This window comes from Phenylobacterium sp., from assembly GCF_044236515.1.
Taxonomy (GTDB): Bacteria; Pseudomonadota; Alphaproteobacteria; order Caulobacterales; family Caulobacteraceae; genus Phenylobacterium.
Genome location: NZ_JBIIGK010000002.1, coordinates 1 through 56683, shown reverse-complemented (window position 1 = coordinate 56683; position 56683 = coordinate 1). Strand labels below are relative to the sequence as shown.

49 protein-coding genes and 2 pseudogenes (1 of these 51 cut by a window edge) are annotated in these 56683 nt (G+C 68.7%); 20 read left to right on the top strand and 31 right to left on the bottom strand.

The window, feature by feature from the left end:
- Window positions 1-375, bottom strand: the 5' end (the start) of a protein-coding gene (locus ACILRF_RS00560; protein ID WP_395670307.1) for a hypothetical protein. It extends 780 nt beyond the left edge of the window; only the first 375 of its 1155 coding nucleotides appear in the window; the start codon lies at window positions 373-375; its stop codon lies off the left edge, out of view.
- Between the two features lie 67 nt (window positions 376-442).
- Between ACILRF_RS00560 and ACILRF_RS00555 the strand changes: the two genes are divergently transcribed.
- The 13 genes and pseudogenes from ACILRF_RS00555 to ACILRF_RS00495 all read left to right on the top strand — a co-directional run bounded on the left by ACILRF_RS00555 (window position 443) and on the right by ACILRF_RS00495 (window position 13213).
- Window positions 443-1168 carry a ferritin-like domain-containing protein gene (locus ACILRF_RS00555; protein WP_395670306.1) on the top strand — a complete coding sequence of 242 codons (726 nt, stop codon included), beginning with the start codon at window positions 443-445 and terminating at the stop codon, window positions 1166-1168.
- A 1-nt stretch (window position 1169) separates the two neighbouring features.
- Window positions 1170-3005: a carbamoyltransferase gene (locus ACILRF_RS00550; protein WP_395670305.1), complete on the top strand. Its 1836-nt coding sequence runs from the start codon at window positions 1170-1172 to the stop codon at window positions 3003-3005.
- 1 nt (window position 3006) lies between these two features.
- Window positions 3007-3147, top strand: a complete 141-nt coding sequence (locus ACILRF_RS00545; protein WP_395670304.1) for a DUF5989 family protein — start codon at window positions 3007-3009, stop codon at window positions 3145-3147.
- Window positions 3148-3256: 109 nt separating this feature from the next.
- A complete protein-coding gene (locus ACILRF_RS00540) occupies window positions 3257-4189 on the top strand; it encodes a class I SAM-dependent methyltransferase (protein WP_395670303.1) in 933 nt (310 codons plus the stop codon).
- Window positions 4186-4782 carry a YceI family protein gene (locus ACILRF_RS00535; protein ID WP_395670302.1) on the top strand — a complete coding sequence of 199 codons (597 nt, stop codon included), beginning with the start codon at window positions 4186-4188 and terminating at the stop codon, window positions 4780-4782. The genes ACILRF_RS00540 and ACILRF_RS00535 overlap by 4 nt, the downstream gene beginning before the upstream one ends.
- Window positions 4783-4990: 208 nt before the next feature.
- Window positions 4991-5350: pseudogene (locus ACILRF_RS00530) on the top strand (ABC transporter ATP-binding protein); the annotation flags it as partial.
- Window positions 5295-7070: an extracellular solute-binding protein gene (locus ACILRF_RS00525; protein ID WP_395670301.1), complete on the top strand. Its 1776-nt coding sequence runs from the start codon at window positions 5295-5297 to the stop codon at window positions 7068-7070. The pseudogene ACILRF_RS00530 and the gene ACILRF_RS00525, both read left to right, overlap by 56 nt.
- Before the next feature lie 27 nt (window positions 7071-7097).
- Window positions 7098-7937 carry an ABC transporter permease gene (locus ACILRF_RS00520; RefSeq protein WP_395670300.1) on the top strand — a complete coding sequence of 280 codons (840 nt, stop codon included), beginning with the start codon at window positions 7098-7100 and terminating at the stop codon, window positions 7935-7937.
- A gap of 2 nt (window positions 7938-7939) precedes the next feature.
- Entirely contained in the window at window positions 7940-8746 is an 807-nt protein-coding gene (locus tag ACILRF_RS00515) for an ABC transporter permease (protein WP_395670299.1), read from the top strand.
- A 45-nt stretch (window positions 8747-8791) separates the two neighbouring features.
- Window positions 8792-9267: pseudogene (locus ACILRF_RS00510) on the top strand (hydantoinase/oxoprolinase N-terminal domain-containing protein); the annotation flags it as partial.
- Window positions 9262-10854, top strand: coding sequence for a hydantoinase/oxoprolinase family protein (locus ACILRF_RS00505; protein WP_395670317.1), 1593 nt, complete (start codon window positions 9262-9264; stop codon window positions 10852-10854). The pseudogene ACILRF_RS00510 and the gene ACILRF_RS00505, both read left to right, overlap by 6 nt.
- Window positions 10851-12425: a hydantoinase B/oxoprolinase family protein gene (locus ACILRF_RS00500; RefSeq protein WP_395670298.1), complete on the top strand. Its 1575-nt coding sequence runs from the start codon at window positions 10851-10853 to the stop codon at window positions 12423-12425. Before ACILRF_RS00505 ends, ACILRF_RS00500 begins: the two co-directional genes overlap by 4 nt.
- 131 nt (window positions 12426-12556) lie before the next feature.
- On the top strand, window positions 12557-13213 hold the full coding sequence (locus ACILRF_RS00495; protein ID WP_395670297.1) for a helix-turn-helix domain-containing protein: 657 nt from the start codon (window positions 12557-12559) through the stop codon (window positions 13211-13213).
- A gap of 98 nt (window positions 13214-13311) precedes the next feature.
- Here the strand turns inward: ACILRF_RS00495 and hemN are convergent, their stop codons facing one another.
- The 9 genes from hemN to ccoN are packed head-to-tail and all read right to left on the bottom strand — an operon-like array spanning window position 13312 to window position 22356.
- The gene (gene hemN / locus ACILRF_RS00490) at window positions 13312-14700 is read right to left on the bottom strand and encodes an oxygen-independent coproporphyrinogen III oxidase (protein ID WP_395670296.1); all 1389 of its coding nucleotides are present in this window, start codon (window positions 14698-14700) and stop codon (window positions 13312-13314) included.
- Window positions 14701-14744: 44 nt separating this feature from the next.
- A complete protein-coding gene (gene ccoS / locus ACILRF_RS00485) occupies window positions 14745-14903 on the bottom strand; it encodes a cbb3-type cytochrome oxidase assembly protein CcoS (protein WP_395670295.1) in 159 nt (52 codons plus the stop codon).
- Window positions 14903-17074 carry a heavy metal translocating P-type ATPase gene (locus tag ACILRF_RS00480; RefSeq protein WP_395670294.1) on the bottom strand — a complete coding sequence of 724 codons (2172 nt, stop codon included), beginning with the start codon at window positions 17072-17074 and terminating at the stop codon, window positions 14903-14905. Before ACILRF_RS00480 ends, ccoS begins: the two co-directional genes overlap by 1 nt.
- Window positions 17065-17559: a FixH family protein gene (locus ACILRF_RS00475; protein WP_395670293.1), complete on the bottom strand. Its 495-nt coding sequence runs from the start codon at window positions 17557-17559 to the stop codon at window positions 17065-17067. The genes ACILRF_RS00480 and ACILRF_RS00475 overlap by 10 nt, the downstream gene beginning before the upstream one ends.
- Window positions 17556-19055: a cytochrome c oxidase accessory protein CcoG gene (gene ccoG, locus ACILRF_RS00470; protein WP_395670292.1), complete on the bottom strand. Its 1500-nt coding sequence runs from the start codon at window positions 19053-19055 to the stop codon at window positions 17556-17558. Before ccoG ends, ACILRF_RS00475 begins: the two co-directional genes overlap by 4 nt.
- Window positions 19052-19960, bottom strand: coding sequence for a cytochrome-c oxidase, cbb3-type subunit III (ccoP, locus tag ACILRF_RS00465; protein ID WP_395670291.1), 909 nt, complete (start codon window positions 19958-19960; stop codon window positions 19052-19054). Before ccoP ends, ccoG begins: the two co-directional genes overlap by 4 nt.
- Window positions 19953-20126, bottom strand: a complete 174-nt coding sequence (locus ACILRF_RS00460) for a cbb3-type cytochrome c oxidase subunit 3 (RefSeq protein ID WP_395670290.1) — start codon at window positions 20124-20126, stop codon at window positions 19953-19955. Before ACILRF_RS00460 ends, ccoP begins: the two co-directional genes overlap by 8 nt.
- Entirely contained in the window at window positions 20123-20860 is a 738-nt protein-coding gene (ccoO, locus tag ACILRF_RS00455; RefSeq protein WP_395670289.1) for a cytochrome-c oxidase, cbb3-type subunit II, read from the bottom strand. Before ccoO ends, ACILRF_RS00460 begins: the two co-directional genes overlap by 4 nt.
- An 11-nt stretch (window positions 20861-20871) precedes the next feature.
- Entirely contained in the window at window positions 20872-22356 is a 1485-nt protein-coding gene (gene ccoN, locus ACILRF_RS00450; RefSeq protein WP_395670316.1) for a cytochrome-c oxidase, cbb3-type subunit I, read from the bottom strand.
- Between the two features lie 301 nt (window positions 22357-22657).
- On the opposite strand from ccoN, the gene ACILRF_RS00445 reads away from it, so the two are divergent.
- Complete coding sequence (locus ACILRF_RS00445; protein ID WP_395670288.1) at window positions 22658-22999, top strand: hypothetical protein; 342 nt, start codon at window positions 22658-22660, stop codon at window positions 22997-22999.
- An 813-nt stretch (window positions 23000-23812) separates the two neighbouring features.
- Here ACILRF_RS00445 and ACILRF_RS00440 read toward each other — a convergent pair.
- Entirely contained in the window at window positions 23813-24013 is a 201-nt protein-coding gene (locus ACILRF_RS00440) for a hypothetical protein (RefSeq protein ID WP_395670287.1), read from the bottom strand.
- Between the two features lie 277 nt (window positions 24014-24290).
- On the opposite strand from ACILRF_RS00440, the gene ACILRF_RS00435 reads away from it, so the two are divergent.
- Window positions 24291-25064: an AAA family ATPase gene (locus tag ACILRF_RS00435; protein WP_395670286.1), complete on the top strand. Its 774-nt coding sequence runs from the start codon at window positions 24291-24293 to the stop codon at window positions 25062-25064.
- Window positions 25065-25108: 44 nt separating this feature from the next.
- On the opposite strand, the gene ACILRF_RS00430 is transcribed toward ACILRF_RS00435, so the two are convergent.
- From ACILRF_RS00430 to ACILRF_RS00420, 3 genes are all read right to left on the bottom strand, one after another.
- Window positions 25109-25495, bottom strand: a complete 387-nt coding sequence (locus ACILRF_RS00430) for an NUDIX domain-containing protein (protein WP_395670285.1) — start codon at window positions 25493-25495, stop codon at window positions 25109-25111.
- Between the two features lie 340 nt (window positions 25496-25835).
- A complete protein-coding gene (locus ACILRF_RS00425) occupies window positions 25836-26345 on the bottom strand; it encodes a hypothetical protein (RefSeq protein ID WP_395670284.1) in 510 nt (169 codons plus the stop codon).
- A gap of 138 nt (window positions 26346-26483) precedes the next feature.
- Window positions 26484-26933: a hypothetical protein gene (locus ACILRF_RS00420; RefSeq protein WP_395670283.1), complete on the bottom strand. Its 450-nt coding sequence runs from the start codon at window positions 26931-26933 to the stop codon at window positions 26484-26486.
- Between the two features lie 136 nt (window positions 26934-27069).
- On the opposite strand from ACILRF_RS00420, the gene ACILRF_RS00415 reads away from it, so the two are divergent.
- On the top strand, window positions 27070-27819 hold the full coding sequence (locus ACILRF_RS00415; protein ID WP_395670282.1) for a TetR/AcrR family transcriptional regulator: 750 nt from the start codon (window positions 27070-27072) through the stop codon (window positions 27817-27819).
- Window positions 27820-27862: 43 nt separating this feature from the next.
- Here the strand turns inward: ACILRF_RS00415 and ACILRF_RS00410 are convergent, their stop codons facing one another.
- The 5 genes from ACILRF_RS00410 to ACILRF_RS00390 form a co-directional block, all read right to left on the bottom strand.
- Window positions 27863-29992 (bottom strand): TonB-dependent receptor, encoded by a 2130-nt coding sequence (locus tag ACILRF_RS00410; RefSeq protein ID WP_395670281.1) that lies wholly within the window; start codon window positions 29990-29992, stop codon window positions 27863-27865.
- Between the two features lie 249 nt (window positions 29993-30241).
- The gene (locus tag ACILRF_RS00405; protein WP_395670280.1) at window positions 30242-31537 is read right to left on the bottom strand and encodes a spinster family MFS transporter; all 1296 of its coding nucleotides are present in this window, start codon (window positions 31535-31537) and stop codon (window positions 30242-30244) included.
- 35 nt (window positions 31538-31572) lie between these two features.
- Window positions 31573-33243 (bottom strand): carboxylesterase/lipase family protein, encoded by a 1671-nt coding sequence (locus ACILRF_RS00400; protein WP_395670279.1) that lies wholly within the window; start codon window positions 33241-33243, stop codon window positions 31573-31575.
- Window positions 33244-33284: 41 nt separating this feature from the next.
- A complete protein-coding gene (locus tag ACILRF_RS00395) occupies window positions 33285-33680 on the bottom strand; it encodes a hypothetical protein (RefSeq protein ID WP_395670278.1) in 396 nt (131 codons plus the stop codon).
- Between the two features lie 25 nt (window positions 33681-33705).
- A complete protein-coding gene (locus ACILRF_RS00390; RefSeq protein WP_395670277.1) occupies window positions 33706-35172 on the bottom strand; it encodes a flavin monoamine oxidase family protein in 1467 nt (488 codons plus the stop codon).
- Between the two features lie 423 nt (window positions 35173-35595).
- Between ACILRF_RS00390 and ACILRF_RS00385 the strand changes: the two genes are divergently transcribed.
- The 4 genes from ACILRF_RS00385 to ACILRF_RS00370 all read left to right on the top strand — a co-directional run bounded on the left by ACILRF_RS00385 (window position 35596) and on the right by ACILRF_RS00370 (window position 41175).
- Window positions 35596-36951, top strand: coding sequence for an NAD(P)/FAD-dependent oxidoreductase (locus tag ACILRF_RS00385; RefSeq protein WP_395670276.1), 1356 nt, complete (start codon window positions 35596-35598; stop codon window positions 36949-36951).
- A gap of 354 nt (window positions 36952-37305) precedes the next feature.
- Window positions 37306-38817: a B12-binding domain-containing radical SAM protein gene (locus tag ACILRF_RS00380; RefSeq protein ID WP_395670275.1), complete on the top strand. Its 1512-nt coding sequence runs from the start codon at window positions 37306-37308 to the stop codon at window positions 38815-38817.
- A gap of 7 nt (window positions 38818-38824) precedes the next feature.
- A complete protein-coding gene (locus tag ACILRF_RS00375) occupies window positions 38825-40198 on the top strand; it encodes a glycosyltransferase (RefSeq protein ID WP_395670274.1) in 1374 nt (457 codons plus the stop codon).
- Window positions 40195-41175 (top strand): hypothetical protein, encoded by a 981-nt coding sequence (locus ACILRF_RS00370; RefSeq protein ID WP_395670273.1) that lies wholly within the window; start codon window positions 40195-40197, stop codon window positions 41173-41175. Before ACILRF_RS00375 ends, ACILRF_RS00370 begins: the two co-directional genes overlap by 4 nt.
- Before the next feature lie 122 nt (window positions 41176-41297).
- Here the strand turns inward: ACILRF_RS00370 and ACILRF_RS00365 are convergent, their stop codons facing one another.
- From ACILRF_RS00365 to ACILRF_RS00310, 12 genes are all read right to left on the bottom strand, one after another.
- Window positions 41298-42020 carry a L,D-transpeptidase gene (locus ACILRF_RS00365; RefSeq protein ID WP_395670272.1) on the bottom strand — a complete coding sequence of 241 codons (723 nt, stop codon included), beginning with the start codon at window positions 42018-42020 and terminating at the stop codon, window positions 41298-41300.
- A gap of 52 nt (window positions 42021-42072) precedes the next feature.
- Window positions 42073-42390 carry a hypothetical protein gene (locus tag ACILRF_RS00360; RefSeq protein ID WP_395670271.1) on the bottom strand — a complete coding sequence of 106 codons (318 nt, stop codon included), beginning with the start codon at window positions 42388-42390 and terminating at the stop codon, window positions 42073-42075.
- A 147-nt stretch (window positions 42391-42537) separates the two neighbouring features.
- Entirely contained in the window at window positions 42538-43443 is a 906-nt protein-coding gene (locus ACILRF_RS00355) for a mechanosensitive ion channel family protein (RefSeq protein ID WP_395670270.1), read from the bottom strand.
- Between the two features lie 72 nt (window positions 43444-43515).
- A complete protein-coding gene (locus ACILRF_RS00350; RefSeq protein ID WP_395670269.1) occupies window positions 43516-45396 on the bottom strand; it encodes a response regulator in 1881 nt (626 codons plus the stop codon).
- Complete coding sequence (locus tag ACILRF_RS00345) at window positions 45393-47006, bottom strand: response regulator (protein WP_395670268.1); 1614 nt, start codon at window positions 47004-47006, stop codon at window positions 45393-45395. The genes ACILRF_RS00350 and ACILRF_RS00345 overlap by 4 nt, the downstream gene beginning before the upstream one ends.
- Entirely contained in the window at window positions 47003-48043 is a 1041-nt protein-coding gene (gene cheB / locus ACILRF_RS00340) for a chemotaxis-specific protein-glutamate methyltransferase CheB (RefSeq protein ID WP_395670315.1), read from the bottom strand. Before cheB ends, ACILRF_RS00345 begins: the two co-directional genes overlap by 4 nt.
- 26 nt (window positions 48044-48069) lie before the next feature.
- Complete coding sequence (locus tag ACILRF_RS00335) at window positions 48070-50178, bottom strand: response regulator (protein ID WP_395670267.1); 2109 nt, start codon at window positions 50176-50178, stop codon at window positions 48070-48072.
- A 10-nt stretch (window positions 50179-50188) separates the two neighbouring features.
- Window positions 50189-51853 (bottom strand): methyl-accepting chemotaxis protein, encoded by a 1665-nt coding sequence (locus ACILRF_RS00330; RefSeq protein WP_395670266.1) that lies wholly within the window; start codon window positions 51851-51853, stop codon window positions 50189-50191.
- Window positions 51850-52404: a chemotaxis protein CheW gene (locus ACILRF_RS00325; RefSeq protein ID WP_395670265.1), complete on the bottom strand. Its 555-nt coding sequence runs from the start codon at window positions 52402-52404 to the stop codon at window positions 51850-51852. Before ACILRF_RS00325 ends, ACILRF_RS00330 begins: the two co-directional genes overlap by 4 nt.
- Window positions 52404-53852 carry a CheR family methyltransferase gene (locus ACILRF_RS00320; RefSeq protein ID WP_395670264.1) on the bottom strand — a complete coding sequence of 483 codons (1449 nt, stop codon included), beginning with the start codon at window positions 53850-53852 and terminating at the stop codon, window positions 52404-52406. The genes ACILRF_RS00325 and ACILRF_RS00320 overlap by 1 nt, the downstream gene beginning before the upstream one ends.
- The gene (locus ACILRF_RS00315) at window positions 53849-54349 is read right to left on the bottom strand and encodes a chemotaxis protein CheW (protein WP_395670263.1); all 501 of its coding nucleotides are present in this window, start codon (window positions 54347-54349) and stop codon (window positions 53849-53851) included. The genes ACILRF_RS00320 and ACILRF_RS00315 overlap by 4 nt, the downstream gene beginning before the upstream one ends.
- Window positions 54350-54398: 49 nt before the next feature.
- On the bottom strand, window positions 54399-56683 hold a 2285-nt coding region (locus ACILRF_RS00310), incomplete at its 5' end, for a PAS domain-containing protein (RefSeq protein ID WP_395670262.1).

The window sequence follows — 56683 nt, the reverse complement described above, 5'->3', positions numbered from 1 at the left end:
CTCATGCGCCGCGACCTTGTGCTCCAGCCGAGGCTTCTCAGTCATACGCAGGATCAGTTCCGCCGCCGGGATTGCAAGGGCGGCCGCAAAAAGGCTCGGCGCCGCCAGAGCCAACAGGCGGATCAACCCGTGCCGATCCGCCCGCCGCTGAAGCCAGGGCCGCACCTGAACCACCAGCAGCACGGCAGCCAAGACCGCGAGCGTCCGGAGTGTGTGCAGCCCAATGACCGTGTGAGACCGAGGGATCCGAAAGTCCGGCAGGAAATGTCGATCCAGCCACGCCTCGTCGGCGGAGAGCGCCCAGAACAGCAGAGCGCCAGAAGCAGATGCCAGAAGTAGGTCCAGCAAAACTCTGCGTCGCCGCCGCGCCGGCATCTGAGACATGGGCCGAGTTTCTCTCTGGCCTACGAAGGTTAGCTCGGCCAGTTCAGAGAGGGAAGCAATGCCTGCCTTCTTGAGGCCCTTGCATCATTTCGCCTGGCGTCATCCCGACCGCCGGGCGCGTCTGCTTTTGCGTTTTGCCGAGGTCGAGGCCGATGGCGGACGAGATCTCGTCCGCGCGGCGGAACTGACCAGCGACGCCAGACTGCGGCTCCTGTTTCTGCGTCACGCGCTGGATGAGCAGCGCCATGCGGATCTGTTCCGCCAGCGCGGCCTGGAAATCGTACGAAGTCGACCGCGTGCCGCCGGCAAGAGAAGCGCAGAGTGGATGGCGCCGGGCGAGCGCGGCCTCGACGACGTCCGGGTCGACGAGGAGCCTGAAGCGGCGCTGCTCGCCTTCTTGCACCTGTCGGAGCGCGACGCGGCCCGCCAGTTCGACGACTACTCATCTGTGCTGGCAAGCGACCCCGCGACGCAGGCGGTGTTCCAAAAGGTGGTGCGCGATGAGGCGTTTCACATGACCTACACCCACCAGCAGCTGGTCCGCCTGGCCCCAACGGACCACCGCCGGGTGCTCTGGCGCGCCCGTCTTCGGCGGCTCTGGAAGCTCTACCTTCGGCTGGCGGGCGGCCTCGCCGCGCTCATCGGCGGCGTGGTCCTCAGCCTGATCTACTACCTCCTGCTGCCCCCGTTCGCGCTCGCGGCGAAGCACGCCGCCAAACGCGAGGCGCCCGGCTGGACAGCGGCTGCGGCAGTTCCCGACGGCACATTGGATCGGGAGTACTGAGATGAACATCCTCGGCGTCTCCGCGCACTATCACGACTCCGCCGCCGCCCTCGTGGTGGACGGCATGCCCGTCGCAGCGGTCCAGGAGGAGCGGCTTTCCCGCCGCAAGAACGACGCGGCCTTCCCGCTCAGCGCCATCGGCTGGTGCCTGGAACGCGGCGGCCTGCAACCGGCCGACCTTGACGCCGTCGTCTTCTACGAGCGGCCGATGCTGAAGTTTGACCGCGTGCTTGCTATGGCGCTGCGGGCTTTCCCGCGGGGTCGCTCCGCGTTCGCACACGCCATGAAGAACATGCTGGGCGACAAGGCCTGGGTGCGCGGGACAATCTGCGGCCACCTCGGTGTGCCCCGCGACAAGGTGCTGTTCACCGGCCACCACCAGTCGCACGCCGCCGCTGCATTCCTGACCGCTCCGACGGACGCCGCAGCCATCCTCACCGCCGATGGCGTCGGAGAGTGGGCGACCCTGACGACGGGCGCAGGTCGGCGGAGGCGCGGCGGGCCAGCGACCATTTCACTGGAGCGGGAGGTGCACTTCCCGCACTCCCTGGGGCTCCTTTACTCCGCCTTCACGGCCTACCTCGGCTTCCAAATCAACGAGGGCGAGTACAAGGTCATGGGGCTAGCCGCCTACGGCAAGCCGACCTTCGTCGACGAAGTCCGCCGGGTGGTCCGCCGAACGCCGGACGGCGCCTTCGCCCTCGACCTGTCGTACTTCGAGTTCCACACAACGGTGGCTCGCAGCTACTCGCACGAGTTCCTCGATCTGTTCGGGCCGGCGCGCGATCCCCACGCCGCCATCGACCTGACCAGCGCGGAGGGGCGCCGTTTCGCCGATATCGCGACCAGCGTGCAGGCGGTGCTGGAGGAGATCCTGCTCGACATGGCGCGCGACCTGCGCCGGAGCAGCGGATTGCCGGACCTGTGCCTGGGCGGCGGCGTGGCGCTGAACGGCGTCGCCAACGCCCGCCTGCTGCGGGAAGCAGGCTTCGAGCGCGTCTTCGTGCCCTCCGCCCCTGGCGACGCCGGATGCGGCCTGGGGGCCGCACTGGCCGCCGACCGGCTGCATTTCGGGCGGCCTGATCAGGCGGTCCCAGACCATCCGTTCTGGGGCCCGAGCGTCGACGACGCGGACCTCGTGCGGATCGCCCGGGAGGACAAGCTGCCGTACGTGATGCACGCAGACGGTGAGCTGATCGAACAGGTGGCCGATGACCTGGCGGCCGGTCTGGTCGTCGGCTGGATGGACGGGGCGTTGGAGTTCGGGCCGCGGGCGCTTGGGCACCGCAGCATCCTGGCGGCGCCGCAGTCGGCGGCGATGCGCGACCGGCTGAACCGGGACATCAAGCACCGCGAGGAGTTCCGTCCGTTCGCCCCGGTGGTCCCGGCCGAGTACGCGGACCGCTACTTCGACCTGCCGGCCGGCGGCGCGCGGCTCAGCCGTTTCATGTCGGGGGTGTTTCCGGTCCGGCCGGAGCATCGCGGGCGGCTAGCGGCGGTCACGCACGTGGACGGCACGGCGCGGGTGCAGGTCCTGCAGCGTGAGATGGAGCCTCGCCTGCACGCGCTGATCATGGCTTACGGCGCCCGGACGGGGCTGCCGGTGCTGCTCAACACCTCGTTCAACCTGGCCGGCGAGCCGATCGTGAACCGGGTGGCGGAGGGCTACTCCACCTTCCGCCGCTCAGGGATCGACGTGCTGGTCGCCGGCCGGGCCCGGGTCATGAAGCCAGCCCTGGCCCGCGCCAACCGCAGGAGAGCCTCCGATGCTTCCAAAGCGCAGCCGATTCCAGCGGCAGATGATCGTCATCGGGAGCATGGCGGGCTCCACATCTGACTTGGTCCGCGGCCTGTGGCAGGGCGGCGTCGAGAAACGGGTGATGATCCCGCTGGCGGTGTTCCTGTGCGCGACCGGGGTGATCCTCGTGGCGGCGGTGTCGGTCGAGGCGCTGGCCCCCTTCGTCTACGCCATTTTCTGAGATGGTCCCGCTCGCCCACGAGCTTCTGGCCTGCCCCGTCTGTGCGGGACGACTGGACGGGCGCTGGCGCTGCGAGGGCTGCAGGGCGCTCTACGCGGAGACGGACGGCGTGGCGCGGCTTCGGCAGGCAGGCGACGCCCGGACCGACGCGGTCCGCGCCTTCTATGCCGAGGCCCCGTTCCCAGGCTATCCGCCGCAGGACAGCCTGACCTGGCTGCGGGCCCGCGCCGACCGCAGCCGCTTCGCCCGGCTGCTCGACCTGGCGATCCCTGGCGACGCCCGCATCGTGGAGGTCGGCTGCGGCACCGGGCAGATGAGCCTCTACCTCGCGCGTGCCGACCGCCAGGTCGTAGCCGCGGACCTGAGCCTAGATTCCCTGCGGCTGGGCGCCGCCGCGGCCCGGCGCTTCGGACTGGAAGGCGTGCGGTTCGTCGAGACCGACCTCCACCGGCCCGGGTTGCGCAGCGGCGCATTCGACGTCGTCTATTGCTCCGGCGTCCTGCACCACACCCCCGACCCCCGCCTGGCTTTCGAGAGGGTTGCGCCTTTGGCGCGGCCGGGCGGAATGATCGTGCTGGGCCTCTACAACGCCGTGGCCCGCCTGCCGCTGCGGCTGCGACGGGCGGTTGGCCGGGCCACCGGCTTCCGCTGGATTCCCTTCGACCCCGTGCTGCACGACCGGCGCCACGAGCCCGCCCGCCGCCGCGCCTGGCTGCGCGACCAGTACCTGCATCCGCAGGAGAGCCGCCACACGCACGGCGAGGTCGTGAGGTGGTTCGCCGACAACGGCGTCGACTATGTGCGCGCCTTTCCCAGCGCCCTTTTCGACGACGACGGGGGGAGCGGCCTGTTCGACCCCGCGCCGGACCACTGGCCCCTGGAGAGCTGGCTGGCGCAGCTCGGCTGGATGGCGCAGCTCGGGCACGAGGGCGGGCTTTTCATGATGATCGGTCGCCGACGGGAGAGCGCCGCGCCCGCCGAAGGGAAATCCGCCGGGCAGCCCGCCATTCCATCGGCGCTTGAAAAGGAACGAGCCGCATGAGGACGCCCATCATTGCGGCCGCCTGCTGGGCGCTGGCGACGGCCGGCGCCCTGGCCGCCCCGGTCAGCGCAGATCCGGCTCAGACGCCGGCCGGGCGCTATATTCTCGACGCGCAGCACGCGAGCCTGGTCATGAAGGTCTCGCACATGGGCTTCTCCCGCTACACGATGCGGTTCAACCAGATATCCGGCGGGTTCGACTACGATCCGGCCAACTGGCGGGCGACGGTCGTGAGGGTCGAGATCGACGCCGCCTCCGTCGACACCGGCTCGGCCTCGTTCAACCGGCAGGTCGCCCAGATGCTCGACGCCGACAAGCACCCGAAGATCCTCTTCGTCTCTCGCGGCTTTGAAGAGGTGGAGGGGCTGTCCGCCAAGCTCGTCGGCGATCTCACCTTCCATGGCGTGACCAAACCCGTCAGCCTGGACGTCACGTTCAACGGCGCTGGCCCCGGCATGATGGGCGGGGGCACGCGCCTGGGGTTCTCCGCTTCAGGGAGGATCAAGCGGTCGGATTTCGGGGTGACCGAGTATTCGCAGTGGGTAGGTGACGACGTGGCCCTGCTGATCGAAACCGAGTTCTACAGGCGATAAGAGCGCATCAGCACGAGCCGCTCGCGTGCGAAGACCCTGCTCCAGGTCAAGGCCAAGGGACCGGCGCTCACCTCGGAGTCGACATCTCACCGCAAGTACTTAGTCATGTACCTGCGGACGGATTCCCCCTTCCCTCATAGCGACGGGCAGAACTGATCAGTTGGCCGGCGACGATCTGCATCAAGGCTCGGTTCGCACGCTTACCGCGATGACAGCAACCGATCCCTCGACGGTGATCCTGAGAATTAGCCAGGCGCGCAAGGTCTATGGCGACCAGGTCGTCCTCAAGGGCGTCGACCTCGATGTCATGCAGGGCGAGTTCCTCACCTTCCTGGGGCCGAGCGGTTGCGGAAAGACGACCCTGCTGCGGATGATCGCCGGGTTCGAAACACCCTCGGCGGGCGAGATCTCGATCCAGGGACGACCGATGCGGGGGGTGGCGCCCTATCACCGCCCCGTCGGCATGGTGTTTCAGGACCTGGCGCTGTTCCCCCACATGTCGGTCGCGGCGAATGTCGCGTTCGGCCTGGAAGTGCGCGGCGTCGCCCCCCCGACGATCGGGCGCGAGGTGGCGGAGGGAGCCGCTGAGCGCCCTGGACTTCAAGCTGCGGCGCCAACTTCAGATCGAGCTGAAGGACATCCAGAGAAAGCTCGGCACCACGTTCATCTTCGTCACGCACGATCAGGACGAGGCGTTGACGATGTCGGACCGCATCGCCGTATTTTCGGACGGCGAGATCGTCCAGGTCGACACGCCGAGCAACATCTACAACCACCCGCGAACCAGCTTCGTCGCCCAGTTCGTCGGCGAGGCGAACATCTTCGAAGCCCAAATCGACACGCATGCCAACGGCCAGGTCACGGCCTGGCTTCCGGAACTCGGGGTCAACCTGCCCTTGCCCGATCCTGCCCTGCGGCCCCTGGAGCGGACGGCGGTGGCGATACGCCCCGAAAACCTGCGCATCGCCAGCACGGGCGGCGCGGCCGGAGTCTGGGCTCCGGCGACCGTCACCGAGGTGGTCTATGCGGGATCGTTGGTCCGCTACGGGCTGACCGCGGGCGCCAAGCCGATCTCTGTCACGCAGACGGTCGAGCGCGGCCATACCGACCTGTTCAGCGTCGGGGACGCGGTCCACCTGTCCTGGAAACCGGGCAGTGCGATGCTGGTTCAGCAGGGCCCCGCTGCAAGCCACGATTCCAGCCCTGACCGGCCGACGATCGCGAAGAAGGGAAAGCTTCGTCGCCGCTACCTGCTGGCGCTTGGCGGGGCGGCGGCCATCGGCGGCCTCGTGGTCAGCCGCCTGGGCGGGTCCGGCGGGGGCGAAGACGCCGTCGTCATGGGCACGTGGGGCGGCGGCAACGCCGAAGCCTGGCGCCGAGTGCTGGCGGACTTCCAGGCGAGCACCGGGATTTCGGCCCGCGTCGCGGAATGGGCGGATCCGGAACCAGCGCTGCGCGCCCAGGCCAGCGACCCGAAGTACAACGTCGGAATCTGCACCGCCCTCGACACGATCAGCCTTCAGAAAGACGGCTTGTTGGAGAGCTTCTCCGACGATGAGCTGCCAGGCCTGAGCCAGGTCGATGAGAGGTACGTCGTCCGGGCCAGGGACGGCCGGGTGATCGGGCTGCCGATCTACTTCTCCTACTATGGCATCGCTTTCAATTCGGCCCTGGCGAAGCCCGGGGATTTCGAGAGCTGGAGCCAACTCGGCGACCCGAAGTGGAAAGGCCGACTAGCGATCAATCGTACGGTCTGGGCGGCGAGGTACGACCTGACCCTATTTGCTCATCTGGCGGGCGGCACCGAAGCCGATTGGCGGCCCGGTCTGCCCCTGCTGCGCGCCCAGGCCAGCAACTCGGTCGTCGCCTACACCGGCATGGCGCAGATGAGCTCGCTGTTGTCGCGCGGCGAGGTGACGGCGGTGCCTTATTATTCCGCCCGCTTCTGGGGCAAGGCGACCGTGCCCGGCGTCACCTTCCAGCTTCCCAGGGAAGGCGGCCTGATGCTGCCCTACATCCTGGTGATGCCCAAAGCCGCGAAAAACCGCGAACAGGTGCGGGCGCTGTTCGACTACTGCCTGCAGGCCGCGGTGCAGGAAAAGATCTTCGCAGAGTCCGGCTACATGCCGATGAACTCCGAAGCCAGGTTCACGCCCGAGCAGGCGCAAAGGGTCGGCATGTCGCTCGGCGCCCTGCGGCAACGCCTCTACAATCCCGACTGGAATGTCGTCGCGCGGACCACCCCGGCCCGCATCGGCGCCGTCGAGAAGATCATCAATGGCGTCTGAGCCGCCAGGCGAGGATCGGGGCGCGTCATGCAGCTAGGGCGCTGGCTGTATCTCGGCCTCGCGCCCATGGGCGTCGTGCTGGCGATCTTCATGTGGGGCCTGCTTCAGCTCGTGCTGGGCTCGTTCCACGGCGCGGACGGCTTCGGGTTGGCAAATTACGCGGAGTTCTTCTCCCGAGCGGACTACGTCGCGGTGCTGTTGCGCACCCTGTGGGTCTCGGCCGCAGTGACCGCGATCAGCCTGCTGATCGGCTATCCGGTCGCCCATTTCATCGCCCGCTACGAGGGGGCCAGGACCTTCATCCTGCTGCTCGTCATCCTGCCGTGGATGGTCAGCGTCGTGGTGCGCACCTACGGCTGGATCGTCATCCTCGGCAGCACCGGCCTCATGAACCAGTGGCTGATGTGGCTGGGCGTGCTCGATGCGCCGGCCAAGCTGATGTTCAACACCACGGGGGTGATCATCGGCATGGTGCATGTCTTCTGCCCGTTCATGATCATCGCCGTGCTCACCTCGCTCATGCAGGTGGGACGCAACCTGGAAGAGGCCGCGATGATCCTCGGCGCGCGACCCGCCCAGGTCTTCGGGCGGGTGGCCTTCCCGTTGAGCATCTCAGGCGTCATCTCCGGCTCGACCATCGTCTATCTGATGTGCAACGGCGCGATCATCACGCCGCTGTTGCTCGGCGGGCTGCGCGAACGGATGCTGGGCACGCAGATCTACCAGGACCTGTTCCAGCTATTCGACATCCCGAAGGCCTCGGCCATGGCGATGATCCTGACATTGGCCGCCGTCGTCGTCGTCGCGCCGCTGCACCTGCTCGAGCGTCGCCTCACGCGCCACACGCGTTCCAGCCAGGAGAGTTGAGCGTGGTCAGTCTGACGAAAGGCGCCTACCGCACGCTCGTCACGGCGGTCTTCCTGTTCCTGCCGGCGCCAATCGTGATCGTCATCGCCTCATCGTTCTCGCCGACCGGCTACCTGAGCTTTCCGCCCCAAGGCTTCTCCCTGCACTGGTATCGCGAGTTCCTCGGCAGCTCCGAGTGGATCTCCGCCCTCCTCACCAGCGTGCTGCTCGCTTCGGCGACGGCGGTCATCACGGTGGTGGTGGCGTTCCTGGCGGCGCAGGTCAGCGCCCGCAAAGCGTTTCCGGGCCGCGGGCTGTTCGAGGCTGCCGTCCTGCTGCCGCTGGCGTTCCCCCACGCGGCCCTGGCGGTGGTGATGCTGAGCCTGCTCGCCGCCTTCAGCCTTCGCGGGACCTTCCCGGGCCTGCTTCTGGCCCACGTGATCCTGGCGATCCCCTACGCCTACCGGCCGATCATCACCGCGCTGCGCCGGTTCGATTGGAGCTGCGAGGAGGCGGCGCTGATCCTTGGAGCCGACAACTGGACGGTGATGCGCCGGATCGTCATCCCCATGCTGCGGCCTGCCATCACCACCGCGCTGCTGTTTTCCTTCATCATCTCGTTCGACGAAGTGACCATCACCATGTTCCTGATCGGTCCCGACATCGCGACGGCGCCGGTGCGGATCCACGGCCACATCCAGGAAAGCAACACGCCGGTCATCGCCGCGGTGTCGACGCTGTTCATCGGCGTCACCCTGCTCAGCGTGCTGGCGCTCGAGCGCCTTGTCGGCCTCGAATTGTTCGTCAGCAACGAGACCTCGCGCCACTAGGCCGCTCAACCGAATGATCAGTTCCCAACGCCGCCGGAGCCCCAAATGAAAATCGGAGTAGAGATCGGCGGCACCTTCACGGATGTCATCCTGGCGGGCGACGGGCAGGCGCCGCTTGCGATCAAGGCGCCGTCGACGCCTGAGGACCCCAGCATCGGCGCCATCGATGGGATCAAGCGCCTGCTGGAGAAATCCGGTCGCAACCTCGGCGAGGTCGACGAGATCCTGCATGGCTCGACCGTCGCCACCAACGCGCTGATCGAGGCAAGGGCGCCCGCACCGGCCTCGTCACGACCAAGGGCTTCGAAGACGTCCTGCTGATCGGTCGTCAGGAGAAGACCGACATCTATGACGCGTTCTACCAGCGGTCCCGGTCGCTCGTGCCGCGCGAGCTCATCCGCGGCGTCACCGAGCGCCTCGCCGCCGACGGCTCGACCTTGCAGGCGCTGGATGAGGACGAACTGCTCGAGACGGTGCGCCATCTGAGGGAGGAGGACGGCGTCGCCTCCCTTGCGGTGCTGTTCCTCCATTCGTACCGCAATCCGGCGCACGAGCGACGGGCGCGGGCGCTTATCAACCAGGCCTATCCGGACCTGGATGTGACCATATCGTCGGACATCTCGCCGGAGTTCCGCGAATACGAGCGGGCCTCCACGACGGTGATCAACGCCTATGTGCGCCCGCTTGTCCGCCGCTACGTCGACAATCTGGCGCGCGAGCTTTCGGGGCTGGGCTACAGGCGCCGGCTGATGATCATGCAGTCGAACGGCGGCGTGTTGCCGGCCGAGGTCGCCGCAGAGCAACCGGTCCGGATGATCCTCTCCGGCCCGGCGGCGGGGGTCACGGGGGCGGTCCACCTGGCCAAGGCCGGGAGCCATCGTAACCTGATCACCATGGATATCGGCGGCACCTCGTGTGACGTCTCGCTGATCAGCGACGCCGTGCCGGAGATGGTCAGCAAGGGCCTGTCCGAATACCGCATCGACGGGCACCCGATAAACATCCGCATGATGGACATCGCGACCATCGGGGCCGGCGGTGGCAGCATCGCCTGGATCGACGACGGCGGCATGTTGCGGGTCGGACCGGAAAGCGCCGGCTCGAAGCCCGGGCCGGCCTGCTATGGCCGCGGGGGGACCCAGTTCACGGTGACTGACGCCCTCGTATTGATGGGCTTCATCGATCCGGACCGGTTCATCGGCGGCGAGATGCAGATCCACGCCGGCCTGTCGAGTCAGGCGGCGCGGCCGTTGTGCGACGCCCTGGGCGTGAGCGAGATCGAGCTGGCGCGCAACGTCTACAGGCTGACGGTCAACAACATCGCCCAGCAGATGCGGCAGGTGACGGTGCAGCGCGGCAAGGATCCGCGGGGATACGCCGTCCTGCCCTACGGCGGGGGCGGCGCCCTGTTCGCCGCCGTGGTGGCGGAGGAGATCGGCGCCGACCACGTCGTGGTGCCGCGATTGCCCGGGGTCTTTTCCGCCTACGGCCTGACCACCGCCCAGATGCGGCTCGACGTCATCAAGTCGGCGCCGGGGACCCGCCTGTCGTCGATCTCCAGCGCGATCATCGAAGCCGAGTTCGCCCGCCTCGAGGCCGATGTCCGCCAGCATTACGCGAGCTTCGGCGTCGACCCCTCGGCTGTCGCCGTATGGCGCCATGCGGACGCGCGTTACGTGGGCCAAGGCTTCGAGCTGACCGTGCCGATCTCGGGCTCCGACGATCTCGCCCGCGCGGTCGCCGACGGGTTCAACCAGGCTCATGCCGACCGTTACGGTCACAGCTTCCCGGAACAGGAGCTTGAGATCGTCAGCTACCGGGTCGATGGCGTAGCCGACCTCGGCCCCCGGGCCGAACGCCCCTTCGTTGCGAACCCGCAGGCGCCGCCGAAGGGAACGAGTTCGCCGGCGCCCGGCGGCGAGACCTTCACGACCTATGACCGCGAGGGGCTGCCCGAGGGCTCGGCCCTGGCCGGCCCCTGCCTGGTCTATGAGGCCACGTCCGCCGTTTTCGTACCGCCCGGCTGGTCATTGACCGTCGACTCCAGGGGCGACCTCATCCTGGCGCGGTCCGCCGCCGGCGCCGCCATGCAGGAGCAAGGCCAATGACCATTGATCCGGTGATGCTGTCGGTGGCCAACAACATGTTCCATTCGATCGCCAACGAGATGGGCACGGTGATGCTGCTCTCGGCCAATTCCTCGATCGCACGCGAGGCGAAGGACACCTCGACCTGCCTTCTCGATCCAGACGGTCGAGTTGTCGCCCAGTCGATCATGATCCCGATGCACATGAACTCGCTAGCGATGGCGGTCCGCGGCTGGAAGGAGCGGTTCGACCTCGCGAACACCGAGGAAGACGACGTCTATGTGATGAACCACCCGTATTTCTATGGGCAGCATCTCAACGATATCATCATCATCATGCCGGTGTTCGCCGACGGGGCGCTGTGCGGGTTTACCGGCAGCATCTGCCACCATGTCGACGTCGGCGGCGCGGCGGTGATGAACGCCCACGCGACCGAGCTGTTTCAGGAGGGATTCATCATCCCGCCGGTCAAGGTGAAGCAGGCCGACGCCTTCAACGGCGGCGTCCTGGAGCGGATCATCGAAGCCAATGTGCGGGTTCCGGGCGTCGTGGTCGGCGACTACCGCGCCCAGTTCTTCGCCTGCCGCCGCGGACAGGAGCTGCTGCGGGGGATGGTCGGGCGCTATGGCCGCGATGTGGTCGTCGGGTGCATGCAGGAGCTGCAGGACTACGCCGAGCGCCTGATGCGGGCGACGATCCTCAAGATCCTGGACGGGACTTATTTCGGCGAGGACTTCTGCGACAGCCTGACGCCCGAAGGACAGCAGATCCCGATCCGGGCGAAGATCAGCATCCAGGGCGACCGCGCGAGCGTGGACCTCAGCGAAAGCAGCGATCAGGTCAAGGGCCCGATCAACTCGCCGATCGCCTCGACCTATTCGGCCGTCTACACCTTCTTCGTATCGATGGTGCGCAGCGGCACGATCATCAACGACGGCAGCTATCGCCCGATCGAGATCGTCACCCGCAAAGGCTCGATCTGCGACCCGGTCTATCCGGCGCCGGTGCGCACCCGTATGACGACCAGCTATCGCACCTTCAGCGCTTGCCGAAAGGCGATGGCCGAGGCGGTTCCCGATCTGGTTCCGGCGTCTGGGCATGACTCGACGACGTCGGTGGCGTTCGCGCGGCGGCAGGTCGGCAGCTACCACGTCTATCAGGAGATCATCGCCGGCGGCCTCGGGGCCTCCAAGCACGGCGACGGCTGCGACGGCATCGCCCAGCCGCTGTCGAACAGCGGCAACATCCCGGTCGAAGTCATGGAGGTCGAGGCCGACTATCTCCGCGTCCGGTCCTACGGCCTGATCACCGGCTCCGGCGGCGCCGGGGTCCACCGCGGCGGCATGGGCATCCGCAAGGTCTTCGAGGTGATCGGCGACGGCGTCAGCTTCTCCTCGACCGGCGACCGCACGCAGCGTGCGCCCGCTGGGTCCGACGGCGGCGGCGACGGCCGGCTGGCCGGCGTGATCATGGAACGCGGCGGCGAGCAGACCCGTCTGGGCGGCCACAACACCATGGCGGCGAAGCCCGGCGACGTCTTCACCATCGAGACCGCCGGCGGCGGCGGCTGGGGCGATGCGTCGGCGGGTTAGAAGAACCGCGCGGCGAATTCGCGGACGACGACGCTACGTAGTCTCCCGTACGGGCCAGCCCTTACGGACATCTCCGAATTTCGCGGAATCCCGGGGCCGCGTACGCCTTCGCCATAACGAAGGACGTCGACATGACCTTGCAGGCCCGCCCCTCCGAGACCGCCCCCTCCGCGCTGATCGCGGCCATGGACACGCTCGCCACTACGCGCCTGTTCGGCCGGGATGAAGAGGTTTATGCCCAGGGCGCGCCGGTCGAGCATCTCTATAGGTTGGTGCGCGGCGTGGTGCGCACGACGCGGCTGACCGCCGACGGCCGACGCCAGGTGGGCGATTTCTACTATGCCGGCGACCTGCTCGGGCTCGAGGTCGGCCCCGATCACCAGTTCTCGGCCGAGGCGCTGACCGACTGCGAGGTTCAGGTGGTGCGCCGCGGCGCGGTCCGCGCCTTCGCCGGCGATGCGGCGATGGATCGCGCCATCCTCGAGGGCATCCGGCGCGAGCTGGAACGGGCCCAGGCGCACGTCATGCTGCTCGGCCGGCGCAGCGCCCGCGAGAAGGTCGCGGCGTTCCTCAAGAGCATGGCCGAGGGCTGCGCGGGCGCGAGGGGCGGGCCGCAGCCGGTCGAGATGCCGATGGGTCGGCAGGACATGGCCGATTACCTGGGCCTGACGATCGAGACCGTCTCGCGGATGCTGACCCAGCTGCAGGACGAAGCCGTCGTCGAGTTCCCCGCCGTCCGCCGGTTCCAGGTCAAGAAATGGGATCGGCTGGAGGCCCTGGCGGCCTGATCGCGCCCCTGCCCGGCCGGTCCTCCCCCGCGGGCCGGAGCTGACGCGCAGACGCCGGACGGGTCGCCGTCCGGCGTCTTTTTCTTTGCCGGAGCCTCTCAGATCGCCCGGGAATGCCGCGTGGCGTCAGGTGCGAAATAGGCGTCGAAGGCCGCGGCGATCGAGCGGATGACCAGACGGCCCGCGCCGATGGCCGTCACCCGGCCGCCCACGTTCCTCACCAGACCGTCGGCGACGAAGGGGGCGAGGCGCGAAATCGCCTCCGAAAGCTCGGCGCGCTTACGGCCATGCCGAGCGCAGACCGCGTCCAGGTCGACGGTCAGGTCGCACATCAGCCGCTCGATGATCTCGCCGCGGAAGCGGTCGTCGGCGGTCATCGCCACGCCGCGCGCAACCGGCAAGCGCCCGGACTTCACCGCCGCACGCCAGGCCAATTCCTGCGCCGCATTCTGTACGAAGCCCTGCGGCAGCGAGCCGATGGACGAGACGCCGAGCCCCAGCAGGGTCGGCGCGGCGTCGGTCGTGTAGCCCTGAAAGTTGCGCCGCAGGGTTCCCTCGGCCAGCGCCGCCGCCATCGGATCGTGCGGCGCGGCGAAATGGTCGAGGCCGATCCGGACGTAGCCGAGAGCCACCAGCCGTTCGGCGGCCGCCTCGCTCTGGTCGAGCCGCTCTGCGGGACCCGGCAAGGCGGCTTCGTCGATCAGCTGCTGGTGCGCCTTCATCCAAGGGACGTGGGCGTAGCCGAACAACGCGATACGCTCCGGCCGCAGGCGCGCCACGGCGTCGATGGTGGCGAGCGTCGCCGCCGTCGTCTGATGCGGCAGGCCGTACATCAGGTCGAGATTGATCCCGGAGACGCCGGAGTCGCGCAGCCAGCCGACGCAGCGGGCGATATCCTCGAAGCTCTCCCGCCGGTTCACCGCCGCCTGAACCGTAGGGTCGAGATTCTGGACGCCGAGACTGGCGCGGGTCAGACCCGCCTGCGCGGCCGCCTCGACCCACGCCTTGGTCAGGACGGCGGGGTCGAGCTCGGCGGCGATCTCGATGTCCGGCGTGAAGCTGAACGCCCGGCGCAAGGCGCCGACCAGGACGGCGACCTCCTGCGGCGTCAGCATGTTGGGCGTGCCGCCGCCCAGGTGCACGGCGGCGGCGGGCATGCGCGCCGGCAGGGCCGCCTGCAGCAGGTCGAGCTCCGCCAGCAACATCTCGACATATTCGCCGACCGGCGCATGGCGGTTCACCGCCCGCGTGTTGCAGCCGCAGTACCAGCACAGCCGCTTGCAGAACGGGATGTGCAGATAGAGCGAGACCGGATCGTCGGGCGGCAGCGCTGAGAGCCAGGCGCGATACGCCGCCTCGTCCACCGCGGGCGTGAACTGCACCGCCGTCGGATAGCTGGTGTAGCGGGGCGCGCGGCCGTCATAGCGGGCGACGAGGGCGGCGCGGTCGGGCTGGCGGTCGGAGGTGTCGCAAGGGGCGAGGCTCATGTACCTGTCCTGCCGCAGAGGACCGCGCCGCGCCGTGATCTCTATCAAACCGCCGGCCGATCCTCGGGATCGTCCACCAGGATGCGGTTGGCGTCGCCGACCGGATCCTCGTACTGGCCGTCGCGCAGGGTCCACCAGAAGGCGCCCACCGCCATCAGGCCAAGGCCGACCGAGAACGGCGCCAGGATCAACAGGATCTCCATCAGCGGCCTCCCGTCCGCAGGGCGTTGAGCGTCACCACCAGCGACGAGCCCGACATCGCCAGGGCTGCGATGAACGGATTGATCAAGCCGAGCATCGCCGCCGGCGCGGCCGCGAGGTTGTAGAGCGCGGCGAAACCGAAGTTCTCCAGCGCCCGACGGCGGGCCGAGCGGGCCACGTCAAGCGCCTCGACCACAGAGCTCAGGGCGCAGCCGGAGAAGACGAGGTCGGCGGCGTTCTGGCTGGCTTCCAGCGCCGAGCCAGGAGCCATGGCGGCGTGGGCGCGGGCCAGGGCGGCGGCGTCGTTGAGCCCGTCGCCGACCATCAACACCTTCCTGCCCGAAGCCTTGAGGCGGTCGATCGCCTGCGCCTTCTCTTCGGGCGTCAGGCCGCCGCGCCAAGCGTCGATCCCCGCCTCGACGGCGGCGCGGCCGACGGCGGCGGGGGCGTCGCCGGACAGCACCTCGACGGTCAGCCCGCGGGCGCGCAGGGCGCCGATGGTCTCGGCCGCGTCGCGGCGCAGGGCGTCGGAGAACCGAACGCGTAGCTTGATGTCGTCCTCGAACCCGAACCACAGCTCGGTCTCAGAGGCGGCGTGCTCGCCCGCCCCGACGAAGGCGGCGCGGCCGAGGCGCGCGCGGCGCCCGCCGATGAGGCCCTCCACCCCCTGCCCGGCATGCTCGCAGGCGTCATCGGCGACCGGCCCGATCCCCGCCTCGGCGGCCAGGGCGCGGGCCAGCGGATGGCGCGACGCGCGGGCCAATGGGGCGGCGAGGGCGAGGAGGGCGGGCGACGCGTCGACCAACTGCGGGCGCCCCTCGGTCAGCACGCCGGTCTTGTCGAAGACGACATGGTCGACCTCCGCCATCCGTTCGAGGGCGGCGCCGGACTTGACCAGAACGCCGCGCCGGAAAAGGCGCGCCGAGGCGGTGATCTGCACGGCGGGAACCGCCAGCCCGAGCGCACAGGGGCAGGTGACGATCAGCACCGCCACGGCTCGGATCAGCGCCTCGCGCGGGCCGAGGCCCAGCATCCAGCCGCCGACGAAGGTCAGGGCCGAGACGGTGTGGACCACCGGCACGTAGACGGCGGCCGCCTTGTCGGCCAGGCGGACGTAGAGCGAACGCGCCTGGGCGCCGGCCTCGACCAGCCGGGCGATGGCGGCCAGGGCGGAATCCTCGGAGCGGGCGGCCACGCGGACCCGCAGCAGGCCGGTCAGGTTGATCGCCCCGGCCCGGCAGAGATCCCCGGGTCCGGCCGCGGCGGGCGCCGTCTCGCCGGTCAGCAAGGCGGTGTCGAGCTCAGACGCGCCGTCGAGGATCACCGCATCGACCGGCAGCCGCTCGCCCGGACGGACGACGAGGACGTCGCCCGGCGCCAGCTCGCTGAGCGGCACGCAGCGCTCGGCCCCGGCGGCGTCGAGCCGGTTGGCGGCCGGGGCCTGGAGCGCCAGGAGATCGCCGGCGGCGCTGCGGGCGCGGGCACGGAGCTGGTGATCGAGCCAGCGGCCGATCAGCAGCAGGAACAGCAGGGAGACCGCGGCGTCGAAATAGGCGTCGTGGCCCTTCAGCACCGTCTCTGAGAAGCTGATCGCCAGGGTCAGGATCACGCCGATGGAGATCGGCACGTCCATGTTCGCGCGCCGAGCCTTCAAGGACCGCCACGCCGAGCGGAAGAATGGCAGCCCGGCGTAGAAGGCGCACGGGGCGCCGACCGCGCCGGAGAGCCACATCATAACCGTGCGCGTGGCGGGGCCGAGTTCCTGCCCGAACAGCCCGGCCCAGAGCGGCACAGAGAACATCATCGTGTTCATCGCCCCGAAGGCGGCGACCGCCATGGCGAGGATCAGCGCCCGGCCCTCGCGGTCGTGGGCCGCCTGGGCCTGGCCGGGGTCGTAGAGGGTGGCGGGATAGCCGAGGCGGTCCAGCGCCTCGACCACCCTCGCCGGATCGCCGGCGGACCCCGTGAAACCGACCGTCAGCTTGCCGGAGGTCAGGTTCAAACGCGCCTCGGCGACGCCGGGCACGGCGCGGACCTCGCGCTCGATCTTGGCGAGGCAGGCGGCGCAGCGTGCGCCGCGCACCAGAAGGTCGACCGAGCCCTGCCCGGCGGCGTCCTTGCGGACGAAGGCGGAGAGGTCCGGCCGGCCGGCGGCCTCATAGGTCAGGGCCATGTCAGCCTCCGTTCGGCGACGAAGCGGCGGCCCGCGGTGTCGCTCGCCTCGGCGGTAAGGTCCCAGGCCCCGGCGATCCGGCCGGTCGCGGCCTCGTAGCGGCCCGGCGCGGTCTCGATGAACTTCGGGGTCAGGCGGCCCGCCTCGGTGGCCGGGCGCTCCAGCCGCGCGGCGATGTCTAGGCCTCGGATCGGGCTGCCCGCGGCGTCCTGCACGGTGAGCGTCACGACCCCCGCATTGGCGGTCGCGGCGGCGCGCCAGCCGAGCGCAGCCTGGGCCCGCTGTTGGGCGATGCGCTGGTTGTAGAGCAGCCCGTCTTCGTAGGGCGTCACAGACACCTGGCCGGGGAAGGTGCGCAAGGCCAATACCGTGAACAGCACGTCGACGGCGATCACGACGGCGAAGAAGGTCACAACCCCGGCCAGCATGTGCCAGCCTGTGAAGCGGAAGCCGGGCTTTACGCCCGCGGGAGTGGTCGCGCTCATAGCTCGTTCGCGGCTCCGGAGAGGAAGGTGGTCTTGGCGCGCACCGTGCGGCCCTGGCCCGTCACCTCGAAGGCGGCGGGCAGGCGGGCGGCGGTGAGCGCCTCCGGGCGGGCGGTGACGAAGACGCGGACCGCCGTCACCTCGTTGGGCGGCAGGATCACGCGCAGCGCGCCAGCGGCCGGACGGCCCGGCGTGCGGACCCGGACGCCCGGAACGCCGCTGAAGCGCACCTCGACCGCAGCCGGCTCGAAACCGCGGTTGGCGATCTTCAACGTATAGCCGTTGCGCACGGCCCCATCGTGCAGCCGGACGAACGTCGGGTTGCGGTCGCGCAGGGCATGGAGGTCGAGGCTCGTTCGGGTCGCCAGGCCATAGGCCATCAGCGCGCTGACCAGGACGAGGGCGACGGCATAGTAGCCGGTCCGCGGGCGCAGCAGCTTGTAGCGCGGCCTGTTGCCCTTCTCCCGCTCGGTGACGGCGCTGTCGGTGTCGTAGGCGATCAGGGCTTTCGGCCGGCCGACGCGGGTCATGATCTCGTCGCAGGCGTCGATGCACAGGCCACAGTTGATGCACTCGAGCTGCGGCCCGTTGCGAATGTCGATGCCCATCGGGCAAGCGACGACGCAGGCTTGGCAGTCGATGCAGTCGCCGCGCCCGTCCCATCCAGCGCTCTTCTTGTGCGCCCCGCGCGGCTCACCGCGGTCGTAGCGGTAGGTGACCTGCAGGGAATGGTGGTCGAGCATGGCGCCCTGGATGCGCGGCCAGGGGCACATGTAGATGCAGACCTGCTCGCGCATGTGGCCGGCGAACACATAGGTCGTGGCGGTCAGCAGCACGGAGAAGATGTAGGCCGTGGCCGGCGCCTGGCCGACCCAGTACTGCTGGATCAAGGTCGGGGCGTCGTGGAAGTAGAAGATCCACGCCCCGCCGGTCGCGAAGCCGATGGCGAGCCAGGTCAGGTGCTTGCCCGCCCTGCGCCAGGCCTTGTCGAACGACAGCGGCGCGGCGGCGAGGCGCATGCGGGCGTTTCGGTCGCCTTCGAACAGCCGCTCGACGTAGATGAAGAGGTCCGTCCACACCGTCTGAGGGCAGGCGTAACCGCACCACAGCCGGCCGAACAGCGCCGTCGCCAGGAACAGCGCCAGGGCCGAGATCACCAGCAGGCCGGTGATGAAGTGCACCTCCTGCGGCCAGAGCTGGATGTCGAACAGGTAGAAGCGGGCGCCTTCGAAATCGACCAGCACCGCCTGGTCCGGCAGGGCGCCGGGCCGCTCCCAGCGGATCCAGGGCGTCACGTAGTAGATGCCCAGCATGAGCGCGAGCAGCGCCCACTTGATCGCCCGCCACCGCCCGCGGACCAGCTTCGGATAGATCGGCGTGCGCGGTGCGTAGAGGCCGCCGGCCCCACCCTTCTTCCGCAGCCGGGCCGCGGGCGACACCGGACCCGTGGTCTCGGCCGCCCGGTTCTGCGACACGCAATCGATGACCACGGTCATGGCGTCGGCGCGCCTCCGATCGCGGCCACCTCTTCCTCGCCGCCGCCGGCGTTGGCGTGGATGTAGACGGCGAGCGCCTTGAGCGTCTCGGGGCTGAACCGCGCTTCCCAGGTCGGCATGACGCCGTTGCGGCCGTTCCAGATCTGGGCGCCGATGGCCTCGCGGTCGGCGCCGTAGAGCCAGTCGGCGTCGGTCAGGTTCGGGGCGCCCATGGCCGCGATCCCCTGCCCCGCCGGCCCGTGGCAGGCGGCGCATTGCTCGGCGAACAGCAGGCCGGCGCGGCCGGCGGCGGCCAGATCAGCCTTCCGCCCCGACAGGGCCACAACGTATTCGGTCAGGTCGCGGATCTGGGCGGCGTTCAGCATCTGGTCACGGCCGAAGGCCGGCATGACCGTGGCGCCGAGGGCCTGGGCGTGGCCGGAGCGGACGCCGACCCGGATGGTGCGATGGATCTCGTCCAGCGACCCGCCGTAGAGCCAGACGTCGTCGCGCAGGTTGGGATAGCCCTTGGCCCCCGCCCCGCCCGCGCCGTGGCAGGTCGCGCAGTTGTCGCCGAACACCGACTGGCCGACCTGCAGCGCCAGGGCCTGGAGCTCGGGACTTTGCTCGATCTGCTGCAGGCTGACCGACTTCAGCTTGGCGCCCGCCTGGCCACGCACGGCCTCGAGCCTTGCAAGCTCACGCGAAACGTTGGCCCGGTCGGACTCCCCTCGCAGGCCCTTGGTGTAGCCGCTGTTCCCCGGCCAGGCGGGCATCAGCACCCAGTAGACCACGGCCCAGAGCACCGAGCCCCAGAAAACCCACAGCCACCAGCGCGGGAGGGGGTTGTCGAGCTCCTTGATGCCGTCCCACTCGTGGCCCGTGGTCTCGACGCCAGTGTGGTCGTCGGTTTCGCGCTCAGACATGGTCGGTCTCGTCGTTCTCGAGCGGCAGGTGGGCGAGGCGCTGGAACGCCGCCTTGTTCTTGGGCCACAGCGCGTAGATCAGGCCGGCCAGGAAGACGGCCACGAAGTAGATCGTGCCGCCCTGCTGGGCGAAGCGGGCGGCCGCCTCGTAGGTCAGGCCGCTCATCGCAGGTTCTCCGCGTCTTCCGCCTTGTAGGACCGGAAATCGACCGTCGTGCCGAGCATCTGCAGGTACGCCACCAGAGCGTCGAGCTCGGTCAGGCGCTCGGGATTTCCGTCGAAGTCACGCTGCGCGATCTTCACGCCGTAGCGCTTCTTCAGACCCGACTGCTCGCCGGCGAAGGGGTCGACCTGGGTCTCGAGGTCGAGCTTCGCATTCTGAATCTGCACCTTGGTGTAGGGGACCCCGACCCGCTTCAGGGCGACCAGCCGCGCCTCGATGGCCCGGTAGTCGAGGTCCCTTTCCGCCAGGAAGCGGTAGGGCGGCATGTTCGATTCCGGCACCACCGAGCGTGGGTCGACCAGGTGGTCGCGGTGCCAATCGTCGGAGTACTTGCCGCCGACCCGGGCGAGGTCGGGCCCGGTGCGCTTCGAGCCCCACTGGAATGGGTGGTCGTACATGCTCTCGGCCGCCAGGCTGTAGTGGCCGTAGCGTTCGACCTCGTCGCGCAGCGGGCGGACCATCTGTGAGTGGCAGACGTAGCAGCCTTCGCGGACGTAGATGTCGCGGCCGGTCTGTTCGAGCGGGGTGTAGGGGCGGACGCCGTCCACCTTCTCGATCGTGCTCTCCAGATAGAAAAGCGGCGAGATCTCCACGAGGCCGCCGATCGACACCACCAGGATGATGCCGATCACGAGCCAGATCGAGTTCTTCTCGAGGGTCTGGTGCTTCTTCCACATGGGCGCGGCCCTTACTCAGCCGCCGCGAGGGCGGGGACGGGCGCGACCGGAGTTCCGAGCGCCTTGACGGCGCTGGGCATGCGGATCGTACGCCACAGGTTGTAGGACATGATCAGCGCGCCGCCGAGGAACATGAGGCCGCCGACAGTGCGGATGATGTTGGGGATGTGCTTGGCCGCGACGGTCTCGACGAAGGCGTTCGCGAGGTAGCCTTGCGGCGTGTACTCGCGCCACATCAGGCCTTCCATGATCCCGGAGACCCACATCGAGGAGATGTAGAGCAGCACCCCAGTGGTCGCGATCCAGAAGTGCCACTCGACGAGCGCGTTGGAGTACAGCCGCTCCTTCTTCCAGAGCCACGGGACCATGCAGTAGATGCAGGCGAAGGTGATGAAGCCGTTCCAGCCGAGCGCGCCGGAATGGACGTGGCCGATGGTCCAGTCGGTGTAGTGCGAGAGGGCGTTCACGGCCCGGACACTCATCAGCGGACCTTCGAAGGTCGCCATGCCGTAGAAGGCGATGGCCACCACCATCATCCGGATCACCGGGTCGGTGCGGACCTTGTCCCAGGCCCCCGAGAGGGTCATCAGGCCGTTGATCATGCCGCCCCAGGACGGCATCCACAGCATGATCGAGAAGGTCATCCCCAGCGTCTGGGCCCACTGCGGCAGGGCCGTGAAGTGCAGGTGGTGCGGACCGGCCCAGATGTAGATGAAGATCAGCGACCAGAAGTGGACGATGGACAGTCGGTAGGAATAGACCGGCCGCTCCGCGCGCTTGGGCACGAAGTAGTACATCATCGCCAGGAAGCCGGCGGTGAGGAAGAAGCCGACGGCGTTGTGCCCGTACCACCATTGGGTCAGGGCGTCCTGCACCCCGGCGAAGGCCGAGTAGCTCTTGGCCTCCAGCGGCCCGACGGGCATCGCCAGGTTATTGACGACGTGCAGCAGGGCGATGGTGACGATGAACGCCAGGTAGAACCAGTTGGCGACGTAGATGTGGCGCTCGCGGCGCTTCCAGATCGTGCCGAGGAAGACCAGCAGATAGGCGACCCAGACGATCGTCAGCCACAGGTCCACGTACCACTCGGGCTCGGCGTACTCCTTTGACTGGGTGATGCCGGCCATGTAGCCGGTGGCCGCCAGGACGATGAACAGCTGGTAGCCCCAGAACACGAACCACGGCCAGGCCCCGCCCGCCAGCCGCGCCTTGCAGGTGCGCTGGACGACGTAGAAGGACGTGGCGATCAGGGCGTTGCCGCCGAACGCGAAGATCACCGCGCTGGTGTGCAGCGGCCGTAGCCGGCCGAAGTTCAGCCAGCCGGCCTCAGGGAAATAGAGCTGGTTCGGCCAGGCGAGCTGGGCGGCGACGAACACCCCGGCGGCGAGGCCGGCGACCGCCCAGAACATGGTGGCGATCACCCCGGCCCGGATCACCCCGTCGGCGTAGCGCGAGGTGTCGGTGCGGAAGCGGCCCGATCCCAGGCCCACCGACATCACCAGGAAGGCGGTGACGAAGGCGGCGATGGCCACATAGCCGTGGAAGCGGAACGACGGGTCCGGCGTCAGCGCCGTCGCCAGGATCGAGCCCAGAGCAAGCAGCCCGGTGAGCGTGTAGAGGAGGATGACGTCGAACGACATCTCCTCCTGATTTGCGAGCGCCTGGGTCATGGGTCCGGACAGCGGTTGAAGACTGTCCGCTTCCATGCCGCGCCGCCTGCCCCGGGGCCTTGATATCGGTCAACGACCCCCGGTCACGATTGCCGCAACAAGGCCCCACAACGGCAAGGGGTCGCGCATGTCGGCACATCTCAATCGCGCTGAGCGGGCGATGTCGGCGCTGCTTGGCCTCACCCTGCTGGCCAGCGCCGGCCTGTCGCTCGACCTCGCGGGCGATCACATGGCGTCCCTGGGGGAAATCTGCGGCGGCGACAGCGCGCACTGCGCCTGGTGCTACGCCGCCGCCGGCCTGGGGCTGGCCGCGCTCACCGCCTTCGTCGCGGCCGCTCGGCCAAGCTTCCTACGGTCGCATTGTGACGGACCGCCGCTCTTCTATCTGTCCGCACATGCCGACCTACCGCGTTTACAAGCTGAATCCGGCCGGACGCATCGTGTCCGGCGAGTGGATCGAAGCAGCTGACGGCCGGTGCGCGAGATCGAGCGCACGCAATGTGCGACGCCGCGACACCGTCTGTGGAGGTTTGGCGAGGCGCACGGCGGGTGGGCGTCCTGCCGTGCGAGAACGAGGCGTCTCGGCCGGCCGGTTAGCGGCTTGAGGGGCGGCCAGGACCGCCGGGCGCTCGTCTTCGCTACAACGATCACAGGGCGGTTGAGGGTCTCGTGCTAGACGACAAGCCGACGTCCGCTTCCGACCCGGAACGGCTCTAAGCTCCGAGCCTGCAGTTGTCCTCCAGATGAGCGCAAATCGCGGGCAGCAGCAGCAAGACGAGCGCCGACGTCTCGCATGCGCCCGCGCGGTTCTGTTTGTGGGACATATGCTCAACGTCGGTCGTCGCAAGCCGGACCAGGCTGCGTTGTCCTGATCCGGCCTGCGGTCGCGCGTCAATAATTGGCCTTGAGAGTCACCCCGTAGGTGCGCGGATCGCCGAGCGTCCCCGCGATGGCGCCGGTGTTCGTCACTAGCAACGTGAAAAAGCTCGGTACAGCTCGCCCGTTTGAACGCTTCCCTTACTGGGATGGAGTCGAAACCATTGAGCTCCCGCCAACGCTGGGCGCGTAGGGCTGGGACCTCTCAGCGCCATCGGAGTTCGCTGGGCAGGCGTCGCCGTAGACACGGCACGTCGCGCCACCGCCATTTTTAGAACGCGACTCGCCGAGGCGACGATCGGCAGCATCAGATGGCCGCTGGCCTCTGCGTCCGCACCATTTCACCGACGGTGCCGAGGCTCGGTCCGAGGCGACGCCTGCCGGCCCCGACCACACGAACGCCAGGCTATTGCCGCGTCAGCCAGTAGGTGACGAACTCGTGCGTCTTGCGTACGGTTCTCGGCGGCCCGGAGAAATAGAACTCGCTGCCCGCGAAGACCTTGCGCTCGCGCCAGGTGACCTCGCCGGTGTCTTCGCCCTGTAGCGCTTCGCGCAGCCTGCCGCGGTGGGCCTTGGGGACGAAGGAGACATAGGTGGCGTCGGACATGGGGACTCTCCCGCAACGCCCGAGCGTCCCACAGGTAGGCATCGCTCACCATGCACAAAGGCGAACGATCCACAGGATGGGCGGCTCCGCCCGCGACTGCGCGCGGCCGGCCTCGTATGGCGTAACCCAGGAGCCTCGAAGGCTCCCAAACGCCGCCCACGCGGCGAGCTGACGCAGCGACGTCTTGCCCGGTGTCGCCCGCCGCCGGGCGCTCGCTGAATGAGGGTTCGGGTCCTCCCCACGGATTTGGCGTGAGGCGGGAGGACGGGGCGGAAAAATGAAGACCATCGCGGTTTTGTCCCGCAAGGGCGGCGCCGGCAAGACCACCCTGGCGGTCAGCCTGGGCGTCGCGGCCCAGCAGGCCGGCCTCAAGGCTGTCGTCGCCGATATCGACCCGCTGCGCTCCGCCGCGGTCGTGCTCGGCGGCCGGCGCGACGCGGGCTCGATCCTGGTCGAAACGAGCGCGCGCAAGCTGAAGGCGGTGCGTGACGCTTGTCACCGCAACCGGTGCGACCTGCTCATCCTCGACACCCCGCCGTCGCCCGCGAACGACGTCGTCAAGGCGGTCGAGATCTCCGACCTGTGCCTGGTGGTCTCCCGCCCCTCGGCGCTCGACCTCGCGGCGATCGAGGAAACGGTCCAGCTCGTCCGCAGACATCATCGGGACGGGCTGATCGTCCTGAACCAGTGCCCCTCGGCCCGGAACGGTGTCGAGGCGGGCGTCACTCGCCGTGCTCTGCAGGCGCTGGAGTTCGGCCGCCTGCCGGTGGCGACGACGAAGATCCGTAGCCGTCTGTCCTATCAGCAGGCCGCCATCGAGCGGATGGGGGTCACCGAGTTTGCTCCCGGCTCCGAGGCGGCCGTCGACCTTCAGCGACTGCTCGTGGAGGCCGGCGAGCTGACGTCGCGGGGGCCGGCCCGCAAAGACCACCCCGCACTTAGCGAACGCGCGGCGGCGTCGAACGCTCAGGGCGGAATGGAGGATACCTGGGGCAGCTCGACGCTGGGGCTTGTCACAGCGTCCTCCGCACTGTCCTGGGAATTCGCCTAAGTCCAAAGAGCCGATTCATATCGGCGAGCGTGCTTGGAGCGGCCCTACCATTGCGGGGTCGGGGCCTCTCCTTCCAGGAACTCCCGCAACCGGCGCGCACAGCCGCGGTCGATCTGCGCCCAAGGCAAGCTCTCGACAGCGAACAGCTCAACCCGGCGGATCTCACGGCTCGCCACCGGCCGGACGCTGCCGATGTGCGCGAAGAACACCGCGATGTGGTCGTCCGCGAGCGCCTCGCGGTGGGTATGCAGCGACAGCAGCCGAGGCGGCTCCGCAAGCGTCACGCCGGCCTCCTCCCGCAACTCCCGCTCCACCGCGCCGAAGACGCTTTCGCGAGGCTCCACGCCGCCACCCGGCAGCCACCAGCCCCCACGATAGGTGTGCTCCACAAGCAATATTCGGCCGTCTTCGTTCTGAGCGATCGCGCGCACCCCCAGGACCTTTCCCTTGGCGACCCGCCAGTAGAGATAGGCTATCGGCCGCAGCAGATCGGCCAGGCGCCTGAGCCAGCGGATCCCTGCCCCCGCTCCTACTGAAGCCGTTGAACGGTCGCTGATGTGTCGCCTCCGGACGGTTCCGGCTGTCGCCCCCTACGGAAGCGGGTCCAGCTCCAAGCCGTGAGTTTTCATCCCCCACTGGTGCTGCAAGCAAGGAAACAGTAGAGCCAAACCACTCAAAGGGCAGGACCGCGTACGGCCAGTAAGGTTGGCGCTCGCCGCACCTTACCTACCCACGGACATCGTCACGGCTCGGTCGGCCCAGAGCTAGGCCTCAGGGCGCCTTGGTCAGTGAGAGATCGGCGGTCGTGGTCCAGGTCGCGCCGCCGTCGGTCGAGGTCTCGTTCAGCTCTCGGACCTGCCCGTTCGGCATGAGTTCGAAGCCGAAGCGGCTGAGCCGCTCGACGCCGTCCCGCACGGCGGCGCGCTGGTATCGCACGTGCCCCGGCTTTTCAGCCGCGCCCTTGAAGTGAAGCGTCGAGCCGGTGTTTCCCGCCCAATAGTACTGCCAGTTGTTCTCAGCCTTCGAGTAGCTGAGCACGGCCACGCCGGTGTTCCCGCCGGGCTTGACCGGCATCCAGGTGTGCAGGATTGCGCACCCGTTCGCCGCGCGTTCGAACCGAGCGGTGGCGACCTTGTCCTCCCCGCGACGCACGTCCCATGTCCCGAGGATGTAGTCGTGCTGGCGGAACTCAGGCGTCTGGCACGCAGGGTCGGTCCCGCTCTGCGCATGAGCGGACCAGGCGACGAAGAGGCTCGCCATCGGGGCCAAAAGCGAAACCATTCGACGGCCCGACATTCTGCGGGCCGCGCTCAAAATGCCCGCGTCATCGGCGATATCTTCAGTCCGCATGGCCGTCCTCCCCTCTGCTGAGACGCAAATTGGACGATCGACCAGATTTTGGCAAGCCAGCGATTTCTCCTAGACCCCAGGTCTCGTCAGGAGGAGATCGTACTCGACCGCCCAGGTGGCGCCGCCGTCCCAGGAGGCCTCGCCCAGCTCTCGGATATGCCCGTTTGCGAGCAGTTCGAAGCCGAAGCGGCTCAGACCCTCTTCGCCGTTCCGCGTCGTCCTGCGCCGATAGGCGATGTGGCCCGGCCGCTGCTGTTCACCCCGATAGTGGACGGGGTCGCCACTGTTGCCAGCCCAGAAGTACTGCCAGTTCTGCTCCCCCTCGCAGTAGCTCAGAATTGCGACGCCGGCGTGCCCCCCCGCAGTGGCCGGCGTCCACGTATGGAGGATCGCGCGGCCGTCCGCCGCCAGCTGGAAACGCGCGGTGGCTACCCGATCGCCCGCTCGCCGGACCTCCCAGTCCCCAAGAATGTAGTCATGCTGACGGTGGGGGACGACGCGCGGCGCGGCTTCGATCATCTCTCATCCCTTCTGCCGCGTAGCTTCGCCGCCGGACGAGTCGGCGTGGCCTCACGGTTCCGATCACGCCGCCCGAGTTCAGGACAAACGTCAAGTTTCGGCGCCGTCGCTCGGCAAACCGCGCTAGGACTGGGAGATGCAGCGGGTCGGAGAAGGCATGGGCGAAACGGAATCCCTGAAGGTGAAGCCCCGCCCCGGGACCTATGCGCGTACGGCCAGCACCGTGGAGCAGATTCTGAACGCGACGTTGCGCGTCCTGACACAAGAGGGCTACCCAGCCCTGACCCTCCGCCGGGTGGCGGCGGAAAGCGGCTTCAGCCTAGGCCGGTTGCATTATCATTTCCCGAGCAAGGACTCCCTTTTGAAGGGGCTGCTGGATGCGGTCCTGGCGTCCTATGAAGACCGCGCCGCGCGGACCCTGGATGTGCTGGATCTCGACGACGAGACCAGGTTCAAGGCCGGTCTGTTCAACGTCCTGCGGGACATCCAGTCGTTTCAGACCACGCACCTGTTCCCGGAGCTGTGGGCGCTGGCGAACCACGACCCGGAGCTCTCGGCCCGACTTCACGAGTTCTACTACAAGGCGCGGGCGCCGGCCCGACGCCTGTTGCAGCGCCTGAACCCCACCCTGCAGAATGAGGAGGACCTCGAGACGGTCGTCGTCTTCGTGGCCTGCTTCGTGGAAGGCTCCGCGATCTTCGCCGGGTACGGTCGGCCTTACGCCGGGAAGATGCCGGATCTGGCGGCCATGGCGCTTCGGGGCCTGTTCGATGTCATCACGACGGTGACGCCGGCGGAGCTCGCAAGTCTTCGCACGGCGTGGGCTGAAGCGCCTGCCGAGATCTCCGGACCTCCAGCCTTCCTTCTCCAGCCCCGGCCCCGGTAAGTGACCGGTCGCCGGGCCTGCTCGCCCGGCGACCTTCAGCCCGTCAGAAGGTCAGGCGCGCTTCGACACCGATCGTTCGCGGCTGGTTGATCGAAACCCGCGCCCGCCCAGGCGCTTCCGCGCCCAGCGAGACGACGTCGGAAAGGCTGGCGATCTCGTTCGTCAGGTTCTTCCCGAAGACCGCGAGCTCGACGTTGTCGAACCGCACGCCGGCCCGCGCACCGACGATGTCGTAAGACGGCCGGAAGCGCGGGGCGAGGCTGCCGGTGGCCGGGTCGCGGATGGAGTTCACGGTCGAGATGCTGTTCGACACATACTTGTAGTCCGCGTTCACGAACCCTTCGATCCGCTCCGTCACCGGCCAGTCGTAGCCGGCCGACGCGGTGAGCGTGTACCTTGGCACCTGCTGGATGCGATCACCCGCGCGCAGGCTTCCGCCCTCGAGGGTCTTGGTGATCTTCGCATCCGTATAGCCGAAGCCAAGGCCGAGGCTCAGCCCATCGACCGGGTGGGCGTCGAACTCGAGTTCAACCCCCTGGCTGCGGGCCTTGCCGGCATTGTCGCGGAACAGGAAACCGCAAGGCAGGGTGATCGTCTGCGGGATATCACTCCAGTCGATCCGGAACACCGCAGCCGCGGCGCTGACGCGGTTGTCGAAGGCACGGCCCTTGGCTCCGACCTCATAGCTCCAGACGGAGTCCGATTTGAAGGTCGCGGTGTCCTCCGGCGTGATCCCGAGTCGCGCGAGGTCGGCCGCGCAGGACGGGGCGGTCAACGGAGCCTGGCTGCCGCCCGGCCGGTAACCCTTCGCGGCCGTCGCATAGACCTGGGCGGAATCGGTGAGCTCGTACTTGGCGGAGAACTTGGGATTGATACCGTTCTCCTTATGCTTCCGAACAGGTCCGACCTGCAGGCCGCCGACCGCCAGCCCGTCGGTCGTCGTCTGGGCCTCGGTCTTCGTCTCGAACAAGCGGGCGCCGGCCGTCAGCGAAAGGCGCTGCGTGACGTTCAGCGTGCCCTCGGCGTAGGCCGCATACTCCTTGGAGCTATCGCGGAACTGGCCGGAATAGACATTGGTGTCGAGGCCGAACTCCGCGAGTTCCGCCACCACGGTCGGCGGAAACACCTCGAAGCCCTTGGTATGGTTGTAGTAGAGGCCCGCCACGAGTTGGAAGGGCCCCTCGAAGTCCGACGAGAAGCGGAACTCCTGGGTGAATTGCTTGCCGTCTTCGTCGTTGGCGATCACGGCGCGGGCGATCGGCAGACCGAGCGCCCCCGAAAGCGCCAGCGAGTTGTCCTCGACGTTGGAGGCCGTGCGGTCGAAATAGCTCGTCGCGGAGGTGAACGTGCCGAACGCGCGCTCCAGGCGGATTTCGGCGGACGCCAGCAGGAACTTGTCCTTCGCCGACTCCGGAATGTCGAACTCGCGCAGGTTGGTCAGCGAACTTGGAACCAGCGGCACCGGCGCGAGAGGGTCCGGAACGGCCACGTCGCCGAAGGGGAACCCCTTGTAGCTGTTCTTCTGGTAGATCAGGCGCGGGGTGATCGAGAGGCTGTCGCTCGGCTTGAAAAGGGCCGCGACCGACAGGCCGGACGTCGTCAGGGCGCCCACGCCGTCAACTGTCGTGAGGCCGCCGTTGGCATCGGGATAGGCGCGCTCGAAATAGCCGGCGGTATACTCACGGATGCCCGACACACGCAGGGCAAGGGTGTCCGACAACGGGATGTTGTACGCGCCGTCGACCTGGAAGTTCGGCTTGGGCGCATAGGCCGTGTCGGAGACGCTGGCGTGCAGGCGCCCTGACACTTCGCTCGTGCTCGGCTGGACCGTGATCAGGCGCACCGTACCGCCCATCGACCTGGCGCCGTAAAGGGTTCCCTGCGGTCCGCGCAGCACTTCGATGCGCTCGACGTCGAAGATCTTCGGGTCGAGCGACTCCGGAACCGGCGTCTCGTCGATGTAGAGGCCCGTCGTGCCGCCGCCCGCGATGCCACGCAGGGCGATGGTGCGTGAGTTCACGCCATAGCTGGTGTTGCCGAACGACAGGTTCGGCACTGCCGAGGCGTAGTCGAAGAAGCTGGTCGCAGCCTTCTCCTGCAACGCTTCGGCGCTGACAGCCGTGATGCTGAGCGGCGCCTCCAGGACCGTCTCGGCCCTGCGGTTCGCGGTCACGACAATCTCAGAAATGGACGCGTCGTTCGCCGATTGCGCAAGCGCCGTGGTTCCCCAGGCCGTGGCGATCGCCGTCGACAGAAGCAGTCGAGCCGCTCGTGTGTTGATGACCATTTTCATGGCTCCCCCCTCTAATGTTGGGAGCATTTTGGTCGATTGACCGTTTTTTGACAAGCGTCCGAATTTGGAAGTCCCGCACGCCTGCCTGCCGGCTCTGGAACGCGACGAAGCTTAGCCTCTAGCGGGCGTTCAGCCCTTCCGCTGGTCTTTGCGGATGGAACTGGCTGTCGCCAGGTGGCAGGCGATGGTGAGGACGACCATCGGAATCAGGGCCAGGAAGCCGACGCTAAGCGACTGCGCGCCGTATTCCGCCTTCGCCATATCCGAGATGCGGCCAACGTAGACCGGCCCGAGGCCCAGTCCGATCAGGTTCATCACGAAGAGCAGCAATGCGCCTGAGATAGTGCGTTGAGCGGGTTTGGCCGCATTCTGGACCACCGCCAGAGCCGGAGCGAGGAACATGTTGTTCAGCAGGCAGGGTATGGCGATGAACGCCAGGGCGATCGGCCACGTCGGCGCCCAGACGATACCGAACCAGAACGGCAAGGTGATGGTGAAGGCTATGGCCGGCACCCAGGCGAACCACCGCCGATCACGGGGCGCGAGTCGGTCGACCAGCCATCCGGCGGCGATGGTGCCGACCATCCCCGTGATCCCGAGCACGATGGAGTAGTAGTTGGCGACCTCCACCAGGGTCATGCCCTTGGCTCGGATCAGGTACGGCGCGTTCCAGGCCAGCCCCGCATAGCCCACGAAGGCGCTGAGGCCGCTGGAGATCGCCGTCAGGGTCAAGGTCCGCTGGCGGAAAAATCCGCTGATTGCTTGCAACAGGGGCGGCGCCGGTTCATCGTTCGCGGCGCCGGGGACGTCGTACGCTCCGCGCTTCGGCTCGCGGATCACCAGCAGCAGGACGACGCCGAGGATGATGCCCGGAACGCCCATGGCGAAGAAGGCCGTGCGCCAGCCATGCGCCTCGGCGATGCGGCCGGCGGCGAACGCCCCCAGCATCGAGCCGGCCGGCACGCCCAGCGAGTAGATGGCCAGGGCCGTGCCGCGCTTCTCCGGCGGGAAGTAGTCGCTGATCAGGGAGTAGGAGGGCGGCGAGCCGCCGGCCTCGCCGATCCCGACGCCCATTCGGAACAGCGCGAGTTGCACAAAGTTCGTCGCCGTGCCGCAGAGGGCGGTGAACAGGCTCCACAGCGCGCAGGCGCCCGAGATGATCCAGACCCGCTTGGCGCGGTCGGCCAGCCAAGCGACCGGGAGGCCGAAGGTCGTATAGAAGGCTGCGAAGGCGATGCCTCCGAGCAGTCCGAGCTGGGTGTCGGTGAGGTTCAGGTCCTTGCGGATCGGCTCCGCCAGAATGGCGACGATCTGCCGATCCAGGAAGTTGAGCGTGTAGACGACCGCCAGGAGCCAGGCCACCAGGTAGCTGTAGGCGAGGCCGCTCTTGCCCCCGGCTCCGAGTGTTTCCTCGACGCGCGTCATACCGCTGCCCTCGCCTTGCCTTCGCCCTAAGGACCTCAGCGCTCTCCCGGCCTCTGCCGGTCGAACGTCATGCCGTCGTAAGCCTTGCGCTCTTCCGCCGCCGGATCCGCGACCACCCGGGCTTCGGCGTTGAAGACCATCGTCTCGCGGCGCTCGGCGGTGTAGCGAGGCCAGGCGCCGCTCTTCGCCTGCGGCGTTCCGCTGCGTGCGAAGGACGTCCAGTACTGCTGCACCAGGTCAGAGAGCCGCTCGGCCTGCGCCCGCCGGGCCGTGTCGTTCGGCGCCGCCGCCCGCGCCCCGGCGCCGGGTTTGAAGCCCCAGACGAAGGAATGTTCGATCGCGTGGGGCGCACCCAGCTTTGGGTCGGCCGCCACCCAGTCGAAGGAATAAAGGTAGACGTCAGGGTTGTAGCGGAGCTGAGCCTCGGCCATCCGCACGGCGGGCATGCGGAAGACGAGGTCGCCGGCGATATCGAGCGCCAGCTCGGTCTCCGTGTCGCCGGGACGGCTCTTGCCATAGAGGGCGACTAGCTCGTCCTGCTTGGCTTTCGGCAGGTCGCGCAGCACCGGCATCTCGGCGGCCTTCAGCTTGCCCATCGCCGGGTCGAGCAAGGGGTAGAACCGCAGTTCGTTCTTCGTGTAGCCGAGGAGCAGGTCGATGCTGCGGGCGCTGCCCGCCTCGAGCCGGCGTTGGGAGAAGTCGGGCACCAGCACGCCATCGGCGGTCGGCTGGAACGATCCGTCCCGTTCGATCTCGCGCAGGTCGGCAAGGGTCGCTTTCTCAATGGCGATCAACTCGTCTGCGCTCTTGGCCATCAGCTCTTCGCGCGTGCGGATCCCGCCCTTGGCGAAGAAACTCGCGGCGAAGTCGGCGGCGTGCTTGCGGCTCTTGGTGCTGCCGGCGAAGCCGCTCTGGAGGATCGCCCGGCGGAACGACCGCTCCGGCGCCTCGGTGGCGAGGAGCGCGCTGATGTTCGTTCCTCCGGCCGAGTTGCCGAAGACGGTGACATTGTCCGGATCGCCGCCGAACCTGGCGATGTTCCGCTTGACCCACTCGAGCGCCATCAGCTGGTCGCGCAGGCCGTTGTTTACGCTGGGCTGATACTGCGGCCCGGCCACGGACGAGACATCCAAGAAGCCGAAGACGCCGAGGCGATAGTTGATGCTCACCACGACCACGTCGCCGGTCTTCACCAGGTCGGCGCCGTCGGCGCTTTTGCTGGATCCCTGCCAGTTGCCGCCGCCATGGATCCACACCATCACCGGCCGCTTGCCGGTGAGGGCGGGGGTCCAGATGTTCAGCGACAGGCTGTCCTCGCTCTGGCCGTTGCTGGCGACCGTGCCGCCTTCGTCATCAATCTGCGCCGAGATTGCGCCGAACTCCGTGGCTGGCGTCACGCCCGGCCGCGCAAATGCGAGCACCGGGGGCATGAACCGCAAGGCCCCGATCGGCGGCTCGGCGTAGCGGACGCCGAGGAACGACAGGACGCCTTCCGCATCGGCCGGCCGCCCTTGGATTCGGCCGGAGCTGGTGTCGACGATCGGACCCAGGCTCGCCGCCACCGGCGCGGAGGTGCGCGCGGGGGTCTGGGCGAGCGCCGCGTCCACGCCGCCAACGGAAAGTGCCGCCGCCGCCCCGGCGAGAAGGCCCGGAAGGACGAGCCACGGTCGCGCTGAGGACGGTCGCTTCTCGGCTGGATTGGACATGCCGTTTCTCCAGATGTGCTACTTGTCGGGTCACTCCGCCTTCAGCGGAGCTCGGCCTCGCGCGAGGCGCTGCGGAACAGCAGCAGCACCCAGACCGCCTGGATCGCAGCCACGACGAATTGGTCGAAGGGGAAGGGCTCGCCGGCCACCCGCGCCATGGGGATGTAGAAGACGATGTCGCAGACCAGGTAGCCGGTCGCAAACGCCGCCGGGAGGCAGGCCGTCAAGGGCTTCCGCAACACCAGCAGCGCCAGCGTGGCGACCCAGCCGAGTAGCGTGACGGAGTTCACAAGCCGGTAGTTCTGCCCGATCTCGGCATGGATGCCGTGCTTCGTGGCCCAGGCCTCTCCGCCGCCTGCCAGGGTGGCGTAGTAGCCGAAGATGAGGATCGAGATCAGCGGGACGATGTAAAGCGCCGCCGTCTTGAGGATTTTCATGAGCTGGCCCCGGTCGGTCTTTGGTTCAGGTGTTGAGGATGCGGCGCGCCTCACGGACGCCTGACGCCACAGCGCCATCGACGTACGAATGGCGGTTGACGTCCGTGGCCTCGCCCGCGAACAGCAGGCGCCCGCCGTTGAGCGGCGCGGCGAGCGCGTTGATCACCTCGGGGCCCTTGTGGACCTTGATGTAGCTGTAGGCGCCGCGGGAATAGGGGCTGTCGGTCCAGTCGGACTGCAGGGTCTCGATCGGGCTCAGCCCCGGATCGCCGAGCATTTCCCGGAGGGCGGCGAGCACGATTCTCTGCCGCTCGTCGCGCACGTGGCGCACGAATTGCGAGATGTAGTCGGTGTGGACGTAGCACTGCGCGAGCGGCTGGCCGGCGTTCTTGGAGACGTTCTGGAAGGTGAGACGCCGGCCATCACGACCATCGTAGAACACGCGCGTGGTGAAGTTGTCCGGCAGCGGCTTCGCGAACGCCATCGCGAATTTCTCCATCAGCGCCATGCCAGTGTCCCGGATGGCCGCCTGCTTCTCGGGAGGTAGCGGCGGATCGAACTGCACGCCCCCGGCCTTCAGGCTTCCGGCGGGAGCGGTGAGTAGGACGTGACTGCCGGTGAAGGTCTGGCCGTTTGCGGTCACCGAGGCCTTGTCCCCTTCGAAGCTGACCTTCGTGACGGCATGGCCGAGCTTCACGTCCAGCCCGTCGGCCAGAGCGTTGATCATTCCGACGAAGCCGCCGACCGGCAGCAGGTCTTCCCCGCCGTGTTTGGGAAGCTCGCTGCGCCAGCGCATCGACTTGTCGCGCCCGTCTGTGGATGACCCAGTGCGCAGCATCGCCTCGATCATCCGGCGCTCGGCGCCCTTCAGGCCGCTGTTGTCGAAGTATTCCCGCGTCCACTGCTCGATGGGGTAGTCGTCCGCGGCGTTCGTCGGCGACGCCTTGGGGGCGGCAAGGCCGCGTTGGTGCCGCACGAGGTTGAGCTTCTGAACCTCGTTCAGGCTCGATTTCGTCATGGCGTCATAGACGTTGACGTGCATGTCGACGGGCGACGGCGCGGGCTTGGTCGCCCAATTCATGTCGCGGTAGACGCCGACCAGCGGATTGATCTCGGCGTCCTGGATCATCCCCCCGTTCATGTCGATGACGGCGCCATGCACGTTAGCGGTCCAGGTGCGTCCGCCCAGGCGGTCGCGCGCCTCGAGCACGGTCACCTCGACGCCCGAGTCCGAAAGGACCCGCGCCGCGGCCAGCCCCGCCGACCCGGCTCCGACGATGATCACCCTGGTCGGCTTGGCCGCCCCGCCCGTGGCTCCTTGCGCGAAGTGCTTCAGAAGGGTCTGGCCGAGGCGCGAACCCTCGCCTGCCGCGTCCGCGGAGTCGGCGGGGGCTTTGGCCTTGCGCTCACAGCCGGCGAGCCCACCGGTTGCGGCCGCCAGCAGCCCCAACGTCGCCAGTCGCGTAAACGAACGTCGATCGAAGTCTCTCATGACCACAACGCCCTCCCTCAAGATCACTTTCGCTGAGGCTCAAGCTACGCCGGGATTTCCTGGCCGCGCAACACATTCCGGACATGTGTCCGAAATCTCGCGGAGTGGGCGATGCGGTGCATCGAGGGAGGTGGTGAGATTTCTCGCGCCCTGACGGCGGTGCGACTGAGCGGGAGAAGATGAATCAGGATGGGGGCGGCCAGGCGCGCAAAAAGGGGCGTGATCGCGAAGATCTGCTTCGGGGCTCGGCAGCAGAGTTCGCACTCGACCCACGGCGGACCTTCGTCATTGCGCTGGCTCTCAGGGGATCGACCCCGCTCCGGCGGTCGCAGCTGGGGGTCGCCAGCTTCTGCCCTTCGCTTAAGGTCGGTCTCGGAACTGGCGTAAACTGCGGCAGTTGCCCTCCTGAGACTGGAGAATGCCATGGCTACACCGCCGCGTGTGGTGATCGTCGGAGGCGGCTTTGGCGGGCTCGAGACAGCAAGGGCCTTGGAGCGTGCTCCCGTCGAGGTGACGTTGATCGACCGGCAGAACCACCACTGCTTTCAGCCGCTGCTCTACCAGGTCGCCACAGCAACCCTCAGTCCAGCGGACGTTGCCTGGCCTATCCGCGCGATCCTGTCGCGACAGCTCAACCTTCGCGTTGTGATGGCGCATGTCACGGCGGTCGATACTGCGGCGCGCGTGGTGCGCACCAACGGTGGCGACTTCCGCTATGACCAGCTGGTGCTCGCCACCGGGGCGACCCACGCCTACTTCGGCCACGAGGAGTGGGCGCCGCACGCGCCGGGCTTGAAGCGCATCGAGGACGCGACAGAAATCCGGCGCCGCATTCTGACGGCGTTCGAGCTGGCGGAACTTGCGGGAGACCCGCAGGAGCGGGAGCGCCTGACGACCTTCGTCGTCGTGGGCGGAGGTCCCACCGGTGTCGAACTGGCCGGCGCGATCGCCGACATGGCGCGAGAGGCGCTGCCGCCAGATTTCCGTGACGTGGATCCGAGGCGAGCGCGTGTGCTGTTGATCGAAGCTGGCTCGCGGCTGCTCGCCGCCTTTCCGGAGCCCCTGAGCGACTACACGCGCCACGCGCTGGAACGGCGCGGCGTTGAGGTCTTCCTCGGAGCGCCGGTCACCGAGATCGGACCGCGCTTTGTCGTTCTCAATGGCCGCGCCATCCCCTGCGGCGCGGCCATATGGGCGGCCGGCGTGGCCGCATCGGCGGCCGCCGACTGGCTGCAGGCGGAGCGCGACAGGGCTGGCCGGGTCCTGGTGATGCCGGACCTCTCGGCGCCAGGATTGCCTGAAGTCTTCGTCATTGGTGACACCGCGTCGATCCGGAGCGACTTGGGGACCCCAGTCCCGGGGGTCGCGCCAGCGGCCAAGCAGATGGGGCGCTACGTTGGCGCGCTCATCAAGGCGCGAGCGGCGGGCAAGGCCGCACCGCCGCCGTTCCGGTACAGGCATCAGGGCGACCTCGCCACCATCGGCAGGCAGGCTGCCGTCGTGAACCTTGGGCGGCTGCAGCTGAAGGGGTTCGGAGCGTGGATTTTCTGGAGCTTGGCGCACGTCTACTTTTTGATTGGCTTGCGCAATCGCATCTCTGTGGCGTTCAGCTGGGCCTGGGATTACGTCACCTTCGGTCGACGCGCCCGCCTGATCACAGAGCCGGCGAACGCGCCTTCGGCTGAATCTGCTGCTACCGGGCCCTCAGCTTCCCCATCCGCAGCGTCCAGCGCCAAGTCGGCGGGGGTCGACTCCACGTCCGCCGCCGTTTGGGGCTGACGGCTTACGAGCGACGTCCACACGTCCGCAAACCACCCACAGGCGACGTTCGGAAGGCCCGCTCTCCGGTCACCACAGCGGATCAGAACATTAGACTTGGCCAAAATCCCTTTGGATTTACGCTGTGGATTGGAAAGTGCTCTAAAGGCCGCGCTCCGCCCTGCAATCGAGATCATTTGAGTGTTCGCGAAGCTAGATTGTCATTGGTTACGCTCGTAACGGCCTGGTGAATTGATCTGGCGAGCCTCTGCCGGACAATGGAACCAGCCTCAGGTGAGCGGCCCACCAAGTAAAACGAGCTGTGATACTCGCTGTATCAACCCGCAAAGTGCCTGCGGCGGGAGCTTCGGCGCGGTGTCCACTCCGACAACAGAGCGCATCGGGCTGGAACCGACCCCGATCGGGCTTCGAGTCGTCGTTGTCGACCTGAACAACTTCTATACTTTTCTTACGCTGGCGATCGGCATTCTTCTCGCATCTTTGCGGAACGCAGGGTTCGAGGCCGACCTGCTTTCGCCACTCGCGTATGACGTGCCGGCGGTCGAACGGGAGCGGCCCGACAGGTATTTGGATCATCTCGCGCGCCGGCTGCACTTTGCGACCGGCCCAATGAAGATCGCGAGAGATGCTGCTCGAGCGGCCTACTACGGGAGGCAGAACCGGCCTCACCCCAGAGTGCTCGCGATGGTCAAGCGCGCCCTCGAGGGCAAGCCGGACGCCCTCCTGCTTTCCGCCTACCTTCAGCATTTCAACACGGTCCAGGCGCTGGCGCGGCTTTCGGCTCAGGCCCGAGTGCCCGTGCTGCTGGGCGGTCCGGTCTTCAACCTTCCACAGGTGGCCGAGGCCTGGAGGGATATCGAAGGTGTCGCCGCGATCGTCGGGGCGGAAGCTGACACGGTTCTGCCCGACCTCGTCCGCACGCTGTGCCGGGGCGGCGACCTGACCGCGTTTGAGGGAGTCACTCTGCCCGACGGCCAACGAACGGCGGACGCCAGGCCCCTGCGCCCCCTGAGTCGACGGCTGGTTCCCGATTTCACCGACTTTCCATGGGAGCGCTACAGGGTCCGGATCATCCCGCTTATGGCAGGTCGAGGTTGTCAGTGGGACCGCTGCACCTTCTGCAGCGACATCAGCTCTGTATCGGGACGGACCTTCCGGAACCGCAGCGTCGACGACGTGATGTACGAGATGCGCGAACAGTCTCGCCGCCACCAGACGCAGAACTTCATGTTCCTCGACTTGAAGCTGAATTCAAATCCGAACCTCATGCGCGGGATCGCCGAGAATGTGCAGCGGAACGTGCCTGGAGCCCAGTGGATCGGGACGGTGCACGTCGACCAGCGTGCCGACAATGGGTTGAGCCAGAGGGACCTCCAGGCTGCCGTCAAGTCGGGGATGCGACGGGTAAGCTTCGGGCTCGAAAGCGGCAGCCAGCGGATGCTGGATCTGTTCGACAAGGGGTGCACTGTGGAGCGGAACGCGGAGTTCATCCGGACCGCGCACGACGCGGGGCTCAGCATCCGCTGTACAATGTTCAGCGGCTATCCAGGCGAAACGGCTCATGATCTCGATCTGACGTCCGAGTTTCTGAGCAGACATGGACCTTTCATCGACCGTGTCCGTTTCAACGCCTTTTCTCTTCACCAAGGCACGATCATCTACGATCGGCTGCACCGCGACTCGACCGATTTCCCAGAGATCAAGCTCGGCGACCCGAACGCTCGGTTTGGACGGCGCGGGTTTGTGAACGAGGGCGAACGCCCCCTCAGCTACCGCCGTGCGCGGACCCGCGTGCTGAACGCCGTCTACGCCATAAACAGCCGTGAAATCCGCTCCTCCGCACGCGAGTTCGACGGCTTGATGTGAGGGCCGCATGTCCAATCGCCCTGCGAGTCAACCCGCGCCGCGTCGCCGCCGCCCGTGGCTGACGCCGGAGAAAGAAGGGGCCGCAGCGCCTCAGCCCACGTCGTCCGACGGCGCGAAACTCAACGTCTGCCTGTTCAACAGCGACGATCCTCGTGGGGGCAAGATCGGCGGGACGAGCACCTACGTTCGAGATTTCATCACCTACCTCCCGAACGACATTCGTCTGTTGCTGATTGCGCCCGACGAAATCGGCGACCTCGATCCTGGCGCCATCAACCAGGTTGTCTTCCGCAACCGGCAGATCGACTTCCTGCCGCTTTACCGGGCCCCGACGGCCTACAATGAATATCCCGCCAGCATAGCTGCGTCAGAAACCTTCAAGTTCGCCCGAGCCCTCGTTGGTCACTGGACGCAGTTGCGGCCCCTCCTTCGCCGCGGGAGCTATTCAGTCGAAGTCAGACGCGTGGAGCTCTCGCCGATCGTCTGGTCCTTCGGGCGTCCCTTCATCCAGATGGTGCACGTCTGGGGCCCAAAGGATCAGCCCATGAGCTCGATCCTCGGACGGCATACCGTGCTCCGCGGGATCTTGGAGGCGTTCGCAGCCACGACCGCCGCACGCTTCTTCTCGGTGAACCCGCAGATGACGGCCATGTACAAGCGCGTCTTCCCCTGGGCGGCCCGCAAGATGGCCACGCTGACGACCTGGGCCGATCCTTCGACCTTTCGCCCCAGCCCCTTCGACCTGACCGAGGACAAGATCCGTCTCGCCTACGTCGGGCGCGCCGACAAGTTCAAGCGTTTGGACCTCGTGTTCGAGATCGTGGCACGGCTGGCGGACATCGCGCCTGCACCCGTCGAGCTTCACTACGTTGGTGACGGCGATCTGACATCTATCCCGGGGTATGCGAGGGTCTCCAGCTTGGTCGTAAACCACGGCGTGCTGCGACCGGCAGAGATCGCGGCCGTCTGGCAGACGGTCCACATCGGGCTACTCACCTCCGAGTTCGAGGGCATGCCGCGAGCGCTGCTCGAAGCTTTGTCGTGCGGAAGGCCCGTGGCGGCCTTGCACCTGCCGCAGCTTGAGACCGTCATCTCGCACGGCCTGAGCGGCGCCTTGGTGCCGCGCTCAGCAAGTCCGGTGCTTGAAATGGCCGCCGCGATCCTGGAGCTCTACGCTGGGATCCGCAGTGGCAGGATCGAGCCCGCCCGTGTGGCGGAAAGCATCGACGCCTTCCGGCCCGAGCCCCTGCTTGGTGAAGTCTATGCCGAACACCGCCGCCTTCACCAGCGGAGGCCGGCGATTCAAGAACTCGAACGCTGGCGCCTCGCGCGCCGCCTCCAAACAAGCGTGCGGCGCCTACAAGGACAGTACGAGGCTTGAGCGTGCTTGCGGAGGAGAAGCGAACGAACCTGGCGCCCGACATCGTGGCCATCATCGGCTGCGCGCGAAGCGGCAGTACCGTTCTCGAAGGCAAGGTGCAGCAGGCCGCGAACGTTACGGGTCTCGGAGAGGTCGCCCACCTTTGGAGCAGAGGGTTTCTGCGAAACGAGCTCTGCGGCTGCGGCGTGAACTTCTCGAGATGTGAGTTCTGGACAGAGGTTCTGGCGAGAGCGTTCGGAAAGGTTCAAGTGGCCGACGCCCGCCGGTTTGACGCCGCGTTCCGCTCGGCGGTCGGCGGCGTCGTCCACCTGGAGACGCCGTCCTGGCGCCCGCTGCACGTTGATCCCCTGTTCGGGGCCATCGCACGCGACCTCTATCGCGCGGCCCACCAGATCGGCGGCGAAAGACCTTTGGTGGACTCCAGTAAGCCTGCACATTTCGCGGCCTCGCTAAAGGCGTCGAGCGTCGGGCATGTGCTGCCGCTACACGTATTCCGGAGCCCTGGCCGGAACGTGCAGAGCCTGAGGACGTCGAAGCCGCGACCACAAGCACAGGAGATCGCCTACGCGATGATGCCGAGTTCCCGGACCTTGGCTCACGCAATTGCCCATTGGATCTTCCGGAACGCTCAGGCCAGCAACTTCATCCGTCACCACGATGGCTGCAGCGCGACGATCTTCTTCGATGGCTTCTGCCAGGATGTGGACGCGCAGTTGCAGGCGATCATGGAGCGTCTCGCCCTTCCAGCCCGGCAAGCCGGCCGCGCTGAGACGTGGCACAGCGTGTCCGGCAATCCCGTTCGCTTCCAGCCGAATGGGCTCGAAATCAGAGGTTCGGACGACGTAGTTCCTCTCACTGCCTTCGGGAGCGCGGTCGTTCGATTTACAACAGCTCGTCAGCAGATGCTGCTTGAGGCGCGCTCGCTAGGGACGCACCAGGTTGGCAATGAGTGGCGGAGATCGGCGAAGGTCAGCTAACCAACCTCTGCTGACGCCCCCGTCGTCTGCTCTCCGCACGAGCGCATAAGCACCCGCGGACCCAAGGGCGGAGCAGAACAGATGTCCGACCATCCGCTCCTGAACGACATCCGGTCCCCGCCTCACCGGCCGCCCTCGCCGCCTGCCGCCTCCGCCAGCACCCGCACGCCGAAGCTCGGGAACACCTCGGCCAGGGAGCGGGTGTCGGGCAGGACGTAGACCACGCCCTTGGTCTCGGCGAAGGTCGGATGGACCACCGCCTTGTAGAAGGCGGCGGCGACGTTGATGCAGCCGTAGGTGATGCGGTTGTCGTCCGGGCTGGGGGACTTCAGCCTCTGGGTTCGCCGCTCCTTGGGATTGCCGGTGGCCACCGGATGCAGGGAAATCGCCGTCGCGTAATCCACCCACAGGGTTCGGGCGCCGCCGAAGGCGGGGCCATAGGCGGCGACGAAGCGGCCGGCGGGCGTGGTCCGCTCTTCGGGCAGGATCTGCGACATCGGCCGGTCGCCGATGCCGGGCACGGAGTCGTCGCCGATCGCCTGGCCGATGAGCGCGGGGGTCGAGCCCAGCTCGGCGCCGTCGGTCCCATAGACCGAGACCACCGCCGCCGACTTGTCGACCACCACGAAGGGCAGGCCCGAGTTGTCGCCGGTCTCAATGATCCAGGCGGCCAGTCGCGCCGCCGTCGGCGACGGAGCCAAATAGGGGGTAACGACCGGCTCGGCCGCCCGCGTGCGCGGCGCGGCGTGCGGCGCGGTCGGCAGGGCCATAAGGCTGGCGGCCGCGGCAACAGCGGCCGCCTTGGCGGCGTACCCTAGGCTCATGGCGTCAGCCGCGCTCCGCATCGTCCAAGCTCCACGTCCTGCTGGCGAAGCGCGGCCTTATCATGGCGCCGCCTCAGTTGCGCGGGCGCCGTCCGGAAGCGGCGGCCGCCGCCTGCTGCTGCTCGATCGAATCCAGCCGCGGGGTCATCTGGTCGAGCCGTTGATTGGCGTTGCGGGCGTCGCCGGCTGCGGCCTGGGCGGCGGCGTTCGCGGCGTCGGCGCGCTGGGAGACGTCCTGCACCCGCGTCTCCACCGCGGAGATGCGGCCGTTCACGGCGGCGATCTGTTCGTCGACGTAATCTCGGGTGGCGCAGGCGCTGAGGCTGAGACCGCCGAGCACGAGCGCGGCGGCGGTGAGGATGGGCCCCGTGGGGCGGGCGACCAGACGCATGTTCACTCCCTTCATTGCTTTATGAGCCGGCTCGCGGGAGCGGAGCCGCAGCTAGCGCAAAGCTAGGCTGAGCAGGAAACCCCAAGCGCTGAAGGTTGTTCCGCCGACCGGTGATATGTGGGGTCTGGAACTTATGCCGGCGGGAGATCAGCCGCGCCGACGGGTTCGCGCGGGCTTACGGACGGCGGCGGCCTTCTCCACCTTGGCCGGTAAGGCGGGCAGTTCGGCCTCTGGGTCTTGTTCCAACAGGCGGGCGCACAGGATGACATCGCTTTTCACCGCCGCGAGGTCCTCGCGCGCCACCCAGGGGCGGGCGGCCAGTTCCACCCAGACCTCGCCCGCGCCCGTCAGCTCGACGACCGGCGCCGGCGTGCTGTCGACGCGCGGGTCGTCGTCCAGGCGTTGCCTGAGCCGAGCCTCGATGCGCTGGACGTCGGCGACCAGCGGCAGGCGCACGAGGACGTCGGCCCGGCGGCGGTCATGGAAGGTGTGGTTGACGATGACGTCGCCGAACAGCTTGCCGTTCGGAATCACCACCTTGAGGTTGTCGGGAGTGGCGAGTTCGGTGACGAAGAGGTCCAGCGCCTCGACGCGCCCAGTCCGGCCGGCGCTCTCGATCACGTCGCCGACCCGGTACGGCCGCAGCAACAGGATCATCACCCCGGCGGCGACGTTGGACAGCGCCCCTTGCAAGGCGAGGCCGACAGCGAGCGAGGCGGCGCCGAGGACGGCGATGATCGAGGTCGTCTTGACGCCGAGCTGCTGAAGCACCGCCACGAGGCCGACGACCAGGACGACGTTTCGGGTCATCGAGGCGGCGAAGGTCGCGAGCGTGACGTCGGCATCGCCGCGCCGGGCCTGCATTCGGGCAAGGGCGGCGCGCGCCAGCCGGCTGGCCCAACGCGAAGCCCAGATCGTCAGGGCAAGGGTGAGCGCCGCGACGGCGAGGTTGATCGCCAGATCACCGCCCGCGTCGATCAACTTGCTCCAGGCGAAACCGCGCGCGCCCGTGGCGGCCGCAACGGTGGGGAAGGCCTCGAAGATCGGCTCCATCGGTCTCTCGCGCGCTCCGCGGTCTATGGGATGCGGCGAGGCCTACGGGGCGAGCCCGGCCGGCGCAAGGCGTCAGGCCAGTTCCGTCCCGGCCCTGACCACCGACCCGACCGCCGCTTCGAGGGTTAGCTGGGTGAAGGGCTTGTGCATCACCAACACGTCGGCCGGGACTTCCTCCACATCGAAGTAGCCGGTCAGCAGGATCACCGGCAGCGGCCCGTGGGCGGCCCGCGCCTGCTGGACGAACTCGACCCCGTTCATGCCGGGCATGGCGAAGTCGACGAGCACGAGATCGATGTCGCCGCGGCGGGCCTTCAGGAACTCCAGGCCGGCGGCGGCGTCCGTGGTCTCGTGCACCGTGTGCCCAAGATCGCGCAACGCCGCGGCGGTGACCGAGCGCACGCCTGGCTCGTCGTCGACGACGAGGATGCGGGTCCGCAGGCCCGCCTCAACCGGCCGCTCGCCATGGCGGCTGGCCGTCAGGTTGAGCCCCTCGCGAGCGCGCGGCAGGTAGACCGCGACCTGCGTCCCCTGCCCCGGCTCGCTGTGGATCACCAGGCCACCCCCGGAGCGCTGGGCGAAGCCGTAGACCATTGGCAGCCCAAGCCCCGTGCCCTTGCCGACCGGCTTGGTGGTGAAGAACGGCTCGAGGATCCGGTCCATCACCTCCGGCGGTATGCCCTCGCCGCTGTCGGAGACGGTGAGGCGAACGTAATCGCCGGCGGCGAGTTCGCTGGTGGCGTCGTCCGTCCCGACGCTGGCGTTCTGCGCCTCGATCACCACGGCGCCGCCGCCCGGCATGGCGTCACGGGCGTTGATGGCGAGGTTCAGAACGGCGACCTCGAGCTGGTCGGCCTCGACGCAGGTCGCCCAGAGGCCGTCGGCGACGCGCCATTCGACCTGGACCCCGCCGCCCAGCGTGCGGGCGAGAAGTTCCCGGATCGCGATCAGGGCCTCGGCCGTGTCGACGATCACGGGCTGGGCCTCGGTGCGGCGGCTGAAGCCCAGCAGCCGCTGGGTCAGGGCCGCGCCGCGCTGGGCCGCAAGCGTGGCGTTGTCGAGATAGCGACGCAGCGCCTGCTCGTTGCCGAGCCGCTTCGACGCCAGTTCCAGACTGCCGACGATGGCGGTGAGCAAATTGTTGAAGTCATGCGCGACGCCGCCGGCCAGGGTGCCAAGCGCCCGCAGCTTGTCCGCCTGGCGCAGCTGCTGTTCGGCGAGGCGCTGCTCGGTGATGTCGCGCTCGATGACCACGAGCGCCTCGACCTCGCCGCCGCTTGCCGTCAGCGGCACATAGTCGAACTGCACCCAGGTGGAGCCGACGACGGCCGGGGTCTCGACGACCTCCTGAGCCGCCCGTCCGTCGGTAAGGGCGGAGCGCTCAGTCTCGCTCGGCGGCGGCCCGCCCAACTGCTCGGCCGTGCGGCCGGCGCACGCCGACGCGGCCAGCCCGAGCGCGGCGGCCTTCTGAGCATTGAGCTGGAGATAGCGACCTTCGCGGTCCTTGAAGGCGACGGCGTAGGGGACATTGTCCATCAGCCCGCGCAGCAGCGCCTGTTCCTGTCGGAGGGCGCGCCGCAGCTCCCGTTGCTCGCAAGCCCCGGCGACCATGGCCCTCAGGGCGTCCGGCTCCCAGGGCTTGGGCACATAGCCGACGATGCCGCCAGCGTTGAGCGCCGCCGTGACGGCCGACAGGTCGGCATAGCCGGTCAGCAGGATGGCGCCCGCGTCGGTCAGCTGGCGGGCCTTGGCCAGGAACACGTCGCCGGTCATGCCCGGCATCCGCTGGTCGGAGACGATCACCGAGACGTCCGGGTCGGCGGCCAGCTGCGCCAGGGCGGCGGCCGGCGAGCTGAAGGCCAACACCCGGTAGCGGTCTTCGAACAGGTCCTGGAGGGCGACGAGGATGTCAGCCTCGTCGTCCACCAGCATCAGTGTCGGAAGGACACTCATACGGCGCCTCCGTGGGTGGGAAGCTCAAGGGTGAAGCGGGCGCCGCCCAGCGGGCCGTCGTCCACCTCGATCGCGCCATCGTGCGCCCGGATCACCGAATAGGCGATGGCGAGTCCGAGGCCGGTGCCCGAGCCCACCGGCTTGGTGGTGAAGAACGGCTCGAAGATCCGGTCGCGCAGTTCCGTGGGGATGCCCGGACCGGAATCGGCGATCTCAATGACATAACGACCGGGCGCCTCGCGCGTCGCGATCTCGATGACGCCCTCCCCGCCCAGGGCGTCGGCGGCGTTCGAGACGATGTTCATCACCACCTGGTTGAGCAGGGCCGGCGAGCCGTGGAGGGCGGCGCCAGCTTCGAAACGGCGACGCACCTCGATCTCCTGCAATTTCGGCTTCAACAGGGCTAGCACCGTCTCGATGGCGTCCGGCACGTTCAGCAGCTGCTTCTCGGCCTCGTCGAGCCGCGAGAACTTGCGCAGGTTCAGCACCAGGGTCTGGATGCGTTGCAGCCCGAGCCGCATCGACTTCAGGCGATCGATCGCCTTTGACAGCCCTTCGGGCGACGCCTCGCCGCCGGCTGCGCCGACCAGCCGCTCGACCGTGTCCTGGTGGCCCAGGATGAAGGCCAGGGGGTTGTTGATCTCATGGGCGATACCGGCGACGAGCTCGCCGAGCGAGGCCATCTTGGCGGACTGTACGAGCTGCGCCTGCGCTTCCTTGAGCTGGCGGTTGGCGGCCTGCAGTTCGGCGTTGGCGCGGGTCAGCTCGTCGGCAGCGGCGGCGCGGGCCTCCGCGGCCTTGGCCTTGCGGCTCTCGTCGATCAGGGTCTTGCGGCGCAGCAGGGCGCGCAGGCGCACCCGCAGGACATCGTCGGTGTCGGCGCTGCGCGCCACCTCGTCGGCCCCGGCCTCGAACGCGGCGGCCAGGGCGGCGGGCTCGTCGGGGCCCGGACCGATGATCGTGATCTGGAACGGCAGCTTCTGGTGCTGCCGCATCCCGTCCAGCTGGCGGGCCAGGGCCAGGCCGTCGAGCGACGCCCCGGCGGCCGGCAAGACCACACAGTCGATCTCCTCGCCGATGGCGGCGAGGGCCTCCTCGGAAGACGTCGCCTCGTCGACCTCGTAGCCCTCCTGGTCGAGCAGGTGGCGCAGGCGCAGGCGTGCCGTCGGGCTGTCGTGGGCCAGCAGCACCCGCACCGGGCGGAACGATCGGCTGTCGGTGACGGTGCGCGCCTGTGGGCGCCGCAGCAGCGCGCGCAGCCGGGCCAGCATGACCTCGGTCTCGGCCGACTTCGGCAGGTAGGCGTCGACGCCGCTCTCCAGGCCCTGGCGTTCGACGTCGACTTCGCGGGCTCCGGTCAGCATCAGCACCGGCAGGGCGCGGGTCCGGCCGTTGAGGCGGATGTGCCGGGACAACTCCCGCCCGTCCATGCCGGGCAGGTGGAAGTCGGCGACGACCAGGTCCGGCAGGTCCCCGTTGAGCCGATCGAGCGCCGCCTCGGCGGTGGCCGACACCTCGACCGCATAGCCCTCCTGTTCGAGGACCGCCCGCAGGGCGACGGCCTGGGTTTCGGAGTCCTCGACGACCAGGATGCGGGCGGCCGCGCTCATGACCGCTTCCGCCGCTCGACCAGCTGGGCGATCCGGGTTCCGATGCCGTCGAGCGGCAGCACCTCGCGCGCGGCCCGCAGGCGGACCGCCGCCGCCGGCATGCCGTAGACGATGGCGCTGCTCTGATGTTCGGCGAGGGTGTAGCCGCCGGCCTTGCGCAGGTCGAGCAGGCCCTGGGCGCCGTCCTCCCCCATCCCGGTCAGCAGGACGCCGAGCGTCCGCGGGCCAGCGACCTCGGCCAGGGAGGAGAACAGCTCGTTGGCGGATGGCCGCTGGCTGGCGATCGGCGCCCCGGTGGTCAGACGCATGCGCCCGCCCGCCTCGATCCGAAGGTGTCGGTCGCCGGCGGCGACATAGACGCGGCCGGCCTCTGCGATCGCCGCATCCTCCGCGACGGACACCGGCAGCGGCGACAGCCCATCGAGCCAGCCGGCGAAGCCGTCCATGAAACTGGCGCCCATGTGCTGGACCACGAACACCGCCGCGTCGAAACCGGCGGGCAGCGCCTCCAGCACCTTGGCCAACGCCGGCGGACCGCCCGTCGAGGCAGCCAGGGCGACGAAGGCCGCGCCCTGGAAGGCGGCTCCCGCCTTCGGCGGCGGCGGTGGGGCGACGGTCGGCGCGGCCCCGAAGTTGCGCCGCCGGATGACCGGCACCGCGCTCATGATGAAGAGCTGCGTCGTGATGGTGTCGGCGATCCGCTCATAGGCGGCGGAGGCGACGCCGACCGGCTTTTCGACCACGCTCAGCGCTCCGGCGCGCAAGGCGTTCATCGAGATCCTCAGCGAGGCGTCCTCGACGGCGTCGGCGATCACCACGATGGGCGTCGGGTGCTCGGTCATGATCCGGCGGGTCGCCTCCAGCCCGTCGATGCCGGGCAGGCGGATATCCATGGAGATGACGTCCGGCTTCACCCGGCCGATCTCCTCCAGCGCTTCCTCGGCCGAGGCCACGGCGGCGGCGACCGTAAAACGAGGGTCGCGGCTGATGATGTGCGTCAGGAGCTGACGCACCACCAGCGAGTCCTCGACGATCATGACGCGCACGCGGCGCTCGGTACTCTTCACAAAATGCGTCCGATGGTGGCCAGGAGTTCGCGCTGATCGAACTTCTGTTTGGTGATGTAGGCCTCGGCCCCGAGCTCCATCCCACGGGTGACGTCGGCGGCGGCGTCACGCGAGGTCATCAGGATGACCGGCAGGGCGGAGAGACCGGCGTCGGCCTTGATTGCCTGGAGGAGTGCGAAGCCATCCATGCGCGGCATCTCGATGTCGGCGACGACGAGATCGATGACCGCCTCGCCGGCGCGGAGCATCTGCAGGGCGTCGACGCCGTCCACGGCCAGCAGGACGCGATAGCCCTGCGCCTCGAGGATCGACTTCTCGAGGGTCCGGGTGGTGATGGAATCGTCGACCACCAGGACGGTCCGGGAGCGCGGCGCGTCAGCGGGCGGGGCGGCGAGCCCGAGGCCCGCGGCGGCCAGCCGGCGCTCATCACGCAGCCAGCGGTCGAGGAGGCCGTCGGGATTCAGCGCCACCACCGGCGTGTCGTCTTCCAGCAGGCCCGCGCCCAGCGCCAGCGACGGGTCGACGCCGACCGCCTCGACGGCCTCGATGGCCATCTCCCGCACCTCGATCAGGGTGTCGACGGCGAAGGCGGCGTGCCGGTCGTCCCGCGTCAGGAGAAGGGCGTTGATCCGCCCCTCCGCGGTCGAGATCTCAGTCGCCCGGGAGCCGAGTATCGCGCCGAGAGCCACCACGGAGACGACCAGTTCGCGCCCGTCCAGCTCGATGCGGGCGACCGGCGCGCCGTCGATGGATTCCAGTCGCTGTGGGTCGAGCCGCAGAAGGCGCACGACTCCGAACCCCGGCACGCCGTAGAGCGCCCCGGCGACCTCAACCAGCACCACGGTCTGACGGGCCGTGGACAGCGGCGCAGAGATGACCGCCTCGGCGCCGTAGGGCCGCCGCGGCGCCAGCCGCGCGCTGCCGCCAAGGCTGCGAACCGCTTGCTGCACCACCGACAGGCCCATACCTCGGCCGGACAGCCGGTCGACCGCCCCCGCCGACGAGACACCATGCTCGAAAGCCAGAGCGAGGATTTCCTCCGGCGACGGCGGAAGCACATCGGGACCGGGCGGCGGCAGCAGGCCGGCGCGCCGGGCGGCCGCTTCGATCCGCGTGAGGTCCGGCCCCGGGCCATCGTCGTAGACCCGCGCCTGCAACCGCCCGCCGCGGGCGCTGAGTTCGAGGCCGACGAGACGGTGTTCCGGCTTGCCCGCCGCGCGGCGAGCGTCCGGGGTTTCGGCCCCGTGGCTGACGGCGTTGCGCAGGAGGTGGATCAGCGGGTCGCGCAGGGCCTGCAGCACCCGCCGCTCGGCCCGCACCTGCAGGCCGTCGATCCGCACGTCGACGTCGACCCCGGCCTCGCGCGCCAGTTCGCGGACCATGCGACCGAGATCACCCAGCACGCTGTCGGCCGACGCCAGGGCGATAACGTCCACCTGCTCGCGCAGGGCCTCGACCCCGGCTTCCAGGCCCCAACTCACCCGGGCCTGGGTGCGAGCCAGGGCCGCGAGGTCGCGGGAGATCGCCTTCAACCCCTGATCCAATTCTCGCGCCCGGCTTCCGGCCCGGCCGGCGATGCCGACGCCGAGCTCGGCCCACAGCTGCACTAGCCGACGGGCGTCGCGCTGAAGGCGGCGCAGCTCCGCCGGTGTGGCCTGTTCGGCCCGGACGTCGCGCGCCAGCTGGTGGGCGGAATGAGACAGGTCGCGCAAAGCCTGGTTGTCCACCCGGACGAACTCGACGCTGCGTTCCGCCGCAGGCTCGGTTCCCGCTTCGGCCTGGACAGGCGCCGCGGCCGGTTCTGGCGCGGCGTGGGCCAAGGCCTCAATCCGGTCGAGGGTCTGGTGGATTGCATCGAGGGTCGGCCGGTCGAGGGCGGTGGCGCCGTCCTGCACCGCGGCGAACAGGTCCTCCAGGCCGTGAGCCAAGGCCTCGATCTGCGGCAGGTCGACGGCGCGCGCCGCGCCCTTCAGGCTGTGGGCCCGCCGGAACATCTCGCGCAGGTCCGTGGTCTCAGGGCTCTCGAGGCCACGGCGGATGGCTTCGAGATGTTCCCGATGCTCGGCCTCGAACGCGGCCAGCAGCTGTGCACGGATGTCGACCAAGGCCCGGCTTTCAGGTGCGGTAGCGGTCGGCCACCGACAGCAGCTGCTGCGACAGGCGCGTCAGATTGCCGGCGGCGTCATCCAGCTGGCGGGTGCCGGCGGCGGTCTGCTGGCTGGCTTGGCGGATGTTCTGCAGGGCGCTCATCACCTGCTCGATGCCGAGCTGCTGCTGATTGGTCGAGGCGACGATCTGCTGGAAGGTCTGGACGCTCTCCTGCACCCGGCCGGTGATCTCGGTGATCGTGCGCTGGGTGGTGTCGGTTCGCTCCTTGCCGGCGGCGACCCGCTTGACCGCTTCTTCCGTCAGCATGACCGAAGCGTTGATGCCGCGCTGGATGTCCCCGAGGATCGAACGGACCTGGCTGGTGGCGTCCTTTGCCTGGTCGGCCAGCATCTTCATCTCCGACGCGACCACCGAGAAGCTGCGGCCGTTCTCGCCGGCCGCAGCCGCCTCGATGGCGGCGTTCAGGGCCAGCAGGTGGGACCGTTCTGAGATGTCGTTGACGGTGGCGATGATGTCGCCGATCGCCTGGGTCTTCTCGCTGAGGGCGACGATGTTCTCGGCCACCGCCTCGGCCTGTTCGCGGATGGCGTCCATGGCCCGGGTGGTCTCGTCGACGGCGCGCAGGCCGTCGGTGCTGGTCTGGGCCGTCGCCTGGGCCGAGGCGATCACCTCCTGTGCGCGCTTGCTGATCTGGGCGCCGGAATGGGTGATCTCGTCGACGGTGGCGGCGGTCTCCTGGACGGCGGCCAGCTGTTCCTCGACGCCCGCCGCCTGCTCCTGGGTCGAGGCGCGGATTTCGGCGGTGGCGGCGTTGAGATTTTCGGTCGCCTCGCGGCTTTGGCGCGCGATGGACTTCAGGCCCTCGACCATCTCGTTGAGGGTCACCCCCAGCTGCCCGAGCTCGTCCTTGCCGGTGCTGGCGGGCTGGCCGGCGAGGTCGCCACGGCCGACCCGCTGCACGAAGGCCATGAAACCGTTCAGCGGCCCGACGATCGAGTTGCGCACGGCGTACGCGACGCCGGCCGCGACGATGACGGCGACGATCAGGCCGCCGATCGTCATGTTGCGGGCCGTCGTATAGACCTCGTCGGCGCGGATGCGGCCCGCCTGGATAAGCTCGTCGAGGGCCGCGTCGACGGTTTCGATCCCGCGGTTGAACTCCAGGCGGCGCTGCGCCAGCTGCTGCTGAGCCTGGGCGACCATCGCCTGATCACCGGTGCGGACGCCGGTGAACAGGGTCTCGGTGGCGGCGCGGCCCTGGCGCGAGGCCTCCGTGGTGCGCGTGAGCTCGGCCTCGATTCTTCGCCAGCCGGCCGCCCGTTCCGCCGAAACCGAGCTTTCCGAGTACTCCCGCGCCGCCTGGCGCGCGGCGGTGAAGGCCGCGTCAAGTTCGGCGCTCTTGGACCGCCACGCGGCGACCGCGGCATCGCTGTCAGTGCGCGTACCGGCGTTGGTCAGATAGCCGGTGAGCACCGTATCGCTGGCCGCGCGCATCTCGTTCGCCACCTGGCGCACGACGCCCATCTGGCGGACGACGGCGATGTCGCGGGTGACAATGGTCGTCGTCGTGTTCCGGACCTCGGCGATCTGTTGCAGGCCGAAGAGGCCGACGAGGACCATCAGGCCCATAGCGGCCGCAAAGCCCAGGAGAATGCGGTTGGCGATGCTCACGGGGCTTGGGCTCCATGCGTGGGGTTGGCGAGGAGGTCGGTCGGCGACAGTCGGACCAGGACCTTGTCGTGGTGTTCGCCGCCGACGATACGAAGGCGGTCGGGATCGGCAGTGTCGAGGGGCTCGACCTCGGCGGCTTCGGGCAAGGTGTCGAGCCGGAGCGCCGCCCGGTGCGGTGAGGCGAGCAGGACCAGCCAGCCGGATGCGGCCGCCGGCGCGCCGGCGCCCAGGAGGCTCGCAAGGTCGAGAACGGGACGGATGGCGCCGCCGTCGGCTACCAGGCCCATGGCCGCCGCCGACCTGGCGGGCGCGGCGCCGCGGCGTTGGAACGGCGCGATGCGGCGCACTTCGGTCAGGGACAGGCCATAAAGGTTCGGACCGACCTCGCAGACAAGCATCCGCTCGCGTGGCGCGCTCTGGGTCTCCAGTCCCCGTTGGGCCAGCCGGGACGCCCGGTCCGTCAGCACCGCGCGGCGCTGGGCCGTCGACAGGGTCGCGATCACGCCCTGGCCGCGCTGCGCCGGGCCGCCCTTCGTCGCCGTGTTCGCCATTATGTCGCCCCCGCGTGCGTCTCGAGCTGGACGCGCGCCAACTCCCGCAAGTCGCCTGCGGTTAATCCCGCCCCTTCGCGCAAACGCATGTCTGCGGCCAAGGTTCCCGAAATCTGGGCGGCGGCGGCGATCGCTTTGCGGCCTTCTTCGCGGCGGCCGCGCGCCAGACGCACCAGGCCGAGGTGGTAGAGCGCCAGGACGAAATCGCGGTCGAGATAGACCGCTCGCCGCAACGCGTCCTCCGCCGCCGCCGGCCGGCCGAGGGCCTGTTCAACGAGGCCGGCGTAAAAGTGCAGCGTCGGATCATCGGGCCGGATGCGCAAAGCCGCGCGACAGGCGAGTTCGGCGCCCGCGAAGTCGCCGACATCGGCGCGCCGACGGACCTCGTCCGCCAGATCCGCCGCAGGCGGGCTCTCGGCGCTGATTGGCGCAGGCGACGCCGGGGGCGGGCGGGGCGGCGAAAGGACGGACGGCTTCAGCGCCAGCGGCGGCGGAATGATCAGTTCGGCGGCGGGCTCCGGCAGCGGCGCCCAAGGCTCCGGTCGCGGCGCGTTGGGCTCCACTGTCCCGGGCGGGCGGTAGGCGACCGTGCCCGGCAGGCTGACGGCGTCGGCGAAGCGGCCGAACTCGGGGTTGGGCTCGGCGTGGCCGACCAGCAACCAGCCGTGCGGTCGCAGTCGTCGGACCAGGGCGCCGGCCACCTCCGCCACCTGCTGCGGGTGGAAATAGATCAGCACGTTGCGGCAGAGGATCAGGTCGAAGTCGACCAGTTCCAGCGGCGGCGCCGGCCCGAGAAGGTCGAGGAGATTGCCGCGCTGGAACCGGACCCGGCTGCGATGCTCGGGCCGGACCACCCAACGCTCCCCCTCGCGATGGAACCACGCATCGCATTGCTCGGCGCTGAGCGAGCGCAGGGCCCAGTGGCTGAAGCGGGCGTCACGCGCCGCCGCCAGGAACGCCTCGTTTATGTCGGTGCCGAGGATGGAGATCGACCAGCTGTCGAACGCCTCGCCGAGCATTTCGCGCAACAGGATGGCGAGGGAGTACGGCTCGGCGCCCGTGGCGCAGCCGGCGCTCCAGATCCGCAGGCGCCTAGTCTCGCGGGCCGCCTTGAGGATGGCGGGCAGGATGGTCGTCCGCAGCGCCTGGAACTGTTCGCGATAGCGGAAGAAATAGGTCTCCCCGATGGTCAGTTCGCTCTCGAGCGCCGCCCATTCGCCGGCCCCCTGCTGGGCGTCGTCCAGGCGGCCGAGGTAGGCCTCGAGGCTGCTCGCCCCGACGGCGGCGACGCGCCTGCGGACGCGCTCCCAGAGCACATCGTCCTTGTCCTGGTAGTAGAAGTGGCCGGTGCGGGCGATGACCTGCCGCTTGAGACGGTCGAAGGCCTCGCCCACCGGGCGGGCGATCTGCGGCGGACGCGTCGGCGAGCGCCCCGGCTGGCGGGTCAAGCCGGGGCCTGGTCGAGGTCGCGCAGGCGCGCTTCGACCGCGGCGGCGAGATCCTCGATGCGGGCTCGCTCCTCCATCAGCAGCAGCCGGCCCCAGTCCAGCAGGGGCACGAGGCGGTCGTCGACGGTCAGGTTGCCTATGACCGCGCCGTTCACGCTCTGGGCGGCGTCAAGGGGGGCGACCCCGTGCGCGGTGGCGTCGACGTCGGTGACACGCTCGACGAGCAGGCCAATGGCCGGCCCGCCGTCGGCCAGCGCCAGCCGCAGGACGTGATGGTAGAGGCTGTCGCCCGCCTCCGCCCCGCCGAACAGGGCCGAAAGGCTGATGACCGCCAACGGACGGCCGCCGACGTTCATGAAGCCCGCCAGCGCCGTAGGCGATCCCGGCGGGCGGTCGAGCGGAGCGGTCGGGAGAACGTCGCGCACGCCGGCGGCGGAGATCGCCAGTTCCTGGCCGGAAGACTGAAACAGGACGTAGCGGGCGGCCGGAGCGCTCATGCGCGACCTTGAACACATCGCGCGCCGAACGCCAAGCTGGGCCGGCGGGTCAGCTTTCGTCGGAGTGACGGACCGGCGCCGTCCCGGCGCCGGTGATGGCCCGCAGCTTCAACCCGAGCTCGCGTTGCAGGAAGGGCTTGGCCAGGCGCGGCAGATCCGGCGGCAGGCGCTCCACGTCGGCATAGCCTGAGACGATCAGCACCGGCATGGCGAGCCCGCGGTTGCGCATCGCCTGGATCAGCTCGGCGCCCGTGACCCCGGGCATCAGGTGATCGGTCACCACCACGTCGGGCCGCAGGCCGCCGTCGAGCAGGCTCAAGGCCTCCCGGCCGCCGCTGGCCTCGACCACGGAATAGCCAAGGTCGGCAAGCATCGCCGCCGTCGTCAGTCGGACTTCCGCATCGTCGTCGACCAGCAGAAGCACCCCTTCCCCGTCAGGCGGCGACACGGCCTCGAGTTCGGCCGCGGCCGCGGCTGCCTCCGGCTTGGCTTCCGGCAGCCAGATCTCAACGGTCGTACCGACGCCGACGTGGCTGGAGATCCGCAGGGCGCCGCCGAGCTGGGCGACGAGGCCGTGCGCCATGGAGAGCCCAAGCCCGGTGCCCTTTCCCACGCCCTTGGTGGAGAAGAACGGCTCGATGGCGCGCGCCAGCGTCTGATCGTCCATCCCGGCCCCGGTGTCCGTCACCGACAAGCAGACGTAGCGGTCCGGCGCAAGGTCGGGCGCGGCCTCGACGACGTCGACCTCGCGAGCCGACAGGGTCAGGGAACCGCCGTCCGGCATGGCGTCGCGGGCGTTTACCGCCAGGTTGAGCAGCGCCATCTCCAGCTGGTTCTGGTCGCCGCGCACCTTCGGCAGGTCGGGCTGGACGTCGAGGCCGATGCGGATCCGGGGGCCCAACGTGCTGCCGATCAGTTCCGACATGCTGGCCACCAGCTCGGCGACATCGAGCGGCCGCGGCTGCAGCGGCTGCCGGCGGGCGAAAGCGAGCAGCCGCTGGACCAGCACCCGGGCCCGTTCGGCGGACTGCGCTGCGCCCTCCAGCAGCCGCGCGTCCCGCTCATCCAGGGTGGCGCGGCGCTTGAGCATGTCGAGACTGCCGACGATGGGGGTCAGCAGGTTGTTGAAGTCGTGGGCCACGCCGCCCGTCAGCTGGCCGATGGCGTCCATCTTCTGCGATTGGCGCAGCGCCTCCTGGGCGCGCTGGAGCTCGGCGGCGGCGTCGCGCTCGGCCGTGACGTCGCGGGCGACGCAGTAGTTGAAGCCCTCGAACGGCACCGCCATCCAGGCGAACCAGCGATAGGACCCGTCACGGGCGCGGAACCGGTTCTCGAAGCCGGTGACGACTTCCCCGCGGGCCAGTCGCTCGTCCTGTTTGCGGGTCTTGCGGCGGTCCTGCGGATGCTCCATCCACTCCGACGTGCGGCCGACCAGCTCCTCCTCGGTCCAGCCCAGGATCTCAGTCCACGCCGGGCTGACCCGTAGCCAGCGGCCGGTGGAATCGGCGACCAGGAACGGGTCTCGCGACAGCCGCCAGATCTGGTCGAGTTCGCGGGTCCGGGCGTCGACCTCTTGCGAAAGCACGACGTTGGCGCGTTCCAGCGCCGCCTCGTGCCCCCTCAGGACCGTGACGTCGAGGTTGACCCCGACCACGCGCGTGACGCGGCCGTCGGGGCCGGCGATTGGCGCCGCGTGGGTCCGCAGCCAGCGTAGCTCCTTCTCGGGGCCGAGCAGCACGCGGATGTCGGCGGTGAACGGCTCCGGCGAACTGTCCAGGGCCTTCGCGCGCTCGGCGACCTCTGCCCGATCGTCGGGATGGATCAGGCTGTTCCACAGGTCGGTCAGATCGGCGCCCGGCGGCCGCGGCGCGATGCGCACGAGCTCGAAGAATTCGGGCGACCAGCTCGCGACCCCGGTCCGCAGGTCCCATTCCCACGTGCCGGCGCTGGCGGCGCGAAGCGCCAGGCTGAGCCGCGCCTGAGCCTCGGCCAGGGCGTCCTCCCGCGATTTCAGCAGGTCGAGGGCGCCATCGAAGGCGCCGATCAGTTCGGCGATCTCCAGCGGCGCGCCGCGAACCTCGGCCTTGAACCCGCCGCCTTCGCGCCAGGCCCGGGCCGCCAGCGCCAGCTGACGGATCGGCCGCTCAATCTTGGTCGCTTCAAGCACCGCCGCGAGGACGCCGAACGACAGCAGCACCAGCGCCAGGGCCGTTCCGACCATGGCCGGCTGCGACGCCGCGACCGAGAATTCGGAGCGCGGCACGCCGACGACCACCGTCCAGCGGCTGTTCGGCAGCTGGCTGAACGCCGACATGGTTTTCACCCCGTCGAGCG

What these genes read in the sequence shown, in the direction of transcription:
- ccoO (WP_395670289.1), bottom strand. Translation starts at nt 20,860, where the DNA reads ATGTGGAAGAAGCACCAGACCCTCGAGAAGAACTCGATCTGGCTCGTG.
- ccoG (WP_395670292.1), bottom strand. Translation starts at nt 19,055, where the DNA reads ATGACCGTGGTCATCGATTGCGTGTCGCAGAACCGGGCGGCCGAGACC.
- ACILRF_RS00460 (WP_395670290.1), bottom strand. Translation starts at nt 20,126, where the DNA reads ATGAGCGGCCTGACCTACGAGGCGGCCGCCCGCTTCGCCCAGCAGGGC.
- ACILRF_RS00525 (WP_395670301.1), top strand. Translation starts at nt 5,295, where the DNA reads ATGTCGCGTTCGGCCTGGAAGTGCGCGGCGTCGCCCCCCCGACGATCG.
- ccoP (WP_395670291.1), bottom strand. Translation starts at nt 19,960, where the DNA reads ATGTCTGAGCGCGAAACCGACGACCACACTGGCGTCGAGACCACGGGC.
- ACILRF_RS00325 (WP_395670265.1), bottom strand. Translation starts at nt 52,404, where the DNA reads ATGGCGAACACGGCGACGAAGGGCGGCCCGGCGCAGCGCGGCCAGGGC.
- ACILRF_RS00355 (WP_395670270.1), bottom strand. Translation starts at nt 43,443, where the DNA reads ATGGAGCCGATCTTCGAGGCCTTCCCCACCGTTGCGGCCGCCACGGGC.
- ACILRF_RS00550 (WP_395670305.1), top strand. Translation starts at nt 1,170, where the DNA reads ATGAACATCCTCGGCGTCTCCGCGCACTATCACGACTCCGCCGCCGCC.
- ACILRF_RS00420 (WP_395670283.1), bottom strand. Translation starts at nt 26,933, where the DNA reads ATGATCGAAGCCGCGCCGCGCGTCGTCCCCCACCGTCAGCATGACTAC.
- ccoN (WP_395670316.1), bottom strand. Translation starts at nt 22,356, where the DNA reads ATGTCGGTGGGCCTGGGATCGGGCCGCTTCCGCACCGACACCTCGCGC.
- ACILRF_RS00435 (WP_395670286.1), top strand. Translation starts at nt 24,291, where the DNA reads ATGAAGACCATCGCGGTTTTGTCCCGCAAGGGCGGCGCCGGCAAGACC.
- ACILRF_RS00500 (WP_395670298.1), top strand. Translation starts at nt 10,851, where the DNA reads ATGACCATTGATCCGGTGATGCTGTCGGTGGCCAACAACATGTTCCAT.
- ACILRF_RS00345 (WP_395670268.1), bottom strand. Translation starts at nt 47,006, where the DNA reads ATGAGCGCGGCCGCCCGCATCCTGGTCGTCGAGGACTCCGAAACCCAG.
- ACILRF_RS00400 (WP_395670279.1), bottom strand. Translation starts at nt 33,243, where the DNA reads ATGTCCAATCCAGCCGAGAAGCGACCGTCCTCAGCGCGACCGTGGCTC.
- ACILRF_RS00440 (WP_395670287.1), bottom strand. Translation starts at nt 24,013, where the DNA reads ATGTCCGACGCCACCTATGTCTCCTTCGTCCCCAAGGCCCACCGCGGC.
- ACILRF_RS00360 (WP_395670271.1), bottom strand. Translation starts at nt 42,390, where the DNA reads ATGCGTCTGGTCGCCCGCCCCACGGGGCCCATCCTCACCGCCGCCGCG.
- ACILRF_RS00390 (WP_395670277.1), bottom strand. Translation starts at nt 35,172, where the DNA reads ATGAGAGACTTCGATCGACGTTCGTTTACGCGACTGGCGACGTTGGGG.
- ACILRF_RS00445 (WP_395670288.1), top strand. Translation starts at nt 22,658, where the DNA reads ATGTCGGCACATCTCAATCGCGCTGAGCGGGCGATGTCGGCGCTGCTT.
- ACILRF_RS00475 (WP_395670293.1), bottom strand. Translation starts at nt 17,559, where the DNA reads ATGAGCGCGACCACTCCCGCGGGCGTAAAGCCCGGCTTCCGCTTCACA.
- ACILRF_RS00480 (WP_395670294.1), bottom strand. Translation starts at nt 17,074, where the DNA reads ATGGCCCTGACCTATGAGGCCGCCGGCCGGCCGGACCTCTCCGCCTTC.
- ACILRF_RS00495 (WP_395670297.1), top strand. Translation starts at nt 12,557, where the DNA reads ATGACCTTGCAGGCCCGCCCCTCCGAGACCGCCCCCTCCGCGCTGATC.
- ACILRF_RS00315 (WP_395670263.1), bottom strand. Translation starts at nt 54,349, where the DNA reads ATGAGCGCTCCGGCCGCCCGCTACGTCCTGTTTCAGTCTTCCGGCCAG.
- cheB (WP_395670315.1), bottom strand. Translation starts at nt 48,043, where the DNA reads ATGATCGTCGAGGACTCGCTGGTGGTGCGTCAGCTCCTGACGCACATC.
- ACILRF_RS00375 (WP_395670274.1), top strand. Translation starts at nt 38,825, where the DNA reads ATGTCCAATCGCCCTGCGAGTCAACCCGCGCCGCGTCGCCGCCGCCCG.
- ACILRF_RS00385 (WP_395670276.1), top strand. Translation starts at nt 35,596, where the DNA reads ATGGCTACACCGCCGCGTGTGGTGATCGTCGGAGGCGGCTTTGGCGGG.
- ccoS (WP_395670295.1), bottom strand. Translation starts at nt 14,903, where the DNA reads ATGGAGATCCTGTTGATCCTGGCGCCGTTCTCGGTCGGCCTTGGCCTG.
- ACILRF_RS00425 (WP_395670284.1), bottom strand. Translation starts at nt 26,345, where the DNA reads ATGGTTTCGCTTTTGGCCCCGATGGCGAGCCTCTTCGTCGCCTGGTCC.
- ACILRF_RS00405 (WP_395670280.1), bottom strand. Translation starts at nt 31,537, where the DNA reads ATGACGCGCGTCGAGGAAACACTCGGAGCCGGGGGCAAGAGCGGCCTC.
- ACILRF_RS00535 (WP_395670302.1), top strand. Translation starts at nt 4,186, where the DNA reads ATGAGGACGCCCATCATTGCGGCCGCCTGCTGGGCGCTGGCGACGGCC.
- ACILRF_RS00350 (WP_395670269.1), bottom strand. Translation starts at nt 45,396, where the DNA reads ATGAGTGTCCTTCCGACACTGATGCTGGTGGACGACGAGGCTGACATC.
- ACILRF_RS00395 (WP_395670278.1), bottom strand. Translation starts at nt 33,680, where the DNA reads ATGAAAATCCTCAAGACGGCGGCGCTTTACATCGTCCCGCTGATCTCG.
- ACILRF_RS00365 (WP_395670272.1), bottom strand. Translation starts at nt 42,020, where the DNA reads ATGCGGAGCGCGGCTGACGCCATGAGCCTAGGGTACGCCGCCAAGGCG.
- ACILRF_RS00555 (WP_395670306.1), top strand. Translation starts at nt 443, where the DNA reads ATGCCTGCCTTCTTGAGGCCCTTGCATCATTTCGCCTGGCGTCATCCC.
- ACILRF_RS00415 (WP_395670282.1), top strand. Translation starts at nt 27,070, where the DNA reads ATGCAGCGGGTCGGAGAAGGCATGGGCGAAACGGAATCCCTGAAGGTG.
- ACILRF_RS00520 (WP_395670300.1), top strand. Translation starts at nt 7,098, where the DNA reads ATGCAGCTAGGGCGCTGGCTGTATCTCGGCCTCGCGCCCATGGGCGTC.
- hemN (WP_395670296.1), bottom strand. Translation starts at nt 14,700, where the DNA reads ATGAGCCTCGCCCCTTGCGACACCTCCGACCGCCAGCCCGACCGCGCC.